The organism is Prosthecobacter sp. SYSU 5D2, from assembly GCF_039655865.1.
Lineage (GTDB): Bacteria > Verrucomicrobiota > Verrucomicrobiia > Verrucomicrobiales > Verrucomicrobiaceae > Prosthecobacter.
The window spans coordinates 230,687-285,882 of record NZ_JBBYXL010000010.1; the positions used below are offsets into that span (position 1 = coordinate 230,687).

The following is a 55,196-nucleotide window of genomic DNA, read 5'->3' on the forward strand; positions in this document are numbered from 1 at the left end:
CCAGGTAGATGACCAGAAACATGCCGGTGGCGGATTCGCCATCGCCTTTGAAATACATGAGGCGGGCGATGAAGCCGAAAAAGATGACCGTATAGACGACCCCGAAGACGGTGGAAAAAATGCGCTGGAGGGTGGCGGCGCCCTCGAGCTGATGGCGATAGCAGAGGAGGAAGGCCCCGTGTACACTGGCCGTCAGGGCGGCCAGTTCCAGCCACATGGGCGGTGCCTGTTTATGGTTCATCACCCACCAGGTCATCGTGGCCCAGTAGGCCAGGCAGATGCCAAGGCCCAGCATGTTAAAGGAACGCGCGTGCTTTTCTGAACGCAGGAGGCGGAAGTATTCCACAGCACCTGCCACGCCAAAGAAACCGGTCAGCGCGATGAGCAGCCAGTCACTCTTCCATTTGAAGGCCAGCGTCAGGATGCCCCAGAGGATGAGGGTGCTGAAAAGCCGGGACGCAAAAACACGGCGCTTGCTGGCGGGAGGGGCGGCGGTTTCTTGGCTCATGCGGTCAGGGTCAAGGGGAGGAGGATGAAACCACTAGAAGCAGGTGAGAGGAAAACTGCAATCATCATTCCAGCAGGCGGCGTATCTCTTCGTGCCAAGCAGGGGGAAGCAAGCCTGTCAGATCCTGATAAAAAATGATATTTAAACTTGGCACGGATTTGGCTTAGACAGGGTTTTACGATCTACGATGAAGAAAAATCACAAATGATTCTCTATCGTCGTTGCAATCTGCCAAACCACACATCTAATAGCGACAGCCATGAAAAAAGTCGAAGCGATCATCAAGCCCTTCAAACTCGAGGACGTCAAAGAAGCTCTCTCTGAAGTGGGAGTAGAAGGAATGACCGTCGTTGAGGTCAAAGGATTCGGCCGCCAAAAAGGCCACACTGAAATCTACCGCGGTTCTGAATACACGGTGGACTTCCTTCCGAAGGTCAAGATTGAGGTCGTTGTCGAAGACGCCCGCAGCGAGACTGTTGTGGACGCCATCGTCAAAGCAGCCAACACCGGCAAAATTGGTGACGGCAAAGTTTTCGTCAGTGACGTGATCGAAGCCGTCCGCATCCGCACAGGTGAGCGTGGCTCCGACGCCATCTCCGGCTCCTAAATTTTTCCTCCAGAACCATCACTCAAGCATACCCGCCCGGTCCCGCCGAGGCGGGTTTTGCTTTTTTGGGGGCAGACCTGGAGGCAAGAACGGGAGGTCACATCATCGGCACGTAAAAGTTCTTCACAAAAAAGAAATCATTGTGAACAAATGGCTTGTTGGATGCTCTACATTTTGAGAGCCTTTAATCAGCCCGTGATTCATTCCACAAAATCACACAGCGGAGAGAGAGACCTGGCATTCCCAATGCGCCAGGTGAAAAAAGCCACCCCCACAGAGCAAGTCCACGCCCCTAACCCAACAACCCAACCTACATGGACCGCGACGATCATCCTGCCACCCTCGCCCCAACCCTGATCGAAAACCTGGACCTGGGCTCTGTGCCGCCTGGTCTGCGATCTCCCTCTGCAAGGAAGCGGAAGTCTCCCACCAGCCACCGCCAATCCATGAGCCGGGTGGGTACCAAGACCTTTATCCTGGACACCAATGTCCTGCTGCATGACCCGGCCTGCATCCACCGCTTTGCCGAGCACCACATCTGCATCCCGGTGGATGTGCTGAGCGAGCTGGACCGTTTTAAGAATGAAATGACGGAGCGCGGGGCCAATGCCCGTGAGGTACATCGTGCGCTGATGAAGACCTTTTCCGCACCGGATGCCTCCGTGACCGACGGGGTGAAGACAGCCGGCGGCGGCAACATCCGCGTCGTGATCTATGACCCGGAGGCGGCCAAGCGCGTGCCCAGTGTGCAGGAGTTTGAGCGCATTTTTCCCAATATCGAAAAGGTGGACCACCGCATCCTGGCCTGTGCCCTGTGGCTGCGGGAACAGATCAGCCCGCCGGTCATCCTGGTCAGCAAGGACCTGAACATGCAGCTCAAGGCTCGCGCGGTGGGCATTGAGTGTGAAGATTATCTGCATGACAAGGTGGAGCCGCGTGAGGTGTCCAACTTTGACATCGCCCGCCTGGACATCAGTTCTCATGAGATGCAGCGCTTCGCCAGCAGCGGGCGGCTGACGATTTCCGCCACGCGTATTGGCGACAATGTGGCCAATGATTATGTGCTGCTGATGTCGGGGGAAAAGGCCTCCATGCCGGCCAAGCTCAATGCCCAGGGGGAACTGGTGAGGCTGCTGCACACGCCGGAATCCATCAAGGTGGGCCAGGGCCGCAGCATCAAGCCGATGAATCTGGGCCAGGCCTGCCTGCTGGATGCGCTGCTGGATCCAGAGATCAGCCTGGTCACCTGCTATGGGCAGGCAGGCACCGGGAAAACGCTGCTCGCCGTGGCGGCGGGGCTTTCGCAAGTGTTTGGCCGCACCTATAATGGCCTCACCGTCAGCCGGCCCATCGTGGCCATGGGACAGACGGTCGGGTTTCTGCCCGGATCGCTTCAGGAAAAAATGCGCCCCTGGCTGCAGCCGGTCTATGATGCGCTGGATCTGCTGATGCGGCCGGTGGACAGCCAGCAGGGCCCGCAGCGGAAAAAGAACCGTTTCCTGCCGGAGAAACCGCCCGCGCACCCGGAAACCAGCGCCCCGTATGACGGGCTGATCCAACAGGGAGTGATCGAGATCGAGGCCCTGTGCTACATCCGTGGCCGCAGCATCCCGGACCGCTTTTTTATCCTGGACGAGGCGCAGCAGCTCACGCCGCTGGAGGCGAAGACCGTGGTTACCCGTATGTCGCGCGGCTCCAAGCTCGTGCTGGTGGGGGATCCGGCGCAGATTGACAACCCCTATGTGGACAGCCGCTCCAACGGCCTGGTTTACACCCGGCAGCGCATGCGCGGCCAGTCCTTCGCCGCTCATGTACCCCTGGCCAAGGGTGAAAGGAGCCCTCTGGCGGAGGCTGGCGCGCGGCTGCTTTAATGGAAAAGCGCTGTTTCTAGAAAAAATAACTGAAACTGTGTGCAAGGCTCCGCGTTTAATGGCGCGCAGGGATCGTTGATCTCAACCCCCTTTGCCAAACCAAACAGAACAAACGAACAATCATGAAAGCGATCGCCACGATCCTCTCCGTGCTGGCCCTTGCCAGCTTCACCGCCAACGCCGCCGAAGAAGGCGCCAAGAAAAAGGCTGATCCAGCCAAGGCATTCGCCAAGATGGACGCCAACAGCGACGGCTCCCTCAGCAAGGAAGAATTCATGGCCTCCCCACAGGCCAAGAAAGACGCTGCCAAGGCTGAAAAAGGCTTCGGCATGAAGGACAAGGACAAGGACGGCAAGCTCAGCAAGGAAGAGTTCACCGCCGCTCCGAAGAAAAAGAAGAAGGACGCCTGATTCACTTTGAGGGTGGCGACCCAACCCCGCCACTTTCAATACCGAGCCGTACCCACCAACCTGGGTGCGGCTTTTTCCGTTTTGCACCCGTTTCTGAAAGCCTGTGCACCCACGGGACGAAATAGTTTTTCTACCATGCGCCTGCCCCTCCTTTTTCTGACAGCTTTTTCTTCCTCTCTCCTGGGGGCGGTGGATTACAGCACAGAGATCAAACCGCTGCTGCAAATCCACTGCGTGAAGTGCCATGGAGCCACCACGCAGAAGGCGAAGCTGCGGCTGGACACTGCCGCCGCTGCGATCCACGGGGGAGGGCGGGGAGCCGCCGTGCTGCCCGGCAAGGCGGAGGCCAGTCTGCTGTTTCAAGCCGTGGCAGGCACGCACGATGAAATTTCCCAGATGCCGTATAAGCGGGGGCCGCTGGATTCGGTGCAGATGGGGCTGATCCGGCAATGGATCGCCGAAGGTGCCCAGGCGCCGGAGGATGAAAAACCCAGCGATGACCGGCACTGGGCCTACATCTCCCCGCAAAAGCCGGAAGCGGCTCCGCCGAAAGGCATGCATCCCATTGACCATTTTATCCGCGCCCGGCTGCACCAGGAGGGCCTGGAGCCATCCCCCGCTGCAGATCCGGAAACGCTGATCCGAAGGCTGCATCTGGACCTCACCGGGCTGCCGCCTTCGCCAAAGGAAGTGCAGGCCTTTGTCAAAAAATTCGCCAGTACGCCCAAAGCCTATGCCGCAGAAGTGAACAAGCTGCTCAGCAGCCCGCACTACGGGGAGCGCTGGGGCCGCTGGTGGCTGGACCAGGCGCGGTATGCGGACAGCAACGGCTACAGTATTGACGCGCCGCGCAGCATCTGGCCGTATCGTGACTGGGTCATCAACGCGCTGAATGCGGACATGCCTTTTGACCAGTTTAGCATTGAGCAGCTTGCCGGTGACATGCTGCCGGAGCCGACGGAGAGCCAGCGCATCGCCACCGGGTTCCATCGCAATACGCAGATTAACGGGGAAGGGGGCATTGATAAGGAGCAGTTCCGCATTGAGTCCGTCTTTGACCGGGTGGCCACCACCGGCACGGTCTGGCTGGGCCTGACCATCGGTTGTGCGCAGTGCCACGATCACAAATTCGATGCCATCAGCCATGAGGAGTATTTTCAATTTTTCGCCTTCCTGAACAACCAGGAAGAGCCCACGATGAAGGTTGCTGATCCTTCATTGAATGTTGAAAAGCTGGAGGCCGAACAAAAAGTTCTTCAAGAAAAAATCGCCGCCCACATTGCCGCGCATCAGGCGGAGTTCAGCGAGTGGGAGACGGAGCTTTCTGATGCAGCGCGCTCGCAGCTTCCTAAAGACCGCCAGTCCACCCTGAAGCGCCCGGTGAAAGACCGCAGTCTCACGCAACAGCGCCTGCTCTTTGCCAGCGGCCCCGGCGCGGCGGACCAGGTGTTCCGCTCCTTCAATGAGCGCTACATGGAAATCACCGGTCTGCTGACTAAAGGCACCACCACCATGGTCATGAAAGAGCTGCCGGAGCCGCGCAAGACCACGCTGTTTATCAAAGGAGACTTCACCCGCCCTGCTGCGGAGCAAAAGCCCGCCGTGCCTGCGGTGTTGCATGATCTGGATGTGCCCAATCCGGACCGTCTGGACCTGGCCAGATGGCTGGTCAGCCGTGACAATCCGCTGACGGCGCGGGTCATCGTCAACCGCATCTGGCAGCAGTACTTCGGCGGCGGCCTGGTGGATACGGAGAATGATTTCGGCACCATGGGCAGTCTGCCCACGCACCCGGAACTGCTGGACTGGCTGGCGGTGGAATTCATGGAAAGCGGCTGGAGCCTCAAGCACATGCACCGCCTCATCGTCACCAGCCAGACGTATCAGCAGACGAGTTCCCTGCCTGCGGACCGTTCATCCAAGGCCCTGGCCGTGGACGTGAACAACCAGCTTCTCTGGCGGCAAAACCGGCTGCGCCTGGATGCGGAGATCGTCCGCGATGTCTGTCTGACAGCCAGCGGTCTGCTGGAGCCGAAGCTCGGCGGCCCGCCGGTGTATCCGCCCATTCCGGAAGGAGTACTGAGCCTGGGACAGGTGAAGCGTACCTGGCCGCTGAGCAAGGGAGCGGATCGCTACCGGCGTGGTCTTTACACCTTTGTTTTCCGTGCCACCCCGCCGCCTGGACTGAGCGTCTTTGATGCGCCGGACGGTTTCAGCACCTGCACCCGCAGGCTGCGCAGCAACACGCCGCTGCAAGCCCTGACCCTCCTCAATGACAGCTCCTTTGTGGAGTTCGCGCAGGCATTGGAAAAGATCGTGAAAACGGACGGCCTGGATGCGGCTTTTCAACGCTGCACGGCGCGGCTGCCGACCGCTGATGAACGCGCCACATTGAGCCGACTCCAGCCGCAGGAAATCGCCCGTGTGCTGCTGAATCTGGATGAGACGATCACGCGGGAATGACTGGACGTGACAACGTTTCTGGTTAGACTGAGGCATGCGCCAAGTTCGTCGTTATCTTCTTTTGCTTTGGCTGGCCGCAGAAAGTGCGCTGGCCGGATTGGGATTTTTTGTCCTGGCCAAGAGCTTGTTCAGCGCTGAAATCTTGCCCAAGAACCAGGTGACGGCCACTGTGGTCTGTATGCTGCTGCTTTGTGTGGTGTTCGGTTCACTTTGGAGCCACGCGCGGGCGGAGAAACCTGAACGGCGGATTTCTGCGGAGCGGGAGTAAGCGGTGCTGCCAAGGCAAAGACTTGAGTCTTGCCCCTCTGTACCGCACTCCATGACGCTCCGCGACTTCCCTGCCTTACACAGATTCCGGGACGGCAAACCCTTCACGGTACTCGCGCTTCAGCAGGGCCAGGGCTTCGGGGGTGGCGGACTCACCGATGAAGGTTTCTTTTTCGGTATCAATCTCCAGGATGGGGCCGACGCGGACGTCACCGTCTTTCAAGGTCACCTCATTGGCCTTGAGATGAGCGGGCAGGTCTTCGATGACTTCCTGCCAGGGCTGGAAGTCTTTGAGACGGGACTTGGCCAGATCCAGATCGCCTGACTGGCCGAGCCTGTAGGAGATGTTGCCCAGATGGCACCAGGCGCTGGAGAAGTGGATCTGCTCGATCTCGGCCTTGAGGTCGCTGGTTTTGCGGGAGCGTACGGCGGAGATGAAATTGGCCGCGTGGGTGCTGCCGCCGTCGCCTTTAAATTTCTGGATGACCTTGCCCTCCGGATCATGGGCAGAGCCGCCGCCACGCCCGCCGGCGTAGTAGCCGCCCTCGCACTCGATGACGAGGAAGGCGCTGGTGCGGCGGCGGAGATAGACGTCCGGCGCTTTCATGCCTTTCTGGCGGGGCAGGTTATGAACGTCCATGATGACGGGCACCACGCCGGTGTCATAATAGAGGAAGTGGGTATTGGGTGTCTCGCCAGCATCGTTCCAGCCATAACGTCCGCCGCCTGCCAGCACGCGCTTGGGCAGGGTGACCTTGTCGCGGAAGACCACGTTGCGCAGGTCATCCAGAATATGGGGGCCCCAGTTGCCCAGCTCCCCGTTGCCGGTGTTCCAGTTCCAGTGCCAGTCGTAGTGGAATTTTTCCCGCAGGATGGGCTCGTCCTGGGCCGGGCCTAACCAGAGATTGTAGTCCACAGTCGTGGGCGGTGTGAGCGGGGTGTCGCGCTTGCCGATGGTGGCGCGCATGCCGTAGTGGTTGCAGCGGACATACTTCATCTTGCCCAATGCGCCGGTGTCCAGATAGGCCTTCAGCTCGTCATGAAATGGGTCGCTCCGCTGCTGCGTGCCGCCCTGGACGATGCGGTTGTATTTGCGCGCAGCCGCCACGAGCTGGCGGCCTTCCCAGATGTTATGGGAAATGGGTTTTTCCACATAGACATCCTTGCCTGCCTGGCAGGCCCAGATGGATGCCAGCACATGCCAGTGGTTGCCGGTGGAGACGATGACGGCATCAATGCTTTTGTCATCCATCACATGGCGCAGGTCCTGGGTGGTCTTCGCATTGGGAAAGGCCTGCTTGGCGCGGTCCAGCGCCACGGTATCAGGATCACAAACATACGCGATTTCCACTCCGGGTACCTTGGCGAACCGTTTGGCATTGCCCGTGCCCTGGCCGCCGACGCCGATGGCGGCCACGCGGACCGTTTCATTGGCCCCCAGAACCCGCGAGGCGGAAAGGGCGGTGGCGGCAAGCGCCGTGTGACGGAGAAATGTACGACGGCTCGTGAAGGCGGGTTGGCGGTTCATGGTGGTTTTCTTTTATGAAACTCCGCTTCCCGCTTCAACAAAAAAAAGCCCGCCCTGGATTCCAGGGCGGGCCGATTTTTAAGGGGCCAAATTGCGGCCAGGAGGCAAGTTCTACAGCTTCTTTACGCGGAAGCTGCGGAAGCCGACGGGGTCATTGTGACCGGCGAAGCCGATGAAGCCGCTCTTCTTGTCCAGGCCTTTTGGGGTCTGCTTGGGGTCCAGCTTGCTGCGGTCCACTTCGTCCAGATTGGCATCCAGGATCTTCGTGCCGTTCAGGGTCACGGTGATGTGGTTGCCTTTGACGGTGACTTCCTGGTAGTTCCATTCGCCGACGGGGCGGAGGTAGCCGTGCTTGGCACCGATGAGGTGATAAATGGAGCCGTGATACTGGTATTCCTTGAGGCCGGGTTTGCCTGCGGCAGCCATTTTGGCGTTGTAGCCGTCGCTATCAATGACCTGGATCTCCAGGCCGCCGGCGGCTGCATTGCCTTCCAGGCCGGTGCGCAGGGCGATGCCGTTGTTGCCGGCTGGCGGGAGGATGAATTCGGTGCGGATGACGCAGTCGCCGAATTCTTCCTTGCTCAGCAGGTTGCCGCCTTTGCCGGATTTGCAGTAGATGGCGCCGTCCTTCATCTCATAGTTTTCCACGGAACCCTGCCAGTTGCTCAGGTCCTTGCCGTTGACCATTTCGGTGAAACCTTCCTCATCGGCGGCCAGGGCTTTGTTAGCCTCCTCAGGGCTGATTTCACGGATGAAAACATTGCGCCAGCGGATCTCGCTGCCGTGCGTCTGGAGCTGGATAGGGCCTTTGGCGAAGGCGGGGTCCTTCATGAATCCGGCGGGTTTTGGCGGAGCCACTTCGCCTTCCTTCGGCTTCACGTAGGCCAGGTAACCGGCCTTTTTGTTGGCGAAGAAGTTTTCCAGCACGGCATTGTCCACCACCTTTTCACCATTGAAGATGATGGTCACGCGCTCGCCGATCATGGTGATTTTGAAGCTGTTCCACTCGCCCAGCGGCTTGTCCATTTTCTTGCTCGGGTCCTTGCCAGGAGCTCCGGAGCTGTTGTTCCAGAGACCGCCTGAGCCCTTGGCGCGGCCGAGGCCTTTGGGATCTTCTTCATTCGGATCCCAGATCTGCACCTGGGGAATGCCGCGCAGGTAAACGCCGCTGTCACCCAGGGGCAGCGCCTTGTATTCCAGCAGCAGTTCAAAGTCGCCGTAGTCCTTGTCGGTGGTCAGGTACAGGCCTTTGCCATCATTGACCAGCTCGCCGTTGTCCACGGACCAGTGGGCGTTGATGTGGTCTTCGGCAGGGTTGCCCTTTTTGTCCAAGGCACCGCCTTCGACAGATTTCTTTTTGTAGTCCGCCTGCTCCTCAGGCGACATGGCCCAGAGCTCGCTAGGATCACGGGTGCCCCAGCCATACCAGCCGGAGAGGTCCTTGCCGTTAAAAAGGGCCGTGAAACCCTCCGGTGGAACATTGTTTTCAGCACGCAACCCGGCCATGGCGGCCAGGGCTAGCAAAGAGGTAAAAAACGGTACTTTCATGTGGAAGAAGGGAGTCGGGCGCTGGGAGGGCGATCTTTCAAGGCGTCTGCGTGTCCGTGAAGCGCCTTTCGATACTTTCGAGACGCAGCCTCATCTGCCGCATCTCATTCAGCAGTTCCTTCATTTCGCCGTCGTCCCGCTTCAACTCCGGCTCCACAAAGAACCGGGCGAACAAACCCGTCAGCACACCGAACAATCCCACGCCGGTGATCATCAGGATCATGGCTACAAACCGGCCCTCCACCGTCACGGGAAAGTGGTCGCCATAGCCCACGGTCGTCATCGTCGTGATCCCCCACCACAGTGCATCCATGGGAGATTTGATGTTGGAATTCGGCTCGTTCTCAACGACGAGAATTGAGATCATGGAGAACAACAGAAGCACAATGGCCATGAGCACCGTCGTTCCTGCCATGCTGCGTGCCCGCTGCTTGTGCAAGTAGCACATGATGGCCCGTGCCGAGCGGAAGGCCCTCAGGATGCGTAAGATCTGGACAATGCGAACCGCCCGTCCCAGTGAAAAAAGACCGGCAGGGATACAGGACAGCAGATCTATCCAGCCCCATTGCATGAAGGTCGTTTTAGATTCTGCACGGCGAAAGCGGATGGCAAAGTCACTGAAGAATACCGCGCAGACAACAAGGTCGAGAATGTCCATGAGTTCTCGTACATTGGCTTCCAGCGGAACCAGACGATCAATCAGCAGGGCCAGAATCGCATAAATGGAAAGCAGCAGAACCAGGGCATCCAGAAAACGCAGGCGGGGTGGATTCATAGTAGGTGAAGCTGGAGGGTTGGACTGAATTTTGTTAGCGTTCAAAAAAGCAGGTTTAGCGAGACAAGGACAAGGGCCGCACTTGCGTTATATCAGAGGCGTATCATTTTTCCACCTTCAGGGGTCGTCCGCCTTTGTCTATCTGTCCGGGCGCATCAATTGCACAAACGATCGTTCTTTCTCATGCGCACCCTTCTTTGCCTGTTCCTGCTTGCACTCCCTGTAGCCGCCGCTCCCACCAAATCGGTGGAGGAAATCGCGGCGGAGATCAAGCCCTCGGTGGTGAAGGTCATGCAGGTGGGAAGAGACGGCATGGACGGGTTGGGGGCGGGATTTGTCGTCAGTGAGGACGGCCTCATCGCCACCAACATGCATGTCATTGGCGAAGCGCGCCGTCTAGAAGTGGAAATGGCCAATGGCGACAAACACGAAGTCGTCGAAGTCACCGCCACCGATGCCCATTGGGATCTGGCGCTGCTTCGAGTGGCCAAAAAGGGCCTCAAACCGCTGCCCCTGGCCGATAGCGAAACCATCCGTCAGGGCCAGCCCATCGTTGCCATGGGAAATCCGGCGGGCCTCGCCTTCAGCGTCGTGGACGGTGTCGTGTCCGAGTATCCGGACGTGGTCAACGACATCACCATGATCCGCCTGGCCGTGCCCATTGAAAAAGGCAACAGCGGCGGCCCGTTGCTGGACCGTCAGGGGCAGGTGCTAGGCATCCTGACCCTCAAGTCCGCCCGCACGGAGAATCTGGGTTTTGCCATGCCAGTGAATGAGCTGAAGCGGCTCATTGAAAAACCCAACCCCGTGCCCATGTCCCGCTGGCTGACCATTGGGGTATTGAACCCCAAGCTCTGGAAGCCTCTGCTCGGCGCCCGCTGGACGCAGCACGCGGGCATCATCAAGGCCGCCACGCCGGGTGCTGGATTCGGCGGCCGCTCTCTCTGCCTCTGGTCACCGGAGACGCCGGCGGAGACGTTTGAGGTGGCTGTGAATGTGAAGATGGAGGAGGAATCTGGCGCTGCCGGGCTGGTCTTTTGCTCCGATGGTGGCGACGCGCATTACGGTTTTTACCCCTCCGCAGGCAAGCTCCGGCTGACCCGCTTCGAAGGGGCGGATGTGTACTCCTGGACCATCCTGGCCGATGTCGCCACGGAGGCCTATCGCCCCAACGACTGGAACCACCTGCGGGTGCGCGTGGACCCGGAGCAGATCACCTGCTGGGTGAACGGCCAGCGGGTGCTGGTGCAGGACGATGACGGCCTGCGTGGTGGCAAGGCGGGGCTATGCAAATTCCGCAACACGGTGGCCGAATTTCGCGGCTTCCGCGTCGGGACCGACCTCGCAGAGAAACCTGTTCCCAAAGCCCTCGCCGCTAGCATTCAGTCTGCCATGGATGCCTTTACCCAAAAGGGTGCGGCTAAAAAAGACACCCTCAAGCAACTGGTGGAGAAGCCCGCCGCCAGCCGCCGCCTCCTGGTGGAAAAACGCCGCCAGCTGGAGCAGGAAGCCACCGCCCTGCGCGAGCTGGAGCAGGACCTCCACCGCCACGCAGTGACCCAGGAACTGGCTGCCGAACTGGCCAAACCGGAAGACAAAATTGACCTCATCCGCGCCACCCTTTTGCTGGCCCGGCATGACAACCCCGAAGTGGAAATCGGCCAGTATTTGCAAAGCTTCGCCCGCATGGTGGACGACCTGAAAAAGGACCCCGAAATCATCAAAGGCACCTTGCCCGCTGTGAAGCGGCTGAACCGCTACCTCTTTGAAGAAGGCGGCTTCCACGGCAGCCGGCATGATTACAGCAGCAAGTCCAACAGTTACATGAATGAGCTGCTGGACGACCGCGAAGGCCTGCCCATCACCCTTTCCGTTCTCTACATCGAGCTCGCATCACGCCTCGGCGTGAAAGGCGTGCATGGCATCCCCCTGCCCGGAAAATTCATGGTCGGTTATCGTGAAGGCCCGGAGGGCGAGCTGATGCTGGTGGATGTCTTCGAGCGTGGCAAAACCGTCTCTGTCATGCAGGCCGCCATGGAGCTGACCGAGCGGGGCGAGTTTGCCGAAGAATCCCTCGAGCCCTCCAGCAAACGCTCCATCATCCTGCGCATGCTGAACAACCTGCTCAGCACCACCCTGGACGATGCCACCGCCATCAAGGACACCATGCCTTACCTGGACCTCTCCATCGCCCTGGACCCGGACGCCGCCGTGCAGCGCATCAACCGCGCCCGCATGAAAGAGCGCCTTGGCCAGCGGCAGGAAGCGGCCGAAGACGTCCGCTGGCTCACCGAGCACTTCCCCGAAGACGGCCCTGGTGAAATCCGCAGCCAGCTCATGCAGTGGCTGGAGTCTTTGGAGTGAGAGGGCGAGCTCTAAGCATGCAAAGCATTCTTGGTGGCCCAAGGTTGTCAGGTCGGTTCATATCCCCTTAGCTCGTAAAAAAGTAGTGACCGTGGCGTCAGATTTGTCTTTATTTCTTCCCTAGATCCAGCAAGGCAGTTAAAAGCTGATAAGTTTTATCGCCATGAATACAAACTGCATGACTCCTCTTCTCCGCACGATGCTGTCTGGGATGATGGTGCTGTGCCTCCTGCCTGCTCTTCTTGCTGCCCAGACTGCCGCCCGTGTGTGGACTAACCAGGAGGGCCGCAGTGTCACGGCTGCTTTGGTGGGGGTGGCGGGAACCCACGTGGTCATTCAGCTTGCCGATGGCACCCGCAGCAATGTTCCTGTGGACACACTTTCAGCGGCGGATCAGGCTTTTCTTAAGTCACTCCAGATTGGCACTCCTGCTCCCGCAGGCTCAGTGCCTCTTCCTGCCCCAGGTGCGCTGACCTGGCCTAAAGACATCCTGACGGTGGACCCAAAATCCATCGTGGTCAGGGAAGGGCTCCAGGACAAGGCGAACAACCGGTATCACTACGAGACGGAAAGTTTTGAGTTCATTTCCACTGCGCCGCTGGCAGGCTCGGTCATGGCTGATGTGGCGGCCGATTTCATCCTGACGCAGAAGTTTTTCATTGTTCAGCCTTGGGACTGGACGCCCCGGCCTAAAAGCGGCAACCTCTTTATCGTCCTCATGGCCGAGACGGATGAAGACTACATCGCCCTGGGGGGCAAGGACGGCAATGCGTCCGAGATGGTCAACGACAGCTGTCTCATCCGGTTCCGCGCCCTGGGCCTAAAAAAGGTGGGGGCCCGTTATCAGTATGACTCCCGGGAGAAGGAGCCGGGCCGCGTCACCAGCATTGTGGCTTATGGAATGCTGAGCGATGTCGGCGGCTGGCTCCAGTCCTGGACCTCTCTTGGGATGACCAATTTTGTGCGCTTCGTCGCCTATCAAAACAATGGCAGCATCCGCTTTTCGGATCTGGGGGCGTCTGTGCGCAAGGCGGTGAAAGAGGCGGCTGAGAAAAACAAAATTTATCCTGATCTGAACCGCATGCTGAAATACATGCGCCCGTCCAAGGAAGCACGGGGGACGGATACCCGTTCAAGGCTGGAGCAGCAGATGGACGGATACCTGCTGAATTATTACTTCGGTTTCCTGGATGGTGACGGCAGTGGCGCGGCGTTGCATCAATACTACCGCAATGTGTTCGCACGTTCCAAAAGAAGCCGCTCGCCCGATGCGGCAGCAGCCATGCTTGCTGCCAGCGGAATGGAAAAGGCTTCCCCGGAGGATATGCTGGACAAAATCCTGGCCGGTCGTGACGATGCCATCCTGGGGGCTGAAATGACGGAGAAATTCAAAAGCATCGGCATCCGCTTCGACCCGTGAGCAGCAGGGAGGCACCCCCTATGGCGGTCATCTGTCCTGCTCAGCCATTACTTCATCTTGACGCCATGCGCCTGCATGGCACGTAACGGTTGTTCATGAAGATCATTCGCCACACCGACCCCACCTGGCAGGAGACCGCTGCCGCCCTGAACCGCCGTGCTGAGGCGAGTGATGCTGTGCAGGAGGTCGTGTCCGGGGTGATCAAAGAGGTGCGCAGCCGGGGCAATGCTGCGGTTCTGGACTTCACCGAGCGTTTTGACGGGGTCCGCCTGACGCCGGAAAGCCTGGCCATCTCCCCGGATGAGCTGGCCGGGGCCTGGAATGTGACGGACGCTAAGCTGAAGGACGCGCTCATTGCCTCCCATCGAAACGTGTACTCCTTTGCCAAAAAAAGCCTCCGCCAAAACTGGTCCGGCAGCAATGAGCAGGGGGCGGAGGTGGGAGAGGTTTATCACCCTTTTGAGCGTGTAGGCTGCTACGTGCCGGGCGGCTCCGCGCCCTTGGTTTCCACGGCCATCATGACTGTCACGCTGGCCTCCGCCGCTGGAGTGCCGGAGATCGTCGTCTGCACACCCTGTGGCAAGGATGGCCAGGTGAATCCCGGCCTGCTGGCCGCGCTGAAGCTGGCTGGTGCCACGGAGGTGTATAAAATCGGCGGTGCCCAGGCCATCGCCGCCATGGCTTATGGCACGGAGACCATCCGCCCGGTGACCAAGATCTTCGGCCCGGGCAACAGCTATGTCGTGGAGGCCAAACGCCAGGCTTTTGGCGTCGTTTCCATTGATCTCCTGCCCGGCCCCAGCGAGGTGCTGATCCTGGCGGACAAGTCCGGCAATCCTTCCTTCATCGCCGCTGACATCCTGGCCCAGGCCGAGCATGGCAAGGACAGCCAGGCCGGGTTCATCACCGATGATGCCGGCCTGCTGGAAAAGGTGGCTGCCGAGGTGGACCGCCAGTGCGCCAAGCTGAGCCGCCAGGAGCAATTGAAACCTGTTTTGGACAAAGGCGTCTTCCTCCTCCTGGCCCCCACGATGGAGGAAGGGGCCGCTTTGGTGAATGCCTATGCGCCGGAGCACTTAACTCTCATCACTGAGCGGGAAGGGGACATCTTGCCCCTCATCCGCACCGCCGGGGCCATCTTCCTGGGCAATGACTCCCCTGTGGCTGTGGGGGATTTCCTAGCCGGTCCCAGCCATACCCTGCCCACGGGCGGTGCGGGCAAATCTTTCCCCGGCCTCACCGTGGACATGTTCCAGCGCCGCACCAGCATCATCCGCCTGGACAAAGCCAGCGTCACCCAGTCCGAGCCCATCGTGCGTGCCTTTGCCGCTGTCGAAGGTCTGGATGCCCATGGTGAATCCGTGGCGATTCGGGCGCGGTAGGTACAGTATTCATCACTCTCCGAGTGATGCGATCCAGAGCCAGCGGTACCCTCTTCCAAACCATCCGCCAACATCCAAATATGGGCAGTCTGCGAGGGGACAAAAGGGGGGGCTTCGTGCCCAATCCCCTCACTCGGAGAGTGAGGAATACTGTACTCTGAGGGATGCAATATCCTCTCAGTACAACAAAATGTTGATCTCGGAATCGGTCAGGAGGGACGTGTCGTGCACGGCCAGGAGATCACCCACCTGCTCCAGGTTTTTCCATTCGGTTTCAAACTCGGGGATCAGCGGGAAATCCATCTCGGTGGAGGCCACCTCAAAGGGTGTTTCCATCGTCTCCGGCACCGGAGCTATGATCACCATCTGCGGTGATGTGCCACCCTCTTCCGGCTGATAAACGACGGCGGCTGCGCCCAGCGCAAGTGCAGCGACGGCTGCCCAGGCGAGTCCTGCCGGGACCGGGTCCCTTTCCTGCCACCAACCTTTGAGCCGGGCCATCCAGCCGCGTTCCTGCGGGGTCTGGCGGGCCAGGCGGACCATGTTTTGGGTGAAATTAGGGCGTGGCTCGACCGTCTTGGCCTGGCCAAGCACTTTCCAAAGCGGATCGTTAGGGGTGAGCGGTTCCATAGTCGTTGCAGGGGCATAAAACATCACCCCGGACGGATAGTTGCGCCAGTGGCAGAAGTTTTCTGATTTTTCTAGCCGGGTTTAACCCGGAGGCCAGGTCAGGTCACGGCCAGCCAGCAGGTGAACGTGCAGATGCGGCACTGTCTCGCCCCCGTCACGGCCGTGATTGATCACCAGCCGGAAGCCTTTGCTGCGGTCTTTGACGCCCAGCTTTTCGGCGATTTTTCCTGCGGCCAGCAGCAGGGCGCCCAGGGTGGCCTGGTCTTCCGCCTCCGCCTCTCCCACACGAGGAATGACTTTCTTCGGCACGATCAGCACATGGATGGGTGCCTGTGGAGCGATGTCGTTGAAGGCGGCCACCAGGTCGTCTTCATACACCAGCGGGGCCGGGATCTCGCGGTCCACGATCTTTTGGAAAATGGTTTTTTCGGACATGCGGCAAAGTGGTGCGGGCACTCCTGCCTGCAAGGGAAAGGTGGATGCTCCCGCTCGGGGTGAGGCGTCAATGAAACAGCTCTTCCTGGCTGGTATCCCGCCCTCGGCGGCTGTCCAGTGACTTGATCTCATCAATGAATTCACCCACATCTTCAAACTGGCGATAAACGGAGGCATATCGCACATAGGCCACGTGATCAATGGCCTCCAGGCGGCGCATCACCTTGGCGCCGATGACGGTGGAGGGGATCTCCCGGTAGCCTTCTTCCTCCAGCTCATTGGCGATGTCATCCGCTAGCTGCTCCAGCTGCTCCATCTTGACCGGGCGTTTTTCACAGGCCTTGCGCAGGCCGGACATCAGCTTTTCCCGGTCGAAGCTCTGGCGCGCGCCATTGCGCTTCACCACCCGCAACTCTTCACGCTCCACGATTTCATAGGTCGTGAAACGGAAGCTGCATTTCATGCACTCGCGGCGGCGACGGATGGCGTGGCCCTCGCGTGCTTCGCGGGAGTCAATGACCTTGTCTTGGGAGCTACCGCATTTGGGACAGCGCATAGGAGGGGCCTATAAGGTGCCATCTTGCAACCACTTGGCAAGAGCGGCCTGCCTCTCAGCTTGATTTTCGGCAGGATGAGCAGATTTCGTCCCCATCATCCGTCACCCGGAAGTTCAGCGTGCGGTCATCCACCTCGGTTTTCCCGCAGACTTTGCACTGGTGGAAAAAGGCCGCTCCCGCTGTTGCCTCCGCAAAACGCGCCTTGCGGTTCCCGGTCTTCGCCGCCTGGAGCTGGCCTTTGACAAAGTCCGGCCCGAAGGTGACAGCGTAGTTAAGCAGGGCGAAAAACATGGGGATCAGGGCCATGGGATTGAGAAGTACCGAAAGTCCCAGCATCACGGCCGTGAAGATGGCCACCCATTTGATCTTCACCGGCAGGATGAAAAACAGCAGGATTTCCTCATTCGGATAAATTGAGGCAAAGGCAAAAAGGGCCGTCAGATAAAGCCACATCGCTGTGGGTTCATAGCCAAAAAACACCGCGCCAATGGCCAGTGAAATCATGCCGCCGATGACATACAAATTCACCCGGAAGGCTCCCCACGCCTCATCCAGCCCCCGTCCAAGCCACATCATGAACAGGGCCCCGATGACCGCAAAAAGCATCGTGCTGCTGGGAATGAAAATGTACGTGAAAAGCCGCCACACCTGCCCTTGCAACACCAGGTCCGGCCGCATCCGGAGAAATTCCTCATAGGGTTCCCGGGCATTGACGTCCAGAAACATGAAAATCAGCAGCGTAAAAAGCTGCAGGATGGCAATGGCCTGCAGGATGCCTGGGATGGCAAAACGGCCCAGTTTGGATTCAAGTCGGTCAATCAGTGGCATGTGGGGAATCCTATACGTCTAGCACCACCCAGCTGCGAATGCGAAAGCGGATTTCTTCACGGCTCCTCCAGCCAGATGACGCGCAGGCCCAGCCTGGCTGCCGCCTTTCTCCCCTCCTCTGGACCCAGCACCATGAGTGCCGTGGCGTAGCCGTCCGCCAGCAGACAGCTCGGGTGAATGACTGAGACGGACACCAGCTTATGCTCCACCGGGCGGCCAGTGCGCGGGTCCACGATGTGGCTATATGTCCGGCCCTCTTTTTCATGCCGGTGCCGGTAGCTGCCGCTGGTGGCGATGCAGGCATCCTTGAGAGGTATATGTTCCAGGGTTTCCCCGGGTGCTCCGTCCGGGGCCTGAATACCCACCTGCCACGGCCCTCCGCCCGGTGCATGACCCACCGCCACCACCTCCCCGCCGACCTCTAGGAGGAAGTCCGTCAGCCCCTCCTCCTTCAGCCTGCTCACCAGTTCATTCATGACAAATCCCTCGACCACAGCCGCGACATGTATGCGCAGGCCCGGATCATCCTTCTTCAGCGCCGGGGGTGCTTCACGCCACTTAAGATGCCCCCATCCAATCCTGTTTTGCAGTCCCGGTTTTAGTCCGTCTCCTCCAAGCATTCCAAACCCCAGTGCCTCCACCGCTCCCCCCACGGTAACATCCAGCGCTCCCGCCGTTTCCAGGCTCATATCATGCGTTGCCTTCGCCACAGCCACGAGTTCCTCGGGTACCGGAAACCAGTCCGTGCTCTGGCTGTCATTAAATTGCGACAGGGGCGAATCCGCCTTCCAATGCGAAAACACCGCCTCCCGCTGGTCCAGGTGCGTTTGAATCATCCGCCTCGTCTCCTCTTTCCCGCCTGCCGCCTGTAAACTCCAGGTCGTGCCCATCGTCGGACCACCCAGGCTCACGGGCTTTTCCCGGTTGCAGGCCGGGAATGTCATCATCAGCACGAACAATGCGAACCGGCGGATCGTCGGCTGCAAAGTCGTGTTCATAAGGCCTGTCGGCTGTCCGCCGGGCACAATCCCATCACACCACCACGCTATGCAGACGGCTGATGCCTTCGATGGCCTCCAATTCGCCGAGGACGGACTGGCTGGGGGTGGAGTCCAGGGTCAGGAGGGTCAGCGCGGTGCCACCTTCCTTGTTCCGGCTAAGGGACATGTCGGCGATGTTAATCTTGTGCTTGCCCAGGATGGTGGAATAAGCGGCGATCATGCCGGGGCGGTCCTGGTTTTCAATCAGCAGCAGTGTACCTTCAGGACGGGTCTCGATGTGGCGGCCGTTCACCTTCACGATGCGCGGCTCCCCGGCAAAGAAGGTGCCCGCGATGCTGGCGGTCTCCGTGCCGTTGCTGGCCTGGACTTCGATGAGGTCGGTGAATTCGCTGGCATCCGGCACGCGACTTTCCGTGGTGCGCAGGCCCAGGTTTTCAGCCACGCCGTTGGCGTTGATGTAGTTTACCTGCTCGGCCCCGACGGCGCGCTCCAGGAAGCCTTTCAGCACGGAACGGGAAATGAGGGTGGTATCGCCGGTGCCCACTTTGCCGCTGTAATTGATGCGCACCACATTGGAACGCTGCGGGGCGAACTGGGAGAGCAGGCGGCCCAAAAGCTCGCCAAATTTCAGGAACGGGCCCAAATCGGCGAGGGTCTTCGGGTCCACGTTTGGCATGTTCACCGCGTTCACCACGGTGCCCTGGAGAAGGTGCGCCTTGATGACTTCAGCGATCTCGATACCCACATTTTCCTGAGCTTCCTCAGTGGAGGCACCCAGGTGCGGAGTGAAGACCGTGTTCGGGGCCTTCAGCAGCGGATAGTCAGCCGGGGGCGGCTCCACTTCAAAAACGTCCAGGGCGGCTCCGGCGATGGTGCCATTGTTCAGGGCCTCGGCCAGGGCGGCGTCGTCAATCAGGCCACCACGGGCGCAGTTGATGATGCGGCAGCTTTTTTTCAGCGAGGCCAGGCGCTTCGCATTGATCATGTGCTTCGTCTCCGGAGTCAGCGGCATGTGCATGGTGATGTAGTCTGCCTGCACGATGGCGGCATCCAGGTCTTCACACAGCTCCACGCCCAGGCTCTCGGCACGGTTTTTGGAAAGATAAGGATCATAGGCCACCACGCGCATGCCGAAGGCCTTCGCGCGCTTGGCGAATTCCGCGCCGATGCGGCCCATGCCGAGCACGACGAGGGTCTTGCCATACACTTCCGTGCCCTGGAAGCTCTTGCGGTCCCATTTGCCGCTGACGATGGTCGCATGCGCCTGGGGCGTCTTGCGGGAAAGGGCCATCATGAGGGTGAAGGCCTGCTCAGCCGTGGAGATCGTGTTGCCGCCGGGGGTGTTCATCACCACCACGCCGCGCTTGCTGGCCACGGGGACGTCAATGTTATCCACACCCACACCGGCCCGGCCCACCACCTTCAGCAGAGGTGCGGCGTCCAGCACCTTCGCGGTCACTTTGGCACCGCTGCGGACGATGATGGCATGGGCATCGCGGGAGGCCTCGATCATGGCGTCTTCCGCCTTCAGGTCCATGTTCACTTCCACGGAAAAGGAGGGCTCCGCTTTGAGGAGATCAATGCCTTTGCTCGAAATGGGGTCGTTATTACCGGCGATGAGAATCTTGAACTGCTGGGCCATAGGGGCGCGCAAAGTAGGCGGTTTTGCCAGGGTGGCAAGTGGCAGGTGAAAATCTGGTCAACTGCGGGTGATGGCAACCGGAGGTGCCGTCGGGTTTATTCCATCAGAGAAAAATCATAACCCGTCTGCGCGGTGCCCAGCAGGTACTCTGTCAGAGGGGTGCCGCTGTCATTCAGGCGCAGCAGCAGGTAGTCATGGTGGTCCAGGTCCAGCCGGGAATCAATTTTCCACATCTGCGGTTCACCAGAGTGCACCAGTTTCACGGCCGCTGGCACGGAAAGCAGCAGATGCGCTTCAGGATGCTCCCGCAAGAAACGGATCAGTTCTTCCTGGGAGCTGGCCTTTTTGGTATCCGGTCGGTCGGTCAACATTTCATGCATCACAGCATCGCCGACAATGAAAAGATCATTTCCGCCCTGATGGGCATCCAGCCAGGCGGCCACCGTTTGCTGGTGGGCATCCTGGCTTTGCTCAACCTTCTGATAAACCAGCGCACTGACCGCCACGGTCGCCGCCACGCCCAGGGAGACCCACAGCCCGCGCCAATGAGGATCATGGGAGGACAGGTCATCCGTCTTTGAAACCCACATCGGCGTGCGGCGCGCCTGGATATAAGCCTCTGAGCCGAGGGAGGGAAACAGGCCTCCCCAAAACTGGTTCAGCCGCAGCCACCAGTGGCAGTTTTCCAGAGGGTTTCCGGTGATGCGGGCGAAGTGGCTGCCAGTGATGAATTCCGGTGCCAGACCGGCATCTGCGGCCAGGTTTTTCCAACGGAGAGGGGACAAAACCGTGATGTGGCCACCATGGGCCAGCTTGCCCTTTTGCAGGCGCTTTCTAAAATACCTTTCCCGCCACTTCGCCAGCCAGTCCGGCATGGTGGGGGAGCCACCAAGGAAGATGCCGTCAGGCTTCAGCAGGCGGCTGATTTCCGCGATCGTGGCCCCGGGCCGGGGGAGGTGCTCAAAGACATGCAGGCTCACCACCGCATCCGCTATGCCTGAAGGCAGGGGCAGGGACTCGTCAAAATTGGCGTGATGCACCTCGTCGTATCCCGCCAGGTCCCTGACCTCCGGGCGAGGATTCCAGTCCAGGCCGATCCAGCGGTCCACCACTCCCTCCGGCGTAAAGTGCTTCAGCCATCCCCGCTCACAGCCCACATCCACCACCTGCAGTGGCCGGCCCAGGCGCCGTGCCTCCCTGGCCAGCGCCTGCCCGGCCCACCAGTAGCGCACCAGCCGCACAGAATAAGCCGCGTTGTTCAGGTGCTGCTTCAGCCGGGATTGTGTTTGGGCGGGCAGCCGGGCCAAGATTTCACTGAAGGGAACAAGCGGGAAGTGAAGAAACGGAAATCTGGAGCGCATAGGTTCTGGGAGAGCTGGCATCGTTACGATGCAGTTTTTGCCGGAGAAGCAAAAAACAAGCCCTGCTGGTTACTTTTTGTTCCATGCAGGGATACACCAGGGCTCTGCTAGAATGAACTAAGCTTCGGTGATTCAATGCCTAACAAGCTTCCACCCGCAAAAAAAACAGGCGGGGAGTGACCTCCCCGCCTGTCATGTTATTTAAAGGACGACATTCATGTCATCGCTGGCCGTTATTCAGGGCGTTTGTTATCGTCGGCATTGCCGGTGCTGCCGCCCGTGCTTCCTGAGGTGCTGCCAGCGGTGCCGGGGCCGGTGCCATTGCGGCCGACGCTTGTGGAGCTGCTGGCATCGCGGGTCACCTCTGGATTCGCGGGGGAGGTGCGGGCGTATTCCTCTGTGCTGAGCTTGCCGTCGCCGTTGGCATCCAGCTTGCGGAATAGCTCCTCGTTGCTGAGGGGCTGCACGTCTTCACGTTCAGCATCGTTGCTGGTGCCGGTGATGCCGCCCGTACTGCCGGTAGTGCTTCCTGGCGTGCCTGGACCCGTGCCATTGCGCCCGGCGGTGGTGGAGCTGCTGGCATCCCGTGCAGGGGTGGTCTGCGGCTGGGAGTGGCTGGCGAATTCCTCCTGAGTCAGGCTGCCGTCGCTGTTGGCATCCAGCTTGGAGAACTGCTCACGCGCGCTGTCGCTGATGTCTGCACTGATGCCGGTGGCGGCAGTGCTTGCATTGGGCCGGGCATTTTGTGCGGCATCCGTCGTGTTGGCGGGGTTTGCGGAGTCCCGGTTGGCTGCGTCTGTGGTTGTGCTGGGGGTGTTAGGCTGCTCAACCTGCGCTGCCGGGGCCGTGGTGCCTGCCTGGGGAACCGGGACGGAGGTTGTCTGGGCCAGAAGCAGAGCTGGGGCAGATACCAGGCCGGCTGCAATCAAAGTTTTTACAAGCGTCGTTTTCATATCAAGATTTGGTTTTAATTAGGGTTAGACTGCGGGCTTGATGGGGTGGATAGACCACCCGCAGTTGTTAATTCTTCGCCCTGGCCGCTGGAGGCGGACCCCTTTGTTTTGAAAATAAGCAGATGAAAAAACGCGGTTATCTCCGGTATCCGGTTGTCCTGTGGCCAAAGTAAGGACCGGCCTTTTGACCGCCCAAAAATCCCGCAGCGGCATCAGCCAGCCGTCCGAAAACAGCAGTGGCGGCACAAAGCCAGAGGAAGAAAATCCCGGGGCCAGCAGGACGACAGGGAAGGAGGGCCAGAGCGCCAGCAGGACATCATGTTGAAAGCACAGACCTGCTGAAAATGCCGTTCAACGTTTCACTTCTTTTCAGGCAGGTACACGGGCTCGTTGCCTGACCAGTCCAGGTACTTCAAGGCTCCGCTGATCTCCTCTTCCCTTAATGGGCTGAGCCGGAAAGTCCTGCCTGTAAATGTGCCGGACGTGGGCGAGGTTCCCTTAATTAAATTTTCAATGGTCCCACGCATGTCCCCATCATCCACCACCGGGGCCCCAGCAGCCAGCGCGGCTGACGTGAGACTGACCACTTCCTGGGCATTCCTTTGGTCGCGAACCTGCTCGATCGCTTCTCGATGATCTCCCCCTAGCAGTGCCATGGAGACCGCCGCGAGGATTCCTATAAGCGCAATGACAATCAGCATCTCTACGAGACTGAATGCCCTGGCGTGTGCGGAATGCGGTAATTTGAAACAAAGATTCACAGTTTAATTTCCGTATTGACTATGATTAAATTAACATACAAAAGCGAAAAGAAAACTCTCTTCTAGTTTGCTGATACACAAAAAGCTGCGGACCGATGGCATATCTTAGGAAATTAGCTTGCCAACAACTCATATAGGTTGTAGCCTTATTTTTACCTCACTTGAAGAGAGTAGGCGAACTTTCAGTTTTCAGACAAATTAGCTGGCGCAAGGCGGCTCTCTCGCCATCCAGTGAGAATAATGGACCTGACTTTTGTCTTTCCCTGCCTCAATGAGAGCCGCACCATTGCTTTATGCATCAATGCGGTGCGTGCTTCTTTGCAGGCGGATACCTCCCTCAAGTATGAGATCGTCGTCGCTGATAACGGCAGCACGGATGATTCACGCCAGATCGCGACCAGTCTGGGTGCCAGGGTCGTGCCGGTGGCCCAGAGGGGATATGGGGCGGCGCTGCGTGGCGGGATCGAGGCTGCCGAGGGCAAGTACGTCATGTTTGCGGATGCCGATGGCACCTACTTCTACGAGCACGCCCTGGAGTTATACAAAACCACTTCGAAAGCGGATGCGGACATGGGCATAGCCTCCCGCATGAAGGGTAAAATTGAGCCCGGAGCCATGCCCTATTTGCACCGGGTGCTGGGTACGCCGGTGCTGACCACGCTCATCAACGTTCTTTTCAAAGGCAGGCTCAGTGATTGCAATTCGGGCTTTCGCTGCCTGAAAAAGACCGCTTACCTGACGTGGGATATCCGCGCCAGCGGAATGGAATTCGCCTCCGAGCTGCTGATCAAAGCGCTCAAGCATAAAGCTAGCACGGTGGAGATCGTCTCCGGTCTGCGCCCTGCTCCTGTGGACCGGGTGCCGCACCTGCGCACCTGGCGGGATGGCATGAGGCACCTGCTTTTCATTCTCTCAGAAAGGCCGCGCATGTTTGAACTGAAGGGCCTGACTTTGATTGTCCTCGCCTCCGTTCTCCAGGCCATGGCGGCCATCACCGGGCCGATCAACCTGGTCGGGTTGAACATCTTTAACATCCACAGCCAGGTGCTGTTGCTGCTGACCGCCCTGCTGGGCACGCAGATCTACATGCTCTCGGCCGCCATGTTTCTCCAGAAAACGGAGAAGCCACGCGCCATCACCCGTAGGCTGATCGAGATGGATGAAGGCAGCCTCTTCTTCCTTCTGGCCAGTCTGATGGCGGCCATCGGCGCCGTTTTTGCCTGGCTGTTCATCGTCTGGGCGCGGTCGGGTTTCGGCGGGCTGAACGAGATCGGCCCTCTGGTCATCTGGATGCATTTCCTGGCCGTGCCGGCGGTCATCGCCTTTGGCATGCTGGGGGTGCATATCCTCCGCAAGGGGCGTCTGGGATGAGGCAGGCCAAGAAGTAATCACAAATTTCTTGGCGGCCTGGGGAATCCACTGCGAGATTGCGGACCATGGATTATATCATCGACGCAGCCGTCATCATACTCTACTTCGGGATCATCATGGCCATCGGCCTGTCCCAGCGGAGCAAGAGCGGCAGTGTCGAAGGTTTCACCCTCGGGGACCGGCAGATCGCCTGGTGGGCTGTGCTCGCCTCCATCCTCGCCGCAGAGATCAGCGCCGCCACCTTCCTAGGCGCGCCGGAGGCTGGCTACAGCCGGCAAAACTGGTCCTATGCCCAGTTTGCCATCGGCACCGTCATGGCGCGTATCATCGTGAGTTTTCTGTTCATCCCGGTTTTTTACAAGCACGGCGTCATCTCATTGTATGAGTTTTTGGAGACGCGGTTTGGCCCCATGACCCGCAAGCTGGCCTCCTTTCTGTTCATGTTCACCCGCGTACTGGCCATGGGCACCCGGCTCTACGTCTCCGCCATCATCCTGGTCATCGGCGTGGCCATGTGGCAGGGCGGCGCGGTGGATGCGGATACCAAATTCTGGCTGTATGGCGGAGCCGTCGTCGTCGTTACCCTGCTGACGGCGCTTTATACCAGTGTGGGCGGCATCCGCGCGGTGATCTGGACGGACTTTATCCAGGTGGGCGTGCTGGTTGCCTCCCTCGGCTTCACCATTCCCTACCTGCTGATGAAGATTCCCGGCGGCTGGGACACGGTGGCGGATGTGATTAAAAACCCGGTGTTCTTTGACTTCGCCAAACCTGTGGAAACGGGGGCCTTGGCCTGGATCAAAAACGTTTTCACCAGCGAGTACACCATATGGGCGGCCATCATCGGCAGCACCTTTGTGACCATGAGCACCCATGGCATTGACCAGGACACGGTGCAGCGAATGCTGACGGCCAAGAACCGCCGTCAGAGCGCCGTGGCCACCATTCTGTCCGGCATTGTGGATCTGCCCATTGTCTCCGCCTTCATCCTCATCGGTGTCTTGCTGAAGGCTTACTACCTGGCGCATCCGAATGCCAACCTGCCGGTGGAAAGCCGGGAGGTTTTTCCCTTCTTCATCATGAATGAAATGCCTGCCGGGATGCGCGGCCTGGTCACCGCCGGCATTCTGGCCACGGCCATGGGATCGCTCTCCACTGCCCTCAATGCCCTGGCCACCAGTCTCTCCCGCGACTTCATCCTGCCGCGTCTGGGCATTGATGCGCCGGAATCCAAAAAAATCTCCGTGCTGCGCTGGAGCACCGTTTTTTTTGCCGGTCTGATCATCATCGTCGGCGTGTGGACGGCCTGGTACATGGCGCACAATCCCAAGGTGGAAATCCTGCCGCTGGTGCTGGGCATCCTGGGTTTCACCTTCGGCTCGCTCCTCGGCGTCTTTCTGCTGGCGGTGCTCACGAAGTCTCGCGGCAGCGACGTGGGCAATGTCATTGCCATGATTTGCGGCATTCTGGCCGTGCTGTTCCTGAGCAACATCTTCGGTGTGCAGACCCGGCTGGGCATGGAGACACCTTTTGTCCTGTCCTTCCCCTGGCGCATCACCCTGGGCACCTTTGTGACCATCCTTATCGCCATCTTCTTCCACACTCCGCACGCCAAGCAGCATCAGCGGTATCTGGCGGAGCAGTAGGCGGTGGAGGGGCGGCGCTTTTTAACAGAAGACCGCCCCCTCTTCCGGCAGTTTACTTTTTGTCCAACACCCTACTTCGGCTTCTTCCACTCCTCGCCTTCGTCGTCGTCGTCATCCATGCCGGAGTAGCCGTCATCGTAACCTTCGTCTTCGTCGTCATCCTCATCATCGTCGTCATCGTCATCATCCAGGTTCAGGCCTTCCAGGGCTTCGAGGTCCAGATCATCGGGATCAATTTCTTCCAGGTCGTCATCGTTCCCGTCTTCTTCATCCTCATCTTCATCACTGGTGGCCTCGGCAGCGGCGGCTTCTTCCAGACCGCGCTTTTCAATCTGGGCCAGGGTATCGGTCACATCTTCCACCGTATCCCAGACTTTGCGGGCCACAAACAGGGGGGCTCCCTGCTGCACTGCCATGGCAATGCTGTCACTGGGCCGGGCATCCAGCTCGATAAGTTTTTTCTGGTGCAGCTCGTTGGAGGCGGAAAGGATCATCCGCGCGTGGAAGACGCTGCCTTCCACATGGTTGATGATCACCCGTTCCACCTTGGCTCCAAAGGCCAGCAAAACGCTGCCTAACAAATCATGCGTCAGCGGGCGGTCCTTGGCCACGCCGCGCATGAACATGGAAATGGCGGTGCCGACGGATTCATCCACATAAATGACAAAGGTCTTCTCCGTGTTCCCCAGGAAAACGGCAAAACTGCCGTCCAGAGGCAAGACAGCACGCACTTGGGCTTCGACGACTTCGCGGTTCATGCGGGAAGTTAAGCCTTGTGCGGCTTCAATGGCAACACTCGGGCAAAAATTATTGCAAAGGCCCTCCTGCGAGGAGCCGCGGTCATGCATTATTCCTCAAGGCGCAGCTTGAGCATCGGCGGGGTGTTTCGCGTGTTTTCCTTGCTGGCAAAAGCGTGCGCGAGTCCGTTTCGTGCCGTTTCATCCGTTTCTCGGATGATGACCAGCGTGACCAGGCCGTTGGTATCCGCCCGCAGAAACTCCGCCAGCGCCTCGCCTTTCAGGGTAAAGGCACCGCGTGTCGTCCCCTGCGGCACAATGAACTGGCCCAGCTTCACCGACTGTCCGGGCACTGCGGCGATGCGATGCTCCGGCGCTTCACTATGCGCAGGGGCTTCTGCCCAGCTCAGCCCATTTTCGCTCCAGGCATCCTGGGATTCATCCGTCAGGCCATAGACGGCAAACACCGCATCCGGCACCAGGGAGGCAAAGCCCAGATCGCTCGGTTCCACATGCAGGGTGAATTCCGCTTCGGCGATGCGCTTGCCCGTGAAGCGCTTCAGGTCAAAGGCGACATAAGCTTTCCGGTCCAGGTTTTCCACCAGGGAGGTGTGCTTGATGCGCAAAAAGGATTCCCGGCCGGTCACCCGCTGACCGGCGCTGGACTGGATCCAGGAGTCCTTGCCCCGGCCAAAGCCGGTGGTCAGGATCTGCCAGCCGTCGCCCAGGTCATTGATCGGGCCTGGCAACCAGCGACCCGGCTCGGGCTGGCTGTCCGAACTGTCATCCGGATTCACCGCACTTTGGATAAAGCCCCCGTAGTCCACGCGCTGTCCGGCACGCAGTTCCTTGACTCCTTTCACACCTTTGCGCTCCACTTCCACCAGGCCGTCAATGACGTGTACCAGCACCTTGCCATCCTCGCCGGCGCTCACGCCAAAGCGGGTACCGTAGTCCACCACCTTCGTATCCGCTGTGTGGATGGTGAAGCCCTTGGCCTGGTCAGGCACCTCCGCCACCACGGTGCCTTTTTTAACCCGGCATTCCATGGCGGAGATGACTTCCAGCGTTACCGGGGCCTCCAGCGCCACCTCGGCGCCGCTGGCGAATTTCACGGTCGCGATGCCATCCAGCAGCTCCAGCATCCCCGGCTGCAGGCTGGATCCTTCCAGCGTCGGCAGGGCGCTGTTGCCCCATTTGCAGGCATTGGCTTTGGTCAGCGTGGCCACCGGGGCAGGATCTTTGGCCAGCAGCCAGACGGCTCCAGCGGAAACGATGGCCGCTGCGATGGGCAGCAGGATGCGGGAGATCCGGGAGGAGGCCGGGCTGACTTTCATTGCCTGCATTTGCACGGCACCGGTTTCGCGTTCGGCCAGCGGCAGCACCCGCAGTTCGGCCTCCATCATGGCGGCCTCGGCCAGCAGGGTGCGCACTTCGGCATTGTCATGAAGGGCATCATTCAGCCGCTTCAGTTCTTCTTCATTCAGGGCGTGGTCGCGGGCGCGTTCCCACAGTTCCAGCCATTGCCAGGTTTCGTCAGGTTTCATGGGTGGGCCTCCAGTTGTTTTTGCACGCACTGCATCAGGGACATCCGCACCCGGCTGAGCGCCCGGTAGATGGCGGCCTCCGTGCGGTTTACGCGGTCGGCGATCTGATCAATCTCCAGATCGTCAAAATAGCGGAGGTGGACAAGCTGCCGGTGCTCGGTGGGCAGCTTCAGCAGGCAGGTCCGCAGGGCATCCTGCCGGGCGCTGCCATCCTCGGAAAGTTCGGAAACGGCATGGCCCAGGGCCTCTAGCGCATCCTCATCCAGCGGTAAATGCTCCCGCTTTTTATGCCGCCGGTGCGTGAGGATCTGATGAAATGCCGTCTTCCGCGCCCAGGCGATAAAATTCGTGCCCAGGGTGAAGTCGTCAAAGTGCTTCCACAGCAGCAGCTTGGTCTGTTGCAGGATGTCCTCCGCCTCACTGTCACGGGGCACCAGGCCATGCACATAGAGCCCCAGCGACCGCTCGTGAGCAGTCAGCAGTTCCAGAAAGACGGTGGTCCTGTCATCAGCCATGCATTAAACATAGGCGGGTGGGCTGCTTTTTTGGACACAAAAAATGCAACCTGGCGAAACTGCCGCCTTCATCACTCCTTACAATTCATCCTTCAAGGTGGACATGGGGGGCCTGAGCAGGCCGCCGCCGCTAGGATTCGTCAGGTCTTCCGGTGGCAGGGTGGGGATGGTGACCTGGGGGGCGGCCGGGCCACGGGGCTCTGGCTCCAGCGGAGTGGATGGCGGTTGCGAAACGGGGCTATCGGAGCCTGTTTCCAAAGGGATCGCCTTCACCACAGGTGGTTTCAGCCAGAAGGCCCCTCCGGACAAATGCGCCAGGATCCCTCCTGCGATGAGGGATGCTCCCAGGAAAACCGCCGCCCGCAGCCAAAAGGGCACAAAGTCCCCCGGTGGCAGCAGCACTTCATTGGGATGAATGGTGGGCGGTGCATCCGCCGCCGTCTTGGCCCAGTCCGTCTTGCCGCCGCTTTCCATCACTGAGGTATCCCGGAACAGCAGTTCTGCAAAGCCGATGGTCGGTTTTTCCTTGTCCGGTGCCAGACCGCTCGTCAGCGCCATCGGCACCTCACGGGCAGCTTCCTTTTTCTCTGGGGCCGTTGTGGCAGAGATGGTTCGCGTGCGCGGGGACACGGCTTTAGGCTGGACTGAAACCAGCGGCTCCGAAATGGGGGCAGGTGCAGGTTTGACCAGCTGATGATGCTGGAGGATACGGGCATAGCGCGCCAGTAAATCTGCCCTGGGGCAGGCTTTGCCCTCCCCCAGACGTCGGATCTCCTCGTCAAACAGGCGTGAGATGGACTCCCGGTCGCGCAGTCCGCCGGGCGGTTCGGCGAGCTGCCCAGGAATGGACTCAAGGCCTACCAGGAAGGTCCCCACCGCAGACAGCCATGCCCCGTTCCAAAAGGTGGGCTTGCGTGGCTGCATGGGCAGCAGCACTGCGGGGTCCAGGCCTCGGCCCGCCATCGCCGCCAGTGTCGGATGTGCCCTCAGGATCACGGAAAATGCAGGCCATTCATTCAGCTTGGTCAGCATCAGCTTGGACGTGCGTGCATCTTCGCGGGGAAAACCAGTCAGCAAAAAGATGTCCTCCAGTCTCAGGCGCTTCACATCCAGGCCGGATTTTTCCAGAGAGTCCAGCGCTCCGTCCAGGCCGGCCAGCACCAGGTAAGTTTCATGCACACTCAGGCATCGGCGCTCCTTCAGCAGGTCTCCCAGGTTCACCCCCTCGGCCATTTCCTCTGCCAGGCAGGTGATGTCCTCCCCTTCATGCAGCAGCACCAGCGGAATGATCCCCGTAAACTCCCGTTTTCCGGACAGTTCCAGACTCTTTTCGTCCAGGGCACGCACCGTCTTGCTCACCAGGCGTGCCGGCGGCACCTGCTCCACCAGGACCGTGCGCCCTGTCTTTGTCAGAGTGCCCCGCATGGAATACGGGTTGGACATGTCCAGCCGCTGGCTCTGGATTCGCACCAGGTTTACCACTCCGCGCGCCACCTCCTGGTAACTGGCAAAGTGGGGTGCAAGGAGAGCCCTGGGTTTATGAGCTGTGGGGATTTCGCCAGTCACTTGCTCCGGCGCCAGTTTTTGCAGGACTGTTTTCAGCTCACGCAGTGACGGCGCCAGACTGCGGTCAGCCGCAGTGAGGCAGGCAGAGAGCAGTTCCACAAAATCAGCCCCCGGCAGGGCCTGGTCTGGCAGAGTGGGGCCTCCGTCTGAATGCTCCTGGAAAAAATCACGCAGCATCTTGGCCGATTTGTCAAAAGGCGGCTTCAGCCCCTTTGACTTCGTTCCAGCAGGAAGGAGGGCGTAATCTGCCAGCTGCACTTGCATTTGCTGGGGGCCTGTCTGCACCACACGCATGGCGTTAAGCACGTCTTCAGGAAGCAAATTCGAGTTCTCCTCCAGGGAGACCACCGCCTCCAGCGCACGCACCGCCACAAGAACCGCCAGCCAGCCGGGGATCTCCACCTGCCGGGACAGGTAAGCCTTGAGCGTCTCTCCATCCACGCTGCTGGTGATATAAAAAGGGTTGCCCTCATCATCACCAAAATCCATTAGCCTGGCCTGCAGAGGATGCCCGTGGTTTTGCAATTGGCGGCAGGATTTCTCAAAGTCCGCCTTGTCAGCCAGCGGCTCCAGAAGCACGTGGCAGTGTACAAATTCCAGCTGCCGTGAGTCAAACGCCAGCACAGCCACCTGATCCCGGTCACGGATCAGTTCAATATTGCTCCCGTCCGCGTCCTGGACGATTTGATAGTGCCTGAAGAGACTGGGTTCCGGCATGGGACTGCGTGAGGGAGAAAGGATAGTGCCAAGTCTGCGCTCGGTGTCGCGCTTTTCAACAACAGACTCATTCTGATGTGAATTCAGGACCTAACGCCACCGTGCATCAAACTTGTGCATGACGCAGGAGGATACTGCATGAAAAGAATATTTCATGCTCGGAAGGCCGCCCTCTGCAGCCCAAATCAAAACGGCAGGGTCATGCCAGCAAAATTTCACGGGCCCGTGCTTCCAGCCGGTCCCGCCTTTCCACCCCGCCCAGTTCATGAAAAGCCTGCTCGCACGCCGCTTCCAGCTCCTCTGGACGGCGGTTGGGGAATTCATAGTCAAAGCTTTTGATGAAAAACTTCACGGAATGTTCCTGCTCAGGGGAGAAGAAAGACCGCTCAACACTGCCATTGGTAGGAAGGTTCGCATTCATGGTTTAAATGAGTTCGCCGAGGCCGGGCGGGGTGGATGTGCCGGAAAATTTTCCGGCCGGAATTTGTGGCCTGTCCGATCATCATACAGCAATGCGCAGCGGTGTTGAAGCAAATAAACACGTTCTGCGTACCGCCTGCGTGAACCCTTTTCCTGCCAATCCTTCATGTGCTTATCCTTTTCTGCCTTTGCATCAGGGCATTCCCCCCGCCAGAGCCTTGTTTCTGAAGGCACTTTCCAGACTCCGAGGTCCCGTTCCGGTGGGGCCCGGCAGGGGAATGCCGCCGGGAAGATGTCACATCAGTGGGTCACGATTGGCGGTTACCGTCTGGCAGCGGGACGTTTGAAAGAGGTGCTTGTGGGGCAAAAGACCAAAAAAGGTTTCCGTTATCTGGGCACCGCCAGAGTTTCTACAGCTCCTGGCCTCCGCAAGCGGCTCTCAAGCCACCTGCGGATGCTCCACATCTATGACTGCCCGTTTGCTGCCGGGACAGACAGTCTTCCAGCCGGACTGACAGAGGAGCAGATGGAGGAATGTGTCTGGGTGGAGCCTGGCGTCAAAGCCTGGGTGGAGAATTTGCCATCCAAAGGGCCCGGCCTGTGCGCACTGCCCACGGTAATGAAGTTTACAGAATAGCCCGGGGGGATATGGCTCCGTCCCTGGCAATTGGGCGAAAGTTTAAAGGGGCCATCCTCGCCCACGCTTGCGATGCATCTCAGGGAGGGGTGTTGCCTGTGCATCTGCACAGTCCCGGCATCCGCCCCCTCCTGTCCAAGCAGGCCGTGCCCCAGGGTGCCGCCTAACAACAAGCACGTTTGCCATTCTGCACGGTCTTCTGGCCGGAAAGATGGCTGAATGCCCATTTTCCATGTCCTATGACCGCCACCCAATCCAACCCCGACGCTGCCACCGCTCCCTCCCTCGTCTGGGATGATGAGACCGTCCGTGCCCTCAACCGGCACATGCGCATCCGTTTTCGTTACCTCTCCTCCGCCGTCCGCCAGATGACCCTCCAGCAGTGCATGGAGGAAGTCAGCCCGGCGGAAGGGAGGGATGCCCTCATCGCCCAGGTGGAAAAAAAGCTCACTCTTTGACCGTTGCCGGAAATTTTCAAGAATGGCACATCCGGCTGTTTTGAGCCTGGCGAACTTTCACTGCCATGAAACTTGAAACACTTACCGACCTCTACATTCACGAACTCAAGGACCTTTACAGCGCTGAAAAGCAGCTCATCAAGGCCCTGCCCAAAATGGCCAAAGCGGCCACCAACCCCAAGCTCAAGAAAGGCTTTGAAAAGCATCTTGAGGAAACCAAGGAACACGCCGTTCGTCTTGAAAAACTCCTCGGCAGCCACAAACAGACCACCCGTGGTCCCCGCTGCAAAGGCATGGAAGGCCTTCTCAAAGAAGGCACCGAAATGATCGAGGAAGAAGCCGATGACGAAGTGCGCGATGCCGGTCTCATCTCCGCCGCCCAGCGTGTGGAGCATTACGAGATCGCCGGCTACGGCTGCGCCCGCACCTACGCCGAGCTCCTCGGTGACAAGGCGGGCCTCAAAGTCCTCCAGACCACCCTTGATGAAGAAGGTGCCACCGACAAAATCCTCACCGAGCTGGCCCTCTCCGAGATCAACATTGCAGCAGACAAGTAACCGGAACAATAAACCCTCCAAAATGGCGCGGCCGGGATGAACAGGATTCATCCCGGCCGTTTTCATTATTTGGTTAGGTCAACTGCGGTCGGAGGACCGCCTAAAACAAAAAAACAGCCACGCCGACCAGGCGTGGCTGTTTGGGTGCAGATCCGCTGAAAACACCCTCTCAGAGCGTCAGCAGAAAAGCCGTCAGGTCAGCTTTCTCCTCCCGTGTCAGCTGCAACTGAAGCACCAGGTTAAAGAATTCCACGGTATCCTCCAGCGTCAGGCAGCGGCCGTCATGCAGATACGGCGGGCTGTCTTTGATGCCGCGCAGGGTAAAGGTCTTGATTGGACCCCGGGCCGGTTCGTTTACAAACCGCTCCACCCGCAGATCATGGTACTGATGATCCATAAAAGCGGGTCCCGTGTGGCAGGTGGCGCATTTCGCCTTGCCATGGAAGAGCTTCTCGCCGCGCAGTTCCTGCTCCGTCCCCAGGGCGCTGTTCAGACGGTTGGTGGACGGGTCCAGCTTCGGTGCGGGTGGAAAGTCCAGCATGTTCTGCATTTGCGCCATGTGGCTCACCTGTACGCGGTCCAGAATCATGGCACCTTTTTTGAAGGCATGAATCTGGTCGCCATTGAAGTAAGCCGTGCGCTGCTCGAACTCCGTGAAGTCCTCAACAGATCTCAAGCTCCGTTTGGAGCCATGCACCTGCTGGTTGAACAGGCCCCTCAGGCTCGTTGTGTCCAGACGGAACCGGGCGTGCTGCGGACGGGTGTCCGGGTTCAGGTGAAACTGCGCTGTCGTGTGGCCGTTTACGTGGCAGTCGAAGCAGGTCACCCCCAGGCTGGGCTGCTCCGTTTTGCGGTCATCTGTGGCATTGAACTCCTCCTGCGGCATCGGCGTCAGCAGCATCCGCAGCCCGTCCAGTTGCACCGGTGTCAGCAGGTCTTTAAAAAGACTGTAAAAGTTGTTGATGGAGACCACTTCCCCTCGCGAAACATCCCCCAGATCAGGCCGGTTCTGCAAAAAGATGGCCGGTGGAAACTCAGGGATAAATGCCTCAGGCAGGTCAAAATCCACATCAAACCTTTGCAGCCGGGGGAACATCTCAATCTGCACCTGCGGAAACACCTGACCGCCGGTGGCATGCTTGGGGTGGGGCAGGGAAGGGTAGGGGAAGCTGCCCTCCTTTTTCATTTCGTCCGGCGTCTTTTCCATCAGCGATTCCCAGGTCACTCCATCTGGCAGTCTGGCGGTGGGCCCCATTGGAACAGGCTTGCCACGTGTCATCGTCACCTCGGGGTGAAACTTGGGCTCCAGATTGTAGCGGGCATTCAGCAGCTCACGCTGTTTTTCCATGATGCCGTCTTTGGCCGCCTTGTCTGCCGCCATAATGTCCTCCGGCTGCTGCATGGGCTCCTTGGCGTTGAGCGGGTCGCGCGCAAAGTCAAAACCCGTCATCCTGCCCTTGTCCGGCTGTGCCTCCAGTGCCTGCGAGGAGGGCTTCGCGTTCTTGGCGGACATCCGCCCGGCTTCGTCCGCATCGTCTTTTTTCAGTTCAGGGCGCTGGCTCCTGGCGGACCGTGGCGTCTGCGCTTCCTGGATGGCATCCGGCGGCGCTTTGGCCTGCTTGGGGGTGGGGGCGACGGTCTGTGCATGGATCAGTCCGCAGGCAGCTGCTGCACTGACAGTGCACAGCCTAACAAAATGGTTGGTGTGTAGTTTCATGGCAAAAGGAGTTCGGCGGCCTGTGGCGGAATGGATGTGCAAAGGACCTCTTCAAAAGTTGACGCTGCCCTCCTCGCCGGATCCGGAGTCCTGAAAAATGGCGGCCTTCAGCCCCGCCTTTTCCAATGCCTTGCAAATGGTCTCCGGGTGGGTCAGATGGCTGTCGTATTCGACCCAGCAGCCGCGCTCGATGATGCGGACTTTCAGGATGCCGGAGAGGCTTTTCAATGCGGCCTGCGCACGTTTCTCCGTTTCGGGAAGGTCCATGTCGGCGAGGGCGAGGTCAAGTTCTTCAATGTGGGTGGTGGTGGTGTTCATAGGGTGGATGGGATGTTTTCAAACCCTTATCGCACTCACCCTGCGTCATGGCCTTGTGCGAGAACATCCCCATTCTCCACACGCAAAAGTACAGCCAAACCATTTTCCGCTGCCGAACCCTCGAAGTCATGAAAGGCTGTCGTGTTTACCGCCCTGCCCGGATTTTTGGCACGCATGGATGCCGGCCTGTCACCCATTAACCACACTTCTTGTTATGCATTACGATAACGTTCTCATCACCGGCGCCTCCAGCGGTATCGGTCTCCACCTGGCCCACCAGTTTGCCAGCCATGGCCATCCCGTCGTCCTCGTTGCCCGGCAGCAGCCGGAGCTGGATGCCCTCGCTGCCGAACTCACCGGCCTTTACGGTCAGCCGGCCCGTGCCATTGCCAAAGATCTGGAAAAGCCGGAATCCGCCCAGGAGCTCTATGATGAACTCCTGGCGGAGGCCGTGGATATCGGCATCCTGGTGAACAACGCCGGGCATGGCTTTCGCGGCAAATCCTGGGAGCTCACCATCGAGCAGGACCTCTCCATGGTGCGCCTGAACATTGAGGCTGTGCTCCGCCTGACCAAGCTCTTCCTGCCTGGCATGATAGCTCGCGATCACGGTCGCATCCTCAACACCGCCTCCGTGGCCGGTTTTGAACCCGGTCCCATGTTGAACGTTTACCACGCCACCAAAGCCTTTGTCCTTTCCTGGAGCGAGGCCCTGGCAGTGGAGTTGGAGGGCACAGCCATCACCGTCACCGCCCTTTGCCCCGGACCCACTGATACGGACTTCTTCCCCAAGGCGGACATGGTCGCTGTACGGGGGGTCCAAAAAGCTTCTGTCATGGCTCCCCAGGATGTGGCCAAGGCCGGTTATGAGGGCCTGCTCAAGGGCGAGCTTTTTGTCGTCCCCGGCGGCATGAACAAGGCTCTCGCCGCCGCCCGCCGCCTGCTCACCGAGCACGCCCAGGCCAAGCTCAACGAGAAAATGTACGAGGAGGTGCCCCCTGAGGATCGCACCCGTAATCGTGGTGACATTGAGGCCAAGGCCGGCCTGCCTGCCTAAACCCTGACCGCACCTAACCAAAAGCAGGCGCCCGCCATCCATAGGCGCCTGCTTTCATCCCCACCCTTGCCAGTCATGAAAACGGAATCTCCTTGGAGCGTCGCCCAGCCCCCTGCCTTCCCCCGTCTCAAGCATCCCATTGAGACCGATGTCCTCATCATCGGCGGCGGCATCACCGGTGTCACTGCGGCTTATCTGCTGTCCAAAGTGGGATGCAGTGTGGTTCTTGTTGAAAAGACCCGCCTGTGTAAAGGCGAGACGAACAACACCACCGCCCACATCAGTTATCCCACCGACCTGCGTCTCAACCAGCTCGTCAGCAAATTTGGCCGCAATCATGCGGAGGCCGTTTGGGATGCCTGTTTCGCCTCAGCCGAGCAGATCCGCAAGAATGTCTGCGCGGAAGAGATCGCCTGTGACTTCCGCCACGTGCCCGGCTATCTCTATGCAGCGGCGGATGCCAATCAGGCGAAGGAAATTGAGAAACTCAAGGAGGATGTGCGCCTGGCCACCGAGATGGGTTTTGATGCCGAATACATCGAAAGCTGCCCGCTGGCCCACCAGCCTGCCGTGCGCTTTTCCAACCTGTTTAAATTTGAGCCCGCCCGCTATGTCCTTCACCTGCCCCAGGCTGCCCAGGAGCATGGCTGCCAGATTTATGAAAACTGCGAGGCCGGCGAATTTGATGGGGAAGCCCGTCATGTTCAATGCGGTGGCCACCGCATCTCATATCAGCATGTCTTCATCGCCACCCACGTCCCTTTGCAGGGCACGGCAGGCACCCTGGATGCAGCACTGCTGCAAACCAAGCTGGCCGGTTACTCCACTTACGCGCTGAAGGCGGACCTCCCCATGGGAAACCTGCCTGAAGCCCTGTGGTGGGACACCGCCAATCCCTATTTTTACCTGCGCATTGATGCCGGTTCCCAGGGCATTCACGTCATCGCCGGCGGGGAGGATCATAAAACTGGCCAGGAAACTGCGACGAAGGATCGTTATGCCGCTCTGGAGCGCCAGCTTGAGGACATGCTGCCGCCTGCGGAAATCACCCACCGCTGGTCCGGCCAGGTCATCGAAACCGTGGACGGGCTCCCCTACATTGGTGAATACAACGGCCAGTTCATCGCCACCGGTTTCACCGGCACCGGCATCACCTATGGCACCCTCGCCGCCATGATGTTCCGCGACCACGTGATCGGCGTCGCCAACCCCTGGAAGGACCTCTTTCGTGTGGATCGCAAGGAGTTCTCCAGCACCTGGGATTACCTCAAGGAGAACAAAGACTACCCGTACTATCTGGCCAAAAGCCTCTTCATCGGCAGCAAGGAGGACCCTCGTGAACTCGCCAGCGGGGAAGGGGCCATTTTGCGCCATCAGGGCCGCAAGGTGGCTGCCTCCAGGGATTCTGATGGGAATCTTACGCTGCTTTCCGCCATCTGTCCGCACATGGGCTGCGTCGTCGCTTGGAACAGCGCGGACAAAACCTGGGACTGTCCCTGCCACGGCTCACGCTTTACCGGCCAGGGAAAAGTCATCGCAGGCCCGGCCGAATCCCCTTTAGAAAAGATTAAGTCGTGAAAAAGCGCCACCTGCTGAATGTGCCGCCCTTTTCATTGATCGCCGGCTTGGCAATAAATTCACTTGCCCGCTGCCCTGGGCCTGACGCATCCTGCGCGCCGTATGCTCAATCTCCTGCGCCTCTCCTTTCTCCCGCTGTCCGCAGACATCGGTCTGCTGCTTCTGCGTGTCTCCCTTGGTTTCACCATGCTCATCCTCCATGGCTGGGTGAAGGTCCAGAACTTCAGCAGCATTGCACCCAAGTTTCTGCCCCTCTTTGGACTCCCCTCTGACATCAGCCTCGGCATGGCCATCTTTGCCGAGGTCTTGTGCTCCGTCCTCCTCATCGTCGGCCTGTTCACCCGTTTCGCCGCGCTTAACCTTACCATCACCATGGCCGTCGCCTTCTTCATCGCTCATGGCGCCAAATTCACCGGTGAAAGACCCGGAGAGCTTGCCTTTGTTTACATGACCGGCTTCATCACCCTCCTTTTCGCCGGCGGTGGCAAATACGCTGCCGACGGAAAGTAAGCCGGATCAGGAGGAGATTTTTTCTTTTCCTGCGCCCGTCCTGACGTCAGGTTGTGCGGATCTTTAAAAACTCCGCCCATGGCCACGCTGAACTTGCTTGCAGACTTTCCCGACCAGCTCTCGCCGATGGTCGTGAAGGAACTGCGGCAGGGGCTGCGCACGCGTCTGTTCGGCGGGGTCATGCTCGTCCTGCATGCCCTGATGGTGATCATCACGCTCATGGGGGGAGCCACCTCAAATGCCTCGGGTGTGAGGGGGCTGATGGACGGGCTGGTCACCCTGATGCTCTGCGTCATTTTTCCGCTCTGCGGTTTTTCCGCCCTGGCGGGGGAGATCAAATCCAACACCATGGACATGCTGGTGCTGACCCGGCTTTCCGCAGGCCGCATCGTGCTGGGGAAATGGGCGGCCATTGTGGTGCAGTCTCTCCTGGTCACCGTCAGTCTCGTGCCATATATCGTGGCACGATATGTTTATGGCGGATCGGACCTGCTGGCGGATCTCGGGGGACTGGCCTCGCAGTGGCTGCTGAGCGCGGTGCTCACGGCGGGCGTGGTGGCGCTGTCCACTCAGAAGCAGTTTTGGGTCAGGGCTTTGTTCCTGGTCTTGCCTCTGCTGTTAGTGTTCTTCTTTTCGTTCACCCGGTTTTTCATCGGTTCATTCAGCGTGATGATGGCTGAAAGGCACTCCTGGCTGCCCTATGTTTCGATGATCGCCACTTTGAGCTGGCTGATCTTTGCCTTGCTCAGCTTTGGGGCTTCGCGAATCGCACCTGCATCGTCCATGCTGCCGCTGACCAAGCGGACGGTGAATCTGGGTGCAATGTTTCTGTTGGCGGCGCTTGAGTGGACCACTTCTGGAGGGGCAGCCGTCTCATCGGCCTGTTCGTTGCTGGTGGTCGTTGCCAGCCTGGATGCAATGACCGATGACCTTCGAAACCTGCCTTCCGTTTACCTGCCGTTTTACCGCCGGGGCTGGTGGGGCCGGCTCGGGAGCTGGTTCTTCGCTCCTGGCTGGATGCACGGGTTCTGCTACTCACTGCTCTTTTCTGCCGTTGCCATGTTCTTGGCCGGCTGGGCGGAGGGCACGGAGGCGGCGGCGAACATCTGGCTTTTATCGTGCTGTGTGTGGGCAGCCGTCTTGTTCGGTCAGATCCTGGCCATCACCCGCACTGGCGAATACCTCAGCGCCACCTTTGCGGGCCTTTGCATCCTGGCCTTTTTCTCGATGATGGCCTCTTTGATCATTGGCGCCACGGACAAATATGACCTGAAATGGGTGCACTACCTGCTGCCGCCGAATACTCTTTGGCTGGTCAGCGCGGCCCCGGGGATCAAATCCATGCTCTTTGAGCGGCATGTCGGCGTCCTGCTCAGTGCGATCTGGCCTCTTTTTCTTTTCTCGCTGGCCCTGCTGGCCTTCTGGCGCACCCGTTCTTCGCGTCGTGAAGCGCGGAAACTTCTCCTGTCATGAACACCGCCCCGCTCACCCTGCTGCGTGATTTCAGCGACCGCCTGAGCCCCATGCTGGTGAAGGAGCTGCGCCATGGGCTGAGAACTCCGGCTTTCACTTCGCTGCTCACCAGCTTTCAAATCTTCATGATCGTGGTCATCGGGTCCGGGGCCTTGGGAGTGCCGGTGGAAGTCACCAGCAACATTTTCTGGTCCATCACCCTGGTGGCTCTGCTGCTGGCCTTGCCGCTGCGCGGCTTCGGCAGCCTGTCCGGGGAGGTGCAGGGAGGCACGATGGACATGCTTACGCTGACCTCCATCTCCTCCTTCCGCATCGTCTATGGCAAGTGGACGGCCCTGGTCAGCCAGTCCCTCCTTCTGGCCGTCTCCCTGCTGCCTTACATGGTCGCCAGGTACCACTTTGGCGGGGTGGAGATCGTGCGTGAGGCCATCGCTCTGGCCGTGGTGGTGGTGGCTTCCGCCGTGGCCACGGCGGCCTATGTGGCCTTTTCCTCGCAGCGTTCTCTTGTCCTGCGGCTGTTTCTCACCAGCGGCATCCTGTTCTTGCTTCTTCCTGTTACCGTCTTTGTCTTCTCGATGATCAATGATCAGAGCGGGGATTTTATGCTGCGCGCCTTCCTCTCTTTGCCAATGCTGGAGTCTTGGGGTGTCGTCCTCGGGATTTTACTGCTGTCCGCCCATGCCATTTTCACCTTCCTGGCCCTCGGGGCCTCCCGCATCGCGCCCGTCTCGGAAAATCACAGCACCTGGAAGCGCCTCATTCACCTGGCCATGCTCATTCTAGTCACTGGCATCGGCTGGGCTTTAAGTGTTAATCCAGATCCTGACATGGTCATGTGGGCTCTTTTTCCCGGCCTGTTCCTGACGCTGCTTATTGGCGCGGATGTGCTGACTGAGGAGATTCCGCGTTTTCCAAGTGTGGTGCAGGGCCTGCAGCAGCGGGGTGGCCCGGTCTGGTTCATGCGGCGTCTTTTATACCCCGGCTGGGCGGCAGGAGTGTATTTTTATATCTTGTTAGTCGTATTGAACATAAGCATGTTCTTCTGGCATTGGATCCATCACAGCCCCTATAGATTTGGAACGGCTCTCATGTTGGCGACCTGCTTGCTTATATCCCCCTTGGTTCCTGTGACCCTCCGGATGAACAAGTCCAACCACTTTGCAAACTGGTGGGTGGTACATCTCAGCCTCGGTGTCGTTGGCATTCTACTCACCATATTCAAAGGTATCACCAGCAACCAGGAATTCGGTTATCTCGGCGTCTTTACACCGGTAACAGGTCTTTTTGGAATGATTGACGGCCGGTATCACGGGGAATCCATAGCGAGCGTCACCCTGGGCTTCAGTCTCTGCTGGCTCGCCGTGGCCTTTGTCCGTGCTTTGGCTGAGGGGAAACAGTATAAGATCCTGGAAAACGAAGCCCGCGAGCTGTCCAACCCCGTCTCCTTCACCCCTGATCCCGCCCCATGAACCGCCTGCCCGATGCCGCCAGCCTGCGCTCGCTCCAGGGGCAGGCGCGGGAGTGGGCGCGGGTGCTGAAGCTGCCCTTCCGGCAGCAGCGCTGGCGCGGCCATGCGGGGGACTTCACGGGCACGGGAGTGGGAAGCAGCCTGGATTTCCAGGATCATCGGGTCTATCTCCCAGGCGATGATCCGCGCCAGATCAACTGGCAGGCGTATGCCCGCACGGGCACCTATACCATGAAGCTCTACCGGGAGGAGGTGCGGCCGCTGGTGGACCTCATTGTGGATGTGTCTGGCTCCATGTTTGCCTATCCCGCCAAGCAGCAGCGCACGCTGGAGCTGCTGGCCTATGCGGCAGAGGCCAGCCTGCAAACGGGTGCCACACTGCGCTGTTTTGCCGTGCGGGGAAGTGGACACCGTTTCCTGGAAACGGAGATGCTTCTGGCCGGGCGCTGGCCTCAGGAGATCGAGACTTTGTCGGCCAGCATGGATCCTCCCGCCATCGGCCGCCTGCCGCTTCGTGCCGGGGCACTGCGGCTGTTCATCAGCGACCTGCTTTATGCTGGCGAGCCGGATGCGCTGCTGGGCTCGCTCAGCCAGCGCAATGGCCGGGGCATCCTGCTGGTACCCTTTGCTGCTGAGGAGGCGCATCCGGACTGGGATGGCAATTATGAGTTCGATGATGCAGAGACACCGCAGCTACAGGAGCACCGAATCGAGCCGGATCTGCTGAACCGCTACCGTCAGGCCTACACGCGTCATTTTCAGCTTTGGCAGACGGCGGCCGCCAGGCATGGCGTCGCCCTGGCGCGGGTCTCCGCTGAGGCAGATTTTATCCCCGCCCTGCGGGCTGAAGGCATGCCTGCGGGAGCCGTCGAGGCCGCCTGATCAATAAGCGCCTTGGTCCGGGGCGGACCGCAGGGCCGCACGGACCATCAGAAGCTCGCCAATGTTCTCGGCCGTCAGCAGGCCGATGAGCTGGCCATTGACGGGGTCATAGACGGGAATGGCCGGACAGTTGCTGGCCCGCATCCGTTCCAGACCTTCGCCCAGGCTGATGACGGGCGTCAAAGAGTCGGCGCAGGTTTCAAGAGCCTCAAGGGCCGGATGCATGCTGCCGTGCTTGTCCAGAGCGGACACCAGGCCCTTGCGGGTCAGCAGGCCGATCATGTGGCCGGTATCATCCAGCATGGGAAAGTCCTGCTGGGTACCTGCCAGCAGGAGGCCAGCGGCGTCCTGCAGCGTGGCATCTGCCCGAAGGGTGCGGAAGTCCGTCAGCATGGCATCCCGCACCCGCAGGCCGCGGGTGGCCTCTTCCTGCGTCACGGCGGCGGATTCCTGCCCGGCGGCCATGAAGATGAAGAAGGCGATGAGCAGCAGCACGGGATGAAAGGTGCCGGAGAAGAGCATCCACATGGCCACGGACAGGGCGATGCCCTGGCCGATGGTCGCGGCCCAGCGGGTGGCCTTGCCATAGTCCGCAACCATGGCCAGCAGAGCACGCAGCACGCGTCCGCCATCCATGGGGAAGGCGGGGATCATGTTAAAGGCGACCATGATGAGGTTCCATATCATCAGCTTTTCCCAAAAGTGCCCGGCCTGCTCAAAGCGGTAATCCGGGTTGAAACCGACATTGATGCCCAGCACCACGGCGATCATTCCCGCGATGGCCACATTCACCAGCGGCCCGCAAACGGCCACCACCAGCTCATGCGTGGGCTTGCGCGGCATCCTTTCCAGCCGGGCCACGCCGCCGATGGGCAGCAGGGTGATGTCTGGTGTGCGGATGCCGTAGCCGCGCGCGGCAAAGACATGGCCGAACTCATGCAAAAGCACACAGAGGAAAGCGGCGCTGACGAAGAGGATGGCATCGATGGCTCCCGCTGCGCCCTGGCCGCCGCTCATGCCCTGCATGGCCACCAGGGCCAGCAAGATGAAGAAAGTCAGATGGATGCGGACCTCTGTGCCGGCGACGTTTGCGATTTTAAAGGACCATTTCATATTTGCCCGCACAGTGCATGGGGCGGGTCTAAATGCAAAGGGCGCCTGGAGCTTTCTCCAGACGCCTTTTTGGGGGGAGGCAGGGAGGTTTAGAAGCGGATGCTCAGGTCAAAGGTGAGGCGGTCATCGGTGAGGCTGACGGGCTCGATGATGGCTTTTTCATAGGCGAAGCCGAAGTCCACGTTCTTCAGGATCCGCGAGCGGAAACCGACGGCGATGGTGCCCTGGGTGACGCCCTGGGAGCCGCTGGCACCGAAGTTGATGACATCGTAGCCTTCGGTATTCAGGGCGATGTTGTTTCCCGCATCCACGACGGTGTAGGCATTGAAGGCCACGAAGGGAATGAACCAGCGGCAGGTATAGTAGTCGGCCATCAGGCTGTAGTGGACCAGGGTGCTGTTTTCCGCGCTGTTATTCGGCAGGCGCACGCCCAGGTTGCCGGAGAGGTGGAAGTCTCCGAAGCCCTTTTGGGCGGCCACAAAGAGATCCCACTCGCCGCCGCCACGGCCCTGGAAGACTTCGCGGTCGCCGGTGGGGATTTTGAAGGTGAAGCCGGGGGTCAGGATGAACTGGCTGGCTTCATCATCAATGAGCGCATATTTCAGGCCAAGGGCCAGGTCCATCCAGCCTTCGGGGCTGGCGATGGCATCATTGTTGATGCTAAAGTAGCCGTCCTGCGTGGCGATGATGGCCAGGCGGTCGGTGAGGGCATAGCGGATCTGCAGGGCGTATAGTTGGGCATCGCCGCCGCCGAGGAAAGTATCGTCAATGTTATGGTGGACAAAGACGGGCCGCAGCTCCGAGCGGATGATGGCATCCTCATGGAAGAAGGGGTTGGCCACCGGGGAGATGGTGTGGTCCTTCCAGCTTACAGCTTCCACCGGGACGGTGGGCTCTTTGGCGGAAAGGGCCGGGGTGCCTGCCTGGGCGGCATGGATGAGGGAGAAGGCGGCGCAAGCACCCAGACCAAGGCTGCGCAACCACGATTTACAGGAGGAGAGTTGAGGGTCCATGGGAATACATAAGCATGGGCCTCCGCGCCATGATCCGCGTGGATTGGCAGACAGTGAGCGTGCATTTCGCAGGGTCTATAGGGGCGGCTTTGCCTGCAATGCCAGTTCCCGGACGGTATGCGCATCCAGCACGTCAAAAAAGGCGGTGCGTGCCTGATATAAAATGGGTTTCAAGCGGCAGCCTTTGGTAATGGGGCAGGTATTCGTTTCGGGGACGAAGCATTCCAGCAGATCAGTCCGCTCCATAAGACGGACGATTTCCCCCACTTTGGTATCCGGGGTATGGGGTGCAAGCATAAGACCACCGCCGGTGCCGCGGGAGGTCGTCAGCCAGCCGGAGCGCGTCATGGCCTTCGCCACTTTGGTGAGATGGTTGAGGGAGATGCCGTAAAACTCGGCCATCTCCCGGGTGGTGACTTTCTGCGCCGGTCTGCCCATCATGTAAATGAGGATGCGGAGGGCAAAGTCGGTGTGGTAGGTGAGCTGCACGGGAATTCAGGAAGGGGAACAAACGGTTAAGTTTTTTTCATCGCATGGAAAGATCGCTTTGCACAATGGGTATTTGATATACCTATTGGTATGAACATTTCAAGTCCCCATTTGCTCACTGACCTGGAAGGCCCGCCGGAAATCGAAAAACTGGTGAACAGCTTTTATGTGAAGGTGCGGGCGGATGAGACGCTCGGGTTCATCTTTGACGGCATCGCCAGTGTGGACTGGGATGCGCACCTGCCCAAAATGTATGCCTTCTGGGAAAAGGTGCTGTTCAGGACCGGCAGCTACACGGGAAATCCGCTGGCCATTCATGCGCGGCTGCTGCCGCTGACGGAGATGGGGAAGCCGCAGTTTGACCGCTGGCTGGAGCTTTTTAAGCAGTCCGTGGATGAACTTTTTTGCGGCCCCAATGCGGAGCACATCAAGAACTGCGCCGCTGACATGGCCAATGTGATTTACAGCCGTCTCAACAATGTTCCGAATCCGGGTACTGATCCCGCCAGCCTGACGGCTGAGCAGCGCGCCCGCTATGCCGCCTATGGGCGGACGGCGGCTGTGTGAACCTGCACCTTTCCGCGGATTCTTTCAAGGATTCCGGACCACCGACCAACCCAACCCAACCAACCATACAGACATATGAAAAAAGCACTCACACTCCTCGCCCTCAGCCTTTGCCTTTCGGTATCTGCGGCTGAAACGGCGGCCCCGGCAGCATTGAATACAACCTGTCCGATCAGTGGCAAGCCGGCGAACCCGGACATCACGACCGTGTATGAAGACCAGAAGTATGCCTTTGCTGATGAAGCCTGCCGGTCAAACTTTCAGGCCGCACGCGAGGCCAGCCTTTATCAGAAGCTGGGTGGCAAGGCGGCCATCGATGCAGCCGTGGAGCTGTTTTATGTGAAGGTGCTGGCGGACAAGCGAGTGAACCACTTCTTTGAAGACATCAGCATGCGCAAGCAGAAGCGTCTGCAAAAGGAGTTCCTTTCCGCTGCGCTGGGCAGCCCGGTGCCTTATAAAGGCAAGGATCTGCGCAGTGCGCATGCGGACATTGATCTCAATGACAGCCACTTTGATGCCATTGCGGAACACCTGCAGGCGACGCTGGAAGAACTGAAAGTGGACGCGGCTCTCATTGCCCAGGCGATGGCCATTGTCGGCAGCACGCGAAATGCGGTGCTCAACCGGCCTGAATCTGCCAAACCCTGAGTCCTGAAATAACAAGGCCTGGTCTGCGATTCTCACTGAATGCAGACCAGGCTTTTTTATGGATTCACCCTCACGCGGTGGAGAGGTGTTTTTCTACCGTGACGATGCGCATGGGAATGTTCTGCCCCTGGGCGCGGACGTTGACGGTGTCACCGATGCGGCGGTGCAGCACGGCCTTGCCGACGGGCGCATCCACGGAGATGCGGCCGGCGACGGCGTCCGCCTCATAAGGCGGCACAATCTGGATATGAAGTTCCGAATCGTCAGGGTCCTCCGTCTGATGAACAGAGCGGAGAAGGATGCGGTCGTAATAGCTGATTTTAGTCATGATGTTTTTGGATAGTTAATAATCATGGACAACCCGCCAGGCAGCATCGCCTGGACGGGTTGTCCGGAGCGTAACCGGGATCAGCCTTCCGAGGCAGAGAAAGCCCTCATCTGCGTGATGGCATAACCGGGATAGGATTCCCGGATTTCATTGGCGGCGAGCGCCAGGGCCTCGGCTTTGTTTTTGGCGGTGACCTCGTAGCAGGCATCTGCTGACAGGATGCCAAAAGCGGTCTGCTGCACCAGCGTGCTGGTGACGGTCCAGGCCTGCTCTGTGGCGTAAGGACGTCTGGCGCGTTTGCGCATGCTGGGCAGCTCGTCAGAGCCGCAAAGGAAGTCTTTGACAGAAACGGCAAGGCGTTGCACCAGGCCGGGGTATAACATGGGGGCGGCAAGACGCGCCGCCGGTGAATGGGCGTGATTCATAGTGAGAATAACCAAAAGCGCGGCTACGCAAAAAAGCGTGCAGCAGGGTTGGACCCGCGGCACCCAACATGGGTGCACAGCAACGGGCATGACTATTTTACCAGTCGTTTTTTGGGTGGCGGGCAGTCCTGGAAAGTGGCCAGGGCTGTCCGCTTACTCCCGGCTTGCGCCCATGCGGTGGCAGAGGGACGCGCCCACACACTTCGCTGCCAGGATGGCGCGACGGTTGGTGTGGAGGTGCTCTTTTCTCACGATAAGCAAATTATAACCGGCAGCCGGAAAATGGCAAGCACATACATGCTTAAAACACGTGATTTGTTAGGCCAGGATGCGGGAGTGCCGGTTTCTTTTCAACCTTGGCGGGCGCGCTGGTGGAAAGCATCTGGCAGAGGCGCACCAGGTCGTCCTCGGTGATGTCCACAAAGGAATCCAGGCGCTTCAGGGCGGCGACGACTTCTTCATGGCTGGGACCTGGCCGCGAAGGGGCGGGGGCAGGCGGGCGGCGGTTTAAAAAAGCCGGATAGCGCCGCCAGGAAAAACAGGCATTGAGCAGCACTGCCAGGCTCACCATCAGCGCGGCATTGATGAGAATTGGGAAGAGCACGAAGCTGTAGCCGAGGTCATGAATCGGGGGGCCGCCAATGACCGCGATCAGGGCGGTGGCACCGCCAGGCGGATGGATGCATTTAAACTGGTGCATGAGGCCGATGGCAAGGCCAACCGCACAGGCCCCGGCCAGTGCCTGATGGGAAATGTAGCGCGCGCAGAGGACACCGATGATCGCGGAAAAACCATGCCCGGCGATGACCGGCCAGGGTTGGGAAAGCTGACCATGCGGCACGGAAAACAAAAGCACGGCGGTGGCTCCCATGGAGGCGATGACACAGGTGCCGCCAGTGCCGTCCAGACCCCATCGTCCGAAAAGGATAAGCGTGAAGATCGAGAGCACGCCCCCCACCGTGGAGATGAGCTTTTCCTTGGCGCTGACTTCGCTGAGCTCCAGTCCGATCCGTTCTTTCCAGGTATGCATAAAAGGGGGCCGGTATAAACGTGTATCGGGAGGCGATTGTATCGTTCAACGATATAAAAAAGCAACAAGTTGGCACGGCTGGCATGGTTTATGATGCAGCGGAGGCTCACACCCATGGCCCGCCCGCGCACTCCCGCCCTTTCCCAGAAACAGTATGAAAACCTGGCCTCCTTCCGCTTTGCCCTCCGGCAGTTCCTGCGCTTCAGCGAGAACGCCGCCCAGGCCGCTGGCGTGACCCCGCAGCAGCACCAGGCGCTGCTGGCCATCAAAGGCTTCCCCGGCCGGTCACGGGTCACGGTGGGGGAGCTGGCCGCGCGTTTGCAAACCGCCCATCATAGCACCGTGGGCCTGGTGGACCGCCTGGTGACGGAAAAGCTGGTCAAAAGGGAGGCCTCCAAGGAAGACCGCCGGCAGGTCTTTGTGCTGCTGACCCGGCAGGGAGAGAAACTGCTGGAGGCGCTGTCTTCTGCCCACCATGAGGAACTGCGGCGTGTGGGACCGGAGATCCAGGAACTGCTGGGGAGGCTGGGTGGGGAGGGGGACGAATGACGAATGTTTTCTCGTGGTAGGGGGAAGTGACCTATGGATCGGCAGGAAAGGCGTTGGCGGAGAGTCGGAGGGTGGCTTCTTCCAGTCTGAGGGTGTGGTGACGGATGCCGGTCCAGGCACAGATGAGGGTGAGGACAAGGATCAGGAGTGGGCCTGAGATTTTAAGCAAGAAGGGTTGATGTGCCTGATCGTGATGCGGTGAGGACAGGAGGGAGCGGATACGACGCTGCAGGGCAAGGCGGGAAGAGCCGAGAAAGCCGGTGATCCCGGTGATGGCATAGGGCTGAAGGGTGGCGAGGCCGAGGAGATCCTGGGCATAGCTGGCGGGATCGCTGCCGGTGACGGCGGCCTGGTCGGCATCCTTTTCGCAGGCATCTGTCCAGACCTGGACGGACAACCAGGCGAGGGGGTGAAACCAGAGTGCGGCGCGGAACAGGGACATCCAGAGATTCCAAAGAGCATCCCGGTGGCGGAGGTGGTGCCATTCATGCCGAAGGGCACCGGCTTGCAAGCGCACGGGCCAGGTGTCCCAGGCGGCGGGTAAAAGGACCAGGCTGTGCAGGCCGGGAATGACCATGGGGGTCTGGATGGAAGCGGATGTTTTGAAGTGGCTGCGGATGATTTCTTCAGGCTGGCTCAGGCAGGTCGAAATCACGGATACTGACTCCAGCGGGAGGGAGGCTGAACCGGCTTTCAGAGCGAGGACTTGTGCCCAACGCCGGGCCAGGATGACAAGATGGACGAAGATGCCGGCCACCCATATGGCAGTGAGTGCGGAGGAGAAACCGGCGGAGGTCAAGGAATCGCTGGGAAAGGTCAGCGACCAGTTTGTACTGAGCTGGACAGGGACTGCACACTCGAGTCCCAGGCTCAATAAGGGCAGCGCGGTGATGAGCAGGGTGGAGGATTCAATAATCCTACGCCCGGACCGTGCCAGCAAGGCCAGCCCCAGAGCCAGGAGGAGCAGAAGCGTGGTGGATGTGAGAAACCAGAGCATGGCTTTATTTTTTCCGGGTGGCGCGGTGGGCGTCTATCATCTGCTGCAGTTTTTCGAGTTCATCAGCGGACATTTTGTTTTGGGAGGGATCCAGCAGGTTCATCGCCAGCTTGACGGGGGAATCGTCAAAGAAGGTGGTGAGCAGCTTTCTCAGCGCGCCTTTACGCGCCTTCTGGACGGGCTCGATGGGGGAGTAGAGGTAATGGCGGGCGCCGTCGGCTTTGGCGGCCCTGGCCTGACCTTTGTCCACCAGGACGCCGAGGAGGGCACGCACGGCGGAGTAATTGGTCTCCTCTGGCAGCTCCGCTTGCACCTGGGCGACGGTGGCCTGGCCGAGACGATAGAGCACCTCCATCGCCTGGCGTTCCTTTTTGGAATAGGTCTCCGAGGAAGTGCGGGGCATGGGAAAAGATGACGCCAGATCTGCGGCAAACAAGTTTAAATGTAGAAAAATCTACAGTTCGTATTGACGCGGCGGTTAAAGTGTAGAAAAATCTGCACATGGAGCTACATTCCTTTTATAAACCTCTGCCACGGGCGTTCCGGATCACTGCGTTATTGATGCCGGTCTTGCTGCTGTCCCATTGTTCGAGTCCCCATTATCCACGAGAATCGAATGTCTATGCGCCGGCTCCCTCCACCAGTGCACGGGTGGAAGACCGGTCCGTGGCCAAGAGCCGTCCGGGGCTGGGGACGCAGCTTGGCGGGGAATTGCCGGATTCATCCAGAGCGGCCGCATTTTACCGTCAATCCAGCGGAGGGCCTGATGCGGTGGGGATGTTCCACTACAATGATGACGAGGGGGCGCGGCTGATGGCGGGATTGCAGGGGCATCCGGTGAGGCGCAGCGGTGCCTTTGACCTGGTGCCGGGGAAGCTGCGGGTGTCAGTCACGGACGGCTACTGGCGGTCATCGAAAACGCTGGACCACTATGAGGCAGGGCAGGGTTTCTTTGTGATGGGATCTCCGGGGAGAAGCTATGCGCTGAAGCTGGAAAACCGTACGAACCGACGCATGGAGGTGGTGATCTCTGTGGATGGGCTGGACCTGCTGGACGGCAAGCCGGCCTCGGTGAAAAAGCCTGGATACATTATCCCTGCGAAGTCTTCGGTAATCGTCCAAGGTATGCGTGTGGGAGGGAAGCTTTTTTCGCTGGAGTTTGGTGCGGTTAGCCAGGCAAGGGCGGCGACGGCCTTTGGCCAGAAGGGGGCGCGGAATGTGGGGGTGGTGGGCATGGCCTGTTATGAGGAGGACGAGGCGGCCCGCAGGCGTGTACAGGTGGAGGAGATCTACGTGAGGGAAGGGGCGCGTGCCTTTGGAAGTTGAACGAGGGAGCTTTTGGGCCTAGCGGATGGGCTCATGAAACTCTCCACCTGGAACGTCAACGGCATCCGCGCCTCCCTGAACAAGGGGCTGCGGGAGTATCTTCTCACTTCGGATGCGGATGTCATCTGCCTGCAGGAAACGAAGGCCATGCAAGAGCAGGTGGACATCGCTTTTTTAGCCGGTTACGAAGCGGTCTGGAACAGCGCGGACAAGAAAGGCTACTCAGGCACCTGCATCCTGAGCCGGGTGCCATGGAAGAGCCAGGCACTGGGAATGGGCATCTATGATCATGACCGGGAAGGGCGCGTCATTACGGCGGAGTATGCAGACTTTTTCCTGGTGACGGTCTATACGCCCAACAGCAAGGCGGGACTGGCACGGCTGCCGTACCGGCTGGAGTGGGATGCGGCTTTCCGTGACTACCTGAAGAAGCTGGAAAAACAGAAGCCCGTGCTGGCCTGCGGAGACCTGAACTGTGCGCACCAGGAGATTGACCTGGCGAATCCGAAATCCAACCGCATGAACCCGGGCTTCAGCGATGATGAGCGGGCGAGTTTTACGCAGCACCTGGAGGCGGGTTTTCTGGATGTATTCCGGGAGTTTGACAAGTCGCCCGGACGCTACACGTGGTGGACGCAGCGGACCCCAGATGCGCGGGCCAAGAACATCGGGTGGCGGCTGGATTACTGGCTGGCTTCTGCGGGCTTGCGCGCGGGCATCACTTCCTGCACCATCCGGGATGACATCCACGGCAGCGACCATTGCCCGGTGGAGATGGTCATCCAACCCTGATTGATCCTGCACGCCATGAAGCTCATCCTCTGCCTTTGCCTAGCTTTTGTCACCACGGCCTGTCTGAATGCGGCGGAGCCGTCTGCCGCAGCCGGCGTGACCTATAAAGAGCTGAAATGGGTGGATGATGTGTACTTCCTGAACGGGGAGCCCTATACTGGCCTGGCGCAGGACAGGCACAAGGACGGGAAGGTGAAAGGGGAGTATCCTTTTAAAGAAGGCCGCCTCCATGGCGTGGTGCGTGAGTGGTGGGAGAACGGCCAGCTTTCCACCGAGACGAATTTTGACAATGGCAAGCGCCATGGCCTGAACCGCTACTGGTCCAAGACGGGGGCGCTGATGAAGGAGCAGATGTACGAGCAGGACAAGTCCGTCAGCGAGAAGCATTACGAGACGAAGGACTGACAGGGGCGGTCACCGGCGGAACGTCAGCAGGCTCCAGCCGTCCTTCTTTATGGCGGTAGCCGAGGATGACTCCCTTTCCCAGGTCCAGGTTGTACATGCTGTGCATGTCCTTCAGTTCCATCAGCGTCCAGGGCACGAGGGGATTGGCCCCGTTCTTGGTATAGACCAGGTCATCGGCCACATAAATGCAGGAGTGGAAGGCATTGCCGCTGGCATTGATGAACATGAGGACGTCTCCGAAGCGGAAAGGCGGGCTCACCTGCTGGAAATCCTCGATAACGGCGCTCGATGCGAGGTGTGAATCCAGGTAATAATCCTGGGCAGTGAAATTGAAAAAATTCAGCGTGGTCCAGTGGCAGTCCGGAAAACGGATGTGGGTGGTGAATTCATCGCTGGGATAGGTGTAAATCAGCTTGCGCGGCAGGGCGGGCAGCATGTGCAGGAGATCAATGTGACCGATGCCTGGTGCAGCGGCGGTGGCCTGGAAAAGTGGCTCCAGCTCCTTGCGGCGCAGATTGAGCCCGGTGGCCCAGTAATCCAGCATGTCCTGTACGGGGCTGTCTTTGTTCACCTCCAGCCGGGCGATGATGGTGCGGGTGCGGGTGAGCTTCTTTTTGATGAACAGGGCTTCAGCGTTGGATTCAGCCAGTCCAAGAAGGACCGGAATGTCACTGAAGGCGAGCGCCTCACCCCGCTGATAGGAGAGCAGGGAGATGGCGGCGACGAGCTCCTGGCGCAGTCCGGAATCCCGGGCCCAGGCCTCCACGCTGCCGCCGGCGAAGACGATGGGATATTCATAATACTCGTTGGAGGGATACCGGGCCAGGGTCTCATAGACCTGCTTGCGATCCTTGGCCGAAAGAGATTCGATCAGCCTGGCGGAGGGAAAGAGATTGGCGGTGCCGCTGCGGCGGATGATATTTCGGGGATTAAAAAGCGCGCTGACCAGCTCGTCCGGCAGTTCAGTCAATGAAATCAGGTTTTCAAATGCCGTTAATTCCGCTTCCGGGATGCGCCAGCGGGTCTGAGTATCCGGCGTGGGGGTGCGTGAAACGACGGAATCAGGCGCTTCCAAATAGAAATAATAGCACTGAAGACGGCCCCAGGGACCTTCTTTGGTGAAGAAGGGGCTATCTTTGGGCAAAGTATCCGCCTGTGCCAATAAGGAGGTCTTTAACCCAACAAAAAGCAGGGTTAAAGCCACAAGAGCGGCCTTGGTGAACTGGGTCATGGGGGAAGATGGCGATGTGGCTGACATGGCTTGAAATAAAGTAACTCCGCTGGCTGGGGTAATGTTTCGATAGCCGACTATAGATAAAGCAATGCCCTATTTAGATGGGTGATGCTTTACCGAGATGTTAGCCACGCCTTAGCCAACGGCAAGCCATCGTCCAATAGCCGGAAGGTCACAAATCGGGGCAAACTTTGAACCGAAATTAAATCGGCATGCCACCCCGCTGCATGCCGTGCGGTCGTCATGAGGACATCCGCCCAATAACAACCTTCGGCCCAGACTTTTCTATCATGAAACAACCAACCCACCCCGCTGTTCATGCCTTCAAAGGCGGACTGTGCCTGCTGCTGGCAGGCCTGTCCCTGCCGGTGCTGGCCCTTGATCCAGACACCCCGGCCACAGGCTCGTTTAATGTGAATGCCAACGCTAACTGGAGTACGCCGGGAACATGGAGCGGCGCGATTCCCAACGGGGTGGACCAGGTGGCGGATTTTGTGAACAACATTTCCACCACACGCACCATCACCATTGATTCAGGCGTCGGCTCGAATGTGACTTTGGGTGGTTTGCGCATCGGCGATACAGCAGGCGGGAGCGTCCATCAAATTTCCGGCGGGACGCTGACGTTTCAGGTGACTGAAGGGAATGCTTTCTATACGCGTTTGAACAAAGGCGGGAGCAACACGATCAGCTCGGCGATCCAGCTTAACAGCGCCCTGGATGTGCTGATTGCAGACACCAATGCCAACAGTCAGGGAGCCGCCTTTTCCGGCAAAATCTCCGGCGGGGTGACAGGGCTGCCGACCATCAATCTGCGGGTGAATGACGCTGACAATTTTGTGCGGCATCTTTTGCTCAGCAATACGGCCAGTGACTTTGCCGGGCAGATCGTGGTGCACTCCGGTTTGCTGCGGCTGGAAGGCGGCGACGGAAACGGCCAGGCGGCCGGGCTGCGCGGGGTGGGCAATGAGGTTATCATCCTGGATGGCGGCCGCGTGGACCTGCGCGGGACGGACTACAACCGGCAGGCGGATGACACGGAGATCTTCATCATTGAGGGCAAGGGTTTGAACGGCCTCGGGGCAATCGCCAATACATCCAGCACAGGCACGCTCTCGCACCTCGTGCTTTCGGGAGATGCCATGATGGGCGGGGGTTCCACGACGGAGTTGCGGCGTCACCTGAATGCGGCAGGGGATGCGGACATCGCCGCGATCCTGGACCTGGGGGGACATGAGCTGTCAACAATCGGGGCTGGGATCAAGATCCTGGAAAACGTGGATCTGCGGAATGCGGACGGAGCCACCTGGAACATCTATGAAGGCGCGCTTCAGTTTAGAAACCGCGGCGGTCTTTTGGGAGGGGAGCTCATCGGCGGCACCCAGTATGGCAACGACATTGATGGCATGACCTTTAACGTCACGTATTACAAGGGCACCTATGACGGCGTGGATCCCACGAACGGCAGCCGGTCAGTGACGGACCTGTTCAATCCGAACCGGGATCTGTCGGATACCTTTGGCGGGACGGAGGTGGCGGCACGGCTCATCTTCCGGACGGACTGGGCGACGGGGAACACACATGTGGCGAATACAAAGGTGGTGGAGATGTATGATGATGTGACCATCAACCTGAACTACGGGGCGCTGGTGCGGGAAGGGAGCACAGGGGCGGGGCAGACCTTTGACCAGATCTTCGGCACGGGCACGACCATCAATCTGGTGGGCGGGGGCATGCAGGAGAACATCATGACCGCGTCTGGCGGGGCTTCCGGCTACAATGCTGCGCTGGATGC

General features: G+C 59.4%; 55 protein-coding genes (2 of these 55 running past the window's edge). 26 read left to right on the top strand and 29 right to left on the bottom strand.

What is annotated here, in order from left to right; translation table 11 throughout:
* A protein-coding gene (locus WJU23_RS18010) for a phosphatidate cytidylyltransferase (RefSeq protein ID WP_346333998.1) crosses the window boundary here: on the bottom strand, positions 1-508 show its 5' portion. Its footprint begins 389 nt before the window's first position; 508 of the gene's 897 nt are visible here — the first part of the coding sequence; it begins with the start codon at positions 506-508; its stop codon lies off the left edge, out of view.
* Between the two features lie 259 nt (positions 509-767).
* On the opposite strand from WJU23_RS18010, the gene WJU23_RS18015 reads away from it, so the two are divergent.
* The 5 genes from WJU23_RS18015 to WJU23_RS18035 all read left to right on the top strand — a co-directional run bounded on the left by WJU23_RS18015 (position 768) and on the right by WJU23_RS18035 (position 6,127).
* Positions 768-1,115 (top strand): P-II family nitrogen regulator, encoded by a 348-nt coding sequence (locus WJU23_RS18015; protein ID WP_133793193.1) that lies wholly within the window; start codon positions 768-770, stop codon positions 1,113-1,115.
* 314 nt (positions 1,116-1,429) lie between these two features.
* Positions 1,430-2,986, top strand: coding sequence for a PhoH family protein (locus WJU23_RS18020; protein WP_346333999.1), 1,557 nt, complete (start codon positions 1,430-1,432; stop codon positions 2,984-2,986).
* 122 nt (positions 2,987-3,108) lie between these two features.
* Entirely contained in the window at positions 3,109-3,396 is a 288-nt protein-coding gene (locus WJU23_RS18025) for an EF-hand domain-containing protein (RefSeq protein WP_346334000.1), read from the top strand.
* A 135-nt stretch (positions 3,397-3,531) separates the two neighbouring features.
* Positions 3,532-5,859, top strand: a complete 2,328-nt coding sequence (locus WJU23_RS18030; protein WP_346334001.1) for a PSD1 and planctomycete cytochrome C domain-containing protein — start codon at positions 3,532-3,534, stop codon at positions 5,857-5,859.
* A 34-nt stretch (positions 5,860-5,893) separates the two neighbouring features.
* Positions 5,894-6,127 (top strand): hypothetical protein, encoded by a 234-nt coding sequence (locus tag WJU23_RS18035; protein WP_346334002.1) that lies wholly within the window; start codon positions 5,894-5,896, stop codon positions 6,125-6,127.
* Between the two features lie 75 nt (positions 6,128-6,202).
* Here WJU23_RS18035 and WJU23_RS18040 read toward each other — a convergent pair whose 3' ends face one another.
* The 3 genes from WJU23_RS18040 to WJU23_RS18050 form a co-directional block, all read right to left on the bottom strand.
* A complete protein-coding gene (locus tag WJU23_RS18040) occupies positions 6,203-7,654 on the bottom strand; it encodes a Gfo/Idh/MocA family oxidoreductase (protein ID WP_346334003.1) in 1,452 nt (483 codons plus the stop codon).
* A gap of 111 nt (positions 7,655-7,765) precedes the next feature.
* Entirely contained in the window at positions 7,766-9,202 is a 1,437-nt protein-coding gene (locus WJU23_RS18045) for a DUF1080 domain-containing protein (RefSeq protein ID WP_346334004.1), read from the bottom strand.
* A gap of 37 nt (positions 9,203-9,239) precedes the next feature.
* A complete protein-coding gene (locus tag WJU23_RS18050; RefSeq protein ID WP_346334005.1) occupies positions 9,240-9,977 on the bottom strand; it encodes an ion transporter in 738 nt (245 codons plus the stop codon).
* Between the two features lie 183 nt (positions 9,978-10,160).
* Here WJU23_RS18050 and WJU23_RS18055 point away from each other — a divergent pair, with 183 nt between their 5' ends.
* The 3 genes from WJU23_RS18055 (at position 10,161) to hisD (ending at position 15,143) form a co-directional block, all read left to right on the top strand.
* Positions 10,161-12,341, top strand: a complete 2,181-nt coding sequence (locus WJU23_RS18055) for a transglutaminase family protein (protein ID WP_346334006.1) — start codon at positions 10,161-10,163, stop codon at positions 12,339-12,341.
* 178 nt (positions 12,342-12,519) lie between these two features.
* On the top strand, positions 12,520-13,761 hold the full coding sequence (locus WJU23_RS18060) for a hypothetical protein (protein ID WP_346334007.1): 1,242 nt from the start codon (positions 12,520-12,522) through the stop codon (positions 13,759-13,761).
* A gap of 95 nt (positions 13,762-13,856) precedes the next feature.
* The gene (gene hisD, locus WJU23_RS18065; protein ID WP_346334008.1) at positions 13,857-15,143 is read left to right on the top strand and encodes a histidinol dehydrogenase; all 1,287 of its coding nucleotides are present in this window, start codon (positions 13,857-13,859) and stop codon (positions 15,141-15,143) included.
* Between the two features lie 177 nt (positions 15,144-15,320).
* Here hisD and WJU23_RS18070 read toward each other — a convergent pair whose 3' ends face one another.
* From WJU23_RS18070 to WJU23_RS18110, 9 genes are all read right to left on the bottom strand, one after another.
* Positions 15,321-15,773 carry a hypothetical protein gene (locus WJU23_RS18070; protein WP_346334009.1) on the bottom strand — a complete coding sequence of 151 codons (453 nt, stop codon included), beginning with the start codon at positions 15,771-15,773 and terminating at the stop codon, positions 15,321-15,323.
* An 81-nt stretch (positions 15,774-15,854) separates the two neighbouring features.
* On the bottom strand, positions 15,855-16,208 hold the full coding sequence (locus WJU23_RS18075) for a histidine triad nucleotide-binding protein (RefSeq protein ID WP_346334010.1): 354 nt from the start codon (positions 16,206-16,208) through the stop codon (positions 15,855-15,857).
* 67 nt (positions 16,209-16,275) lie between these two features.
* Positions 16,276-16,764 carry a transcriptional regulator NrdR gene (nrdR, locus tag WJU23_RS18080; RefSeq protein ID WP_346334011.1) on the bottom strand — a complete coding sequence of 163 codons (489 nt, stop codon included), beginning with the start codon at positions 16,762-16,764 and terminating at the stop codon, positions 16,276-16,278.
* 55 nt (positions 16,765-16,819) lie between these two features.
* Complete coding sequence (locus WJU23_RS18085; RefSeq protein ID WP_346334012.1) at positions 16,820-17,593, bottom strand: hypothetical protein; 774 nt, start codon at positions 17,591-17,593, stop codon at positions 16,820-16,822.
* 56 nt (positions 17,594-17,649) lie between these two features.
* Positions 17,650-18,591, bottom strand: coding sequence for an FAD:protein FMN transferase (locus WJU23_RS18090; protein WP_346334013.1), 942 nt, complete (start codon positions 18,589-18,591; stop codon positions 17,650-17,652).
* 34 nt (positions 18,592-18,625) lie between these two features.
* On the bottom strand, positions 18,626-20,236 hold the full coding sequence (serA, locus tag WJU23_RS18095; protein WP_346334014.1) for a phosphoglycerate dehydrogenase: 1,611 nt from the start codon (positions 20,234-20,236) through the stop codon (positions 18,626-18,628).
* Positions 20,237-20,331: 95 nt separating this feature from the next.
* A complete protein-coding gene (locus WJU23_RS18100; RefSeq protein ID WP_346334015.1) occupies positions 20,332-21,597 on the bottom strand; it encodes a class I SAM-dependent methyltransferase in 1,266 nt (421 codons plus the stop codon).
* Positions 21,598-21,830: 233 nt separating this feature from the next.
* Positions 21,831-22,550 (bottom strand): EF-hand domain-containing protein, encoded by a 720-nt coding sequence (locus WJU23_RS18105; RefSeq protein WP_346334016.1) that lies wholly within the window; start codon positions 22,548-22,550, stop codon positions 21,831-21,833.
* Positions 22,551-22,909: 359 nt separating this feature from the next.
* Positions 22,910-23,251, bottom strand: a complete 342-nt coding sequence (locus WJU23_RS18110) for a hypothetical protein (protein ID WP_346334017.1) — start codon at positions 23,249-23,251, stop codon at positions 22,910-22,912.
* Between the two features lie 300 nt (positions 23,252-23,551).
* Between WJU23_RS18110 and WJU23_RS18115 the strand changes: the two genes are divergently transcribed.
* A complete protein-coding gene (locus WJU23_RS18115) occupies positions 23,552-24,682 on the top strand; it encodes a glycosyltransferase family 2 protein (protein WP_346334018.1) in 1,131 nt (376 codons plus the stop codon).
* Positions 24,683-24,747: 65 nt separating this feature from the next.
* The gene (locus WJU23_RS18120; protein WP_346334019.1) at positions 24,748-26,328 is read left to right on the top strand and encodes a sodium:solute symporter; all 1,581 of its coding nucleotides are present in this window, start codon (positions 24,748-24,750) and stop codon (positions 26,326-26,328) included.
* Positions 26,329-26,399: 71 nt separating this feature from the next.
* On the opposite strand, the gene WJU23_RS18125 is transcribed toward WJU23_RS18120, so the two are convergent.
* The 5 genes from WJU23_RS18125 to WJU23_RS18145 all read right to left on the bottom strand — a co-directional run bounded on the left by WJU23_RS18125 (position 26,400) and on the right by WJU23_RS18145 (position 31,831).
* Positions 26,400-27,086, bottom strand: coding sequence for a bifunctional nuclease family protein (locus WJU23_RS18125; RefSeq protein WP_346334020.1), 687 nt, complete (start codon positions 27,084-27,086; stop codon positions 26,400-26,402).
* A gap of 89 nt (positions 27,087-27,175) precedes the next feature.
* Positions 27,176-28,612, bottom strand: coding sequence for a DNRLRE domain-containing protein (locus WJU23_RS18130; protein ID WP_346334021.1), 1,437 nt, complete (start codon positions 28,610-28,612; stop codon positions 27,176-27,178).
* On the bottom strand, positions 28,609-29,127 hold the full coding sequence (locus tag WJU23_RS18135) for a sigma-70 family RNA polymerase sigma factor (protein WP_346334022.1): 519 nt from the start codon (positions 29,125-29,127) through the stop codon (positions 28,609-28,611). The genes WJU23_RS18130 and WJU23_RS18135 overlap by 4 nt, the downstream gene beginning before the upstream one ends.
* A gap of 78 nt (positions 29,128-29,205) precedes the next feature.
* Positions 29,206-31,410 carry a hypothetical protein gene (locus WJU23_RS18140; protein ID WP_346334023.1) on the bottom strand — a complete coding sequence of 735 codons (2,205 nt, stop codon included), beginning with the start codon at positions 31,408-31,410 and terminating at the stop codon, positions 29,206-29,208.
* Between the two features lie 199 nt (positions 31,411-31,609).
* Entirely contained in the window at positions 31,610-31,831 is a 222-nt protein-coding gene (locus WJU23_RS18145) for a hypothetical protein (RefSeq protein ID WP_346334024.1), read from the bottom strand.
* A 291-nt stretch (positions 31,832-32,122) separates the two neighbouring features.
* On the opposite strand from WJU23_RS18145, the gene WJU23_RS18150 reads away from it, so the two are divergent.
* The 3 genes from WJU23_RS18150 to WJU23_RS18160 all read left to right on the top strand — a co-directional run bounded on the left by WJU23_RS18150 (position 32,123) and on the right by WJU23_RS18160 (position 33,482).
* Positions 32,123-32,467, top strand: a complete 345-nt coding sequence (locus WJU23_RS18150; RefSeq protein WP_346334025.1) for a hypothetical protein — start codon at positions 32,123-32,125, stop codon at positions 32,465-32,467.
* 239 nt (positions 32,468-32,706) lie between these two features.
* The gene (locus tag WJU23_RS18155; protein ID WP_346334026.1) at positions 32,707-32,925 is read left to right on the top strand and encodes a hypothetical protein; all 219 of its coding nucleotides are present in this window, start codon (positions 32,707-32,709) and stop codon (positions 32,923-32,925) included.
* A gap of 65 nt (positions 32,926-32,990) precedes the next feature.
* The gene (locus WJU23_RS18160; protein WP_346334027.1) at positions 32,991-33,482 is read left to right on the top strand and encodes a ferritin-like domain-containing protein; all 492 of its coding nucleotides are present in this window, start codon (positions 32,991-32,993) and stop codon (positions 33,480-33,482) included.
* Between the two features lie 169 nt (positions 33,483-33,651).
* Here the strand turns inward: WJU23_RS18160 and WJU23_RS18165 are convergent, their stop codons facing one another.
* Together WJU23_RS18165 and WJU23_RS18170 are read right to left on the bottom strand one after the other, a co-directional pair.
* Positions 33,652-35,199: a cytochrome B6 gene (locus WJU23_RS18165; RefSeq protein ID WP_346334028.1), complete on the bottom strand. Its 1,548-nt coding sequence runs from the start codon at positions 35,197-35,199 to the stop codon at positions 33,652-33,654.
* Between the two features lie 51 nt (positions 35,200-35,250).
* Complete coding sequence (locus tag WJU23_RS18170; RefSeq protein ID WP_346334029.1) at positions 35,251-35,517, bottom strand: hypothetical protein; 267 nt, start codon at positions 35,515-35,517, stop codon at positions 35,251-35,253.
* 214 nt (positions 35,518-35,731) lie between these two features.
* On the opposite strand from WJU23_RS18170, the gene WJU23_RS18175 reads away from it, so the two are divergent.
* The 6 genes from WJU23_RS18175 to WJU23_RS18200 all read left to right on the top strand — a co-directional run bounded on the left by WJU23_RS18175 (position 35,732) and on the right by WJU23_RS18200 (position 42,485).
* Positions 35,732-36,574: an SDR family oxidoreductase gene (locus WJU23_RS18175; protein WP_346334030.1), complete on the top strand. Its 843-nt coding sequence runs from the start codon at positions 35,732-35,734 to the stop codon at positions 36,572-36,574.
* A gap of 75 nt (positions 36,575-36,649) precedes the next feature.
* Entirely contained in the window at positions 36,650-38,152 is a 1,503-nt protein-coding gene (locus WJU23_RS18180; RefSeq protein WP_346334031.1) for an FAD-dependent oxidoreductase, read from the top strand.
* A 63-nt stretch (positions 38,153-38,215) separates the two neighbouring features.
* Complete coding sequence (locus WJU23_RS18185; RefSeq protein ID WP_346334032.1) at positions 38,216-38,662, top strand: DoxX family protein; 447 nt, start codon at positions 38,216-38,218, stop codon at positions 38,660-38,662.
* Between the two features lie 78 nt (positions 38,663-38,740).
* Entirely contained in the window at positions 38,741-40,135 is a 1,395-nt protein-coding gene (locus WJU23_RS18190; RefSeq protein ID WP_346334033.1) for a hypothetical protein, read from the top strand.
* Positions 40,132-41,604 (top strand): hypothetical protein, encoded by a 1,473-nt coding sequence (locus WJU23_RS18195; protein WP_346334034.1) that lies wholly within the window; start codon positions 40,132-40,134, stop codon positions 41,602-41,604. The genes WJU23_RS18190 and WJU23_RS18195 overlap by 4 nt, the downstream gene beginning before the upstream one ends.
* Positions 41,601-42,485: a DUF58 domain-containing protein gene (locus WJU23_RS18200; RefSeq protein WP_346334035.1), complete on the top strand. Its 885-nt coding sequence runs from the start codon at positions 41,601-41,603 to the stop codon at positions 42,483-42,485. The genes WJU23_RS18195 and WJU23_RS18200 overlap by 4 nt, the downstream gene beginning before the upstream one ends.
* Here WJU23_RS18200 and WJU23_RS18205 read toward each other — a convergent pair whose 3' ends face one another.
* The 3 genes from WJU23_RS18205 to WJU23_RS18215 form a co-directional block, all read right to left on the bottom strand.
* Positions 42,486-43,598: a site-2 protease family protein gene (locus WJU23_RS18205; protein ID WP_346334036.1), complete on the bottom strand. Its 1,113-nt coding sequence runs from the start codon at positions 43,596-43,598 to the stop codon at positions 42,486-42,488.
* Between the two features lie 89 nt (positions 43,599-43,687).
* Positions 43,688-44,611, bottom strand: coding sequence for a transporter (locus WJU23_RS18210; RefSeq protein ID WP_346334037.1), 924 nt, complete (start codon positions 44,609-44,611; stop codon positions 43,688-43,690).
* A gap of 75 nt (positions 44,612-44,686) precedes the next feature.
* The gene (locus tag WJU23_RS18215; protein WP_346334038.1) at positions 44,687-45,100 is read right to left on the bottom strand and encodes an Rrf2 family transcriptional regulator; all 414 of its coding nucleotides are present in this window, start codon (positions 45,098-45,100) and stop codon (positions 44,687-44,689) included.
* A gap of 90 nt (positions 45,101-45,190) precedes the next feature.
* On the opposite strand from WJU23_RS18215, the gene WJU23_RS18220 reads away from it, so the two are divergent.
* Together WJU23_RS18220 and WJU23_RS18225 are read left to right on the top strand one after the other, a co-directional pair.
* Entirely contained in the window at positions 45,191-45,667 is a 477-nt protein-coding gene (locus WJU23_RS18220; protein ID WP_346334039.1) for a group III truncated hemoglobin, read from the top strand.
* Between the two features lie 75 nt (positions 45,668-45,742).
* The gene (locus WJU23_RS18225; RefSeq protein ID WP_346334040.1) at positions 45,743-46,315 is read left to right on the top strand and encodes a hypothetical protein; all 573 of its coding nucleotides are present in this window, start codon (positions 45,743-45,745) and stop codon (positions 46,313-46,315) included.
* 70 nt (positions 46,316-46,385) lie between these two features.
* Here WJU23_RS18225 and WJU23_RS18230 read toward each other — a convergent pair whose 3' ends face one another.
* The 3 genes from WJU23_RS18230 to WJU23_RS18240 all read right to left on the bottom strand — a co-directional run bounded on the left by WJU23_RS18230 (position 46,386) and on the right by WJU23_RS18240 (position 48,098).
* Positions 46,386-46,643: a GreA/GreB family elongation factor gene (locus WJU23_RS18230; protein WP_346334041.1), complete on the bottom strand. Its 258-nt coding sequence runs from the start codon at positions 46,641-46,643 to the stop codon at positions 46,386-46,388.
* A gap of 80 nt (positions 46,644-46,723) precedes the next feature.
* On the bottom strand, positions 46,724-47,068 hold the full coding sequence (locus tag WJU23_RS18235; RefSeq protein ID WP_346334042.1) for a hypothetical protein: 345 nt from the start codon (positions 47,066-47,068) through the stop codon (positions 46,724-46,726).
* Between the two features lie 301 nt (positions 47,069-47,369).
* Positions 47,370-48,098, bottom strand: a complete 729-nt coding sequence (locus WJU23_RS18240) for an HPP family protein (RefSeq protein ID WP_346334043.1) — start codon at positions 48,096-48,098, stop codon at positions 47,370-47,372.
* Positions 48,099-48,212: 114 nt separating this feature from the next.
* On the opposite strand from WJU23_RS18240, the gene WJU23_RS18245 reads away from it, so the two are divergent.
* Complete coding sequence (locus WJU23_RS18245) at positions 48,213-48,647, top strand: MarR family transcriptional regulator (RefSeq protein ID WP_346334044.1); 435 nt, start codon at positions 48,213-48,215, stop codon at positions 48,645-48,647.
* Between the two features lie 31 nt (positions 48,648-48,678).
* Here WJU23_RS18245 and WJU23_RS18250 read toward each other — a convergent pair whose 3' ends face one another.
* The gene (locus tag WJU23_RS18250; RefSeq protein ID WP_346334045.1) at positions 48,679-49,644 is read right to left on the bottom strand and encodes a M56 family metallopeptidase; all 966 of its coding nucleotides are present in this window, start codon (positions 49,642-49,644) and stop codon (positions 48,679-48,681) included.
* Positions 49,645-49,648: 4 nt separating this feature from the next.
* Positions 49,649-50,047: a BlaI/MecI/CopY family transcriptional regulator gene (locus tag WJU23_RS18255; protein ID WP_346334046.1), complete on the bottom strand. Its 399-nt coding sequence runs from the start codon at positions 50,045-50,047 to the stop codon at positions 49,649-49,651.
* Positions 50,048-50,205: 158 nt separating this feature from the next.
* Here WJU23_RS18255 and WJU23_RS18260 point away from each other — a divergent pair, with 158 nt between their 5' ends.
* Genes WJU23_RS18260 through WJU23_RS18270 form a run of 3 tightly spaced genes read left to right on the top strand, consistent with a single transcriptional unit; the run spans position 50,206 to position 52,167 of the window.
* On the top strand, positions 50,206-50,970 hold the full coding sequence (locus WJU23_RS18260; RefSeq protein WP_346334047.1) for a hypothetical protein: 765 nt from the start codon (positions 50,206-50,208) through the stop codon (positions 50,968-50,970).
* A gap of 33 nt (positions 50,971-51,003) precedes the next feature.
* The gene (locus tag WJU23_RS18265) at positions 51,004-51,762 is read left to right on the top strand and encodes an exodeoxyribonuclease III (RefSeq protein WP_346334048.1); all 759 of its coding nucleotides are present in this window, start codon (positions 51,004-51,006) and stop codon (positions 51,760-51,762) included.
* Positions 51,763-51,777: 15 nt separating this feature from the next.
* Positions 51,778-52,167, top strand: a complete 390-nt coding sequence (locus tag WJU23_RS18270; protein WP_346334049.1) for a hypothetical protein — start codon at positions 51,778-51,780, stop codon at positions 52,165-52,167.
* Here the strand turns inward: WJU23_RS18270 and WJU23_RS18275 are convergent.
* The gene (locus tag WJU23_RS18275; protein ID WP_346334050.1) at positions 52,136-53,425 is read right to left on the bottom strand and encodes a hypothetical protein; all 1,290 of its coding nucleotides are present in this window, start codon (positions 53,423-53,425) and stop codon (positions 52,136-52,138) included. The two genes, WJU23_RS18270 and WJU23_RS18275, sit on opposite strands and share 32 nt — an antisense overlap.
* Positions 53,426-53,691: 266 nt before the next feature.
* Between WJU23_RS18275 and WJU23_RS18280 the strand changes: the two genes are divergently transcribed.
* Positions 53,692-55,196, top strand: the start of a protein-coding gene (locus tag WJU23_RS18280; RefSeq protein ID WP_346334051.1) for an autotransporter-associated beta strand repeat-containing protein. 10,216 nt of this gene lie beyond the right edge of the window; the window shows 1,505 of its 11,721 coding nt (coding positions 1-1,505); it begins with the start codon at positions 53,692-53,694; the stop codon falls past the right edge of the window.

What these genes read in the sequence shown, in the direction of transcription:
- WJU23_RS18015 (WP_133793193.1), top strand. Translation starts at nt 768, where the DNA reads ATGAAAAAAGTCGAAGCGATCATCAAGCCCTTCAAACTCGAGGACGTC.
- WJU23_RS18020 (WP_346333999.1), top strand. Translation starts at nt 1,430, where the DNA reads ATGGACCGCGACGATCATCCTGCCACCCTCGCCCCAACCCTGATCGAA.
- WJU23_RS18025 (WP_346334000.1), top strand. Translation starts at nt 3,109, where the DNA reads ATGAAAGCGATCGCCACGATCCTCTCCGTGCTGGCCCTTGCCAGCTTC.
- WJU23_RS18030 (WP_346334001.1), top strand. Translation starts at nt 3,532, where the DNA reads ATGCGCCTGCCCCTCCTTTTTCTGACAGCTTTTTCTTCCTCTCTCCTG.
- WJU23_RS18035 (WP_346334002.1), top strand. Translation starts at nt 5,894, where the DNA reads ATGCGCCAAGTTCGTCGTTATCTTCTTTTGCTTTGGCTGGCCGCAGAA.
- WJU23_RS18040 (WP_346334003.1), bottom strand. Translation starts at nt 7,654, where the DNA reads ATGAACCGCCAACCCGCCTTCACGAGCCGTCGTACATTTCTCCGTCAC.
- WJU23_RS18045 (WP_346334004.1), bottom strand. Translation starts at nt 9,202, where the DNA reads ATGAAAGTACCGTTTTTTACCTCTTTGCTAGCCCTGGCCGCCATGGCC.
- WJU23_RS18050 (WP_346334005.1), bottom strand. Translation starts at nt 9,977, where the DNA reads ATGAATCCACCCCGCCTGCGTTTTCTGGATGCCCTGGTTCTGCTGCTT.
- WJU23_RS18055 (WP_346334006.1), top strand. Translation starts at nt 10,161, where the DNA reads ATGCGCACCCTTCTTTGCCTGTTCCTGCTTGCACTCCCTGTAGCCGCC.
- WJU23_RS18060 (WP_346334007.1), top strand. Translation starts at nt 12,520, where the DNA reads ATGACTCCTCTTCTCCGCACGATGCTGTCTGGGATGATGGTGCTGTGC.
- hisD (WP_346334008.1), top strand. Translation starts at nt 13,857, where the DNA reads ATGAAGATCATTCGCCACACCGACCCCACCTGGCAGGAGACCGCTGCC.
- WJU23_RS18070 (WP_346334009.1), bottom strand. Translation starts at nt 15,773, where the DNA reads ATGGAACCGCTCACCCCTAACGATCCGCTTTGGAAAGTGCTTGGCCAG.
- WJU23_RS18075 (WP_346334010.1), bottom strand. Translation starts at nt 16,208, where the DNA reads ATGTCCGAAAAAACCATTTTCCAAAAGATCGTGGACCGCGAGATCCCG.
- nrdR (WP_346334011.1), bottom strand. Translation starts at nt 16,764, where the DNA reads ATGCGCTGTCCCAAATGCGGTAGCTCCCAAGACAAGGTCATTGACTCC.
- WJU23_RS18085 (WP_346334012.1), bottom strand. Translation starts at nt 17,593, where the DNA reads ATGCCACTGATTGACCGACTTGAATCCAAACTGGGCCGTTTTGCCATC.
- WJU23_RS18090 (WP_346334013.1), bottom strand. Translation starts at nt 18,591, where the DNA reads ATGAACACGACTTTGCAGCCGACGATCCGCCGGTTCGCATTGTTCGTG.
- serA (WP_346334014.1), bottom strand. Translation starts at nt 20,236, where the DNA reads ATGGCCCAGCAGTTCAAGATTCTCATCGCCGGTAATAACGACCCCATT.
- WJU23_RS18100 (WP_346334015.1), bottom strand. Translation starts at nt 21,597, where the DNA reads ATGCGCTCCAGATTTCCGTTTCTTCACTTCCCGCTTGTTCCCTTCAGT.
- WJU23_RS18105 (WP_346334016.1), bottom strand. Translation starts at nt 22,550, where the DNA reads ATGAAAACGACGCTTGTAAAAACTTTGATTGCAGCCGGCCTGGTATCT.
- WJU23_RS18110 (WP_346334017.1), bottom strand. Translation starts at nt 23,251, where the DNA reads ATGCTGATTGTCATTGCGCTTATAGGAATCCTCGCGGCGGTCTCCATG.
- WJU23_RS18115 (WP_346334018.1), top strand. Translation starts at nt 23,552, where the DNA reads ATGGACCTGACTTTTGTCTTTCCCTGCCTCAATGAGAGCCGCACCATT.
- WJU23_RS18120 (WP_346334019.1), top strand. Translation starts at nt 24,748, where the DNA reads ATGGATTATATCATCGACGCAGCCGTCATCATACTCTACTTCGGGATC.
- WJU23_RS18125 (WP_346334020.1), bottom strand. Translation starts at nt 27,086, where the DNA reads ATGAACCGCGAAGTCGTCGAAGCCCAAGTGCGTGCTGTCTTGCCTCTG.
- WJU23_RS18130 (WP_346334021.1), bottom strand. Translation starts at nt 28,612, where the DNA reads ATGAAACCTGACGAAACCTGGCAATGGCTGGAACTGTGGGAACGCGCC.
- WJU23_RS18135 (WP_346334022.1), bottom strand. Translation starts at nt 29,127, where the DNA reads ATGGCTGATGACAGGACCACCGTCTTTCTGGAACTGCTGACTGCTCAC.
- WJU23_RS18140 (WP_346334023.1), bottom strand. Translation starts at nt 31,410, where the DNA reads ATGCCGGAACCCAGTCTCTTCAGGCACTATCAAATCGTCCAGGACGCG.
- WJU23_RS18145 (WP_346334024.1), bottom strand. Translation starts at nt 31,831, where the DNA reads ATGAATGCGAACCTTCCTACCAATGGCAGTGTTGAGCGGTCTTTCTTC.
- WJU23_RS18150 (WP_346334025.1), top strand. Translation starts at nt 32,123, where the DNA reads ATGTCACATCAGTGGGTCACGATTGGCGGTTACCGTCTGGCAGCGGGA.
- WJU23_RS18155 (WP_346334026.1), top strand. Translation starts at nt 32,707, where the DNA reads ATGACCGCCACCCAATCCAACCCCGACGCTGCCACCGCTCCCTCCCTC.
- WJU23_RS18160 (WP_346334027.1), top strand. Translation starts at nt 32,991, where the DNA reads ATGAAACTTGAAACACTTACCGACCTCTACATTCACGAACTCAAGGAC.
- WJU23_RS18165 (WP_346334028.1), bottom strand. Translation starts at nt 35,199, where the DNA reads ATGAAACTACACACCAACCATTTTGTTAGGCTGTGCACTGTCAGTGCA.
- WJU23_RS18170 (WP_346334029.1), bottom strand. Translation starts at nt 35,517, where the DNA reads ATGAACACCACCACCACCCACATTGAAGAACTTGACCTCGCCCTCGCC.
- WJU23_RS18175 (WP_346334030.1), top strand. Translation starts at nt 35,732, where the DNA reads ATGCATTACGATAACGTTCTCATCACCGGCGCCTCCAGCGGTATCGGT.
- WJU23_RS18180 (WP_346334031.1), top strand. Translation starts at nt 36,650, where the DNA reads ATGAAAACGGAATCTCCTTGGAGCGTCGCCCAGCCCCCTGCCTTCCCC.
- WJU23_RS18190 (WP_346334033.1), top strand. Translation starts at nt 38,741, where the DNA reads ATGGCCACGCTGAACTTGCTTGCAGACTTTCCCGACCAGCTCTCGCCG.
- WJU23_RS18195 (WP_346334034.1), top strand. Translation starts at nt 40,132, where the DNA reads ATGAACACCGCCCCGCTCACCCTGCTGCGTGATTTCAGCGACCGCCTG.
- WJU23_RS18200 (WP_346334035.1), top strand. Translation starts at nt 41,601, where the DNA reads ATGAACCGCCTGCCCGATGCCGCCAGCCTGCGCTCGCTCCAGGGGCAG.
- WJU23_RS18205 (WP_346334036.1), bottom strand. Translation starts at nt 43,598, where the DNA reads ATGAAATGGTCCTTTAAAATCGCAAACGTCGCCGGCACAGAGGTCCGC.
- WJU23_RS18210 (WP_346334037.1), bottom strand. Translation starts at nt 44,611, where the DNA reads ATGGACCCTCAACTCTCCTCCTGTAAATCGTGGTTGCGCAGCCTTGGT.
- WJU23_RS18220 (WP_346334039.1), top strand. Translation starts at nt 45,191, where the DNA reads ATGAACATTTCAAGTCCCCATTTGCTCACTGACCTGGAAGGCCCGCCG.
- WJU23_RS18225 (WP_346334040.1), top strand. Translation starts at nt 45,743, where the DNA reads ATGAAAAAAGCACTCACACTCCTCGCCCTCAGCCTTTGCCTTTCGGTA.
- WJU23_RS18230 (WP_346334041.1), bottom strand. Translation starts at nt 46,643, where the DNA reads ATGACTAAAATCAGCTATTACGACCGCATCCTTCTCCGCTCTGTTCAT.
- WJU23_RS18235 (WP_346334042.1), bottom strand. Translation starts at nt 47,068, where the DNA reads ATGAATCACGCCCATTCACCGGCGGCGCGTCTTGCCGCCCCCATGTTA.
- WJU23_RS18240 (WP_346334043.1), bottom strand. Translation starts at nt 48,098, where the DNA reads ATGCATACCTGGAAAGAACGGATCGGACTGGAGCTCAGCGAAGTCAGC.
- WJU23_RS18245 (WP_346334044.1), top strand. Translation starts at nt 48,213, where the DNA reads ATGGCCCGCCCGCGCACTCCCGCCCTTTCCCAGAAACAGTATGAAAAC.
- WJU23_RS18250 (WP_346334045.1), bottom strand. Translation starts at nt 49,644, where the DNA reads ATGCTCTGGTTTCTCACATCCACCACGCTTCTGCTCCTCCTGGCTCTG.
- WJU23_RS18255 (WP_346334046.1), bottom strand. Translation starts at nt 50,047, where the DNA reads ATGCCCCGCACTTCCTCGGAGACCTATTCCAAAAAGGAACGCCAGGCG.
- WJU23_RS18260 (WP_346334047.1), top strand. Translation starts at nt 50,206, where the DNA reads ATGCCGGTCTTGCTGCTGTCCCATTGTTCGAGTCCCCATTATCCACGA.
- WJU23_RS18265 (WP_346334048.1), top strand. Translation starts at nt 51,004, where the DNA reads ATGAAACTCTCCACCTGGAACGTCAACGGCATCCGCGCCTCCCTGAAC.
- WJU23_RS18270 (WP_346334049.1), top strand. Translation starts at nt 51,778, where the DNA reads ATGAAGCTCATCCTCTGCCTTTGCCTAGCTTTTGTCACCACGGCCTGT.
- WJU23_RS18275 (WP_346334050.1), bottom strand. Translation starts at nt 53,425, where the DNA reads ATGTCAGCCACATCGCCATCTTCCCCCATGACCCAGTTCACCAAGGCC.